Origin of the sequence: Pseudomonas corrugata, from assembly GCF_050920615.1 — a bacterium.
Taxonomy (GTDB): domain Bacteria; phylum Pseudomonadota; class Gammaproteobacteria; order Pseudomonadales; family Pseudomonadaceae; genus Aquipseudomonas; species Aquipseudomonas corrugata.
Window position 1 is genome coordinate 1,720,154 of record NZ_CP130434.1, and the last position, 57,000, is coordinate 1,777,153.

Genomic DNA, 57,000 nt, shown 5'->3' on the forward strand with positions numbered 1-57,000 from the left:
ATCGGGAAGTAGAACTCGGCGGTGCTTTCGTCGGTCTTGGCGATCTGGTGATTCAGGCTCCACTTGATATTGTCGGCCAGCAGGCTATCGAGGGCGAAGCTGTGCTCCAGGCCGAAACGCTCGCGGGTGACTGTGTCGTTGCCGGTGCGCCACTGGTACATGCCGCCCGGCAGGATGCTCGTGGGGATGGCCGGCTGACCGTTGGAGAAGGGGCCACCGTAGGCGCTTCTCAGATCGGTGTCGCGATCATCCTTGTACTTCTCATAGACCAGACTCAGGCGGGCGTCATCGCTGTAGTTCCAGCCGAGTTTGGCCAGTACGTTGTTGGCGCGCACATCCTCCGGGTTGGCCGCGGTGCGGTCCAGGCCTGTGCCGTTGTTGCTGCCGTAGGATTCGGTTTCATGGCCGTCGCGCTGGCTGTAATGCAACAGGCCGTCGAGTGCACCGCTGCGGCCGGCGACGGTGGCGGATTTGAGCCAGCTTTCGTCGGCGGAGCTGTAGCCGGTCTTCAGGCGGGCACCGACGTCCTGGCCGGGCTTGATGATGTCATCCGGATCCAGAGTGAAATAGCTGACGGCGCCACCAATGGCGTTGCTGCCATAGAGCACCGAAGCCGGGCCACGGAGGATTTCCACGCGCTTGATGATTTCCGGATCGACATAGTTGCGCTGGGTCTTGGCGTAGGGGCCGTTGAAGAAGCCGTCGGGAATCGATACGCCGTCGACCTGGGTCAGCACCCGGTTGCCGTCGATTCCGCGGATGTTGTAGCCGCTGATGCCACCGCGCTGGCCCGCTCCGCCCACCGACACGCCGGGCTCATAGCGCACCAGGTCCTTGAGGGTGCTGACGTTGTTGCGGTCCAGTGCCTGGCGCTCATGGACGCTGACGGTACTCGGCACGCCGTTGATGTCCTGCTCCTGGCGGGTGGCGCTGATGGTCATCTGTTGCAGGTTCACCACGTTGCCGGCGCTGCGTTTCTCCAGCACGATGCTGTTGTTGCCCAGCTTGCGGTAGCTCAGGTGGGTTCCCGTCAGCAGGCGCTCCAGGGCTTTTTCAGGTGGCAGCGAGCCATTGACGCCGGGCGATGCGACGCCTTCGGCCAGTTCTGCCGGCAGACCCACTTGCCAGCCCGTGATGGCCGTGAATGCATTGAGGGCCGAGACCAGTGGCTGCTGGGCGATGGCGAAGGTGTAGTCGCCGACGTTGCGCGCTGGCGGTTGCGTCGTGGCGGCCAGGGCGACGGGCGCGATGCTGGCCATCAGGATGGCGGCGGTCAGCAACGACAGCGTACGGGAAGGGGCAAGGAACCGGCAGGTAAGGCGAGAGGACATCGATAGCGCTCCGTGTCGCATCTGTTATAGGTGCAGATCGGCATCAGTAGATGCGAATCAATTGCATTGGCTATAACGAGACGAATCAGCGAAGGCTATCGAGTAAAAATAATTCTCATTTAGTTCAGGATCACCAGTGCCGGGAACTCCTGAAGCTGCGCGGACGTGATGTGAGCCAGGGAGCGAACCACGTCCAGCGGCTGGTCGAGTCGGTAGTTACCGGTCACGGCAACGTGGGCCAATTGTTCGTTGCGGTTGATGATCCAGCCGGGATAGTAGCGCCGCAGTTCGGCCAGGACCTGGCTCAGCGGCCGGTTTTCGAACACCAGCCGACCCTGGACCCAGGCCAGATCGGTGCGGGTATCGAGCGGAGCCGGACGGTCAAAGCCGTTGGGGCCGATGCGGATGCTTTCCCCGGCCGAGAGCCGGATGTGGGTGTCGTTGCGGTTGGCCCGCAACTCGACATCGCCGCGCTGGACCTGTATCTGGGCTACACCGTCGAGGTAGCGCACCGCGAACGTGGTGTTGCTGACACTGGCGGTGACCGGTCCGGCGTCGACCTCCAGAGGCAAGCTGCGGTTGTCGGGCACCTCGAAAAACGCTTCACCCTTGTACAGTCGGGCCACATGGCGCTGTTCGTTGAACGTGCTGGAAAACGCCGAGTCGGTGTTGAGCAGGACCTTGGAGCCATCCTCCAGTTGCAGGCGCTGGCGTTCACCGACCACCGTCAGATGATCGGCCTGGAAAAGCAGGGGCAGGTCGCTGAAATTGAACAGGCCCAGGAACAGCACGGCAGCGGTGGCCAGGGGCTTCCAGTGGGCGCGCAAGCGTGACAATACGCTCACCCTGGGAGCGGCCTGGAGCCGCCGGGCACTTTCCTTCACTTGTGGGCCGTTCCAGAGAGTCTGGGCTCTGACGAATGCTTCGCCATGGCGCGGATCGGCCGCCAGCCAGACCTGAAATTGCCGGGCCTGCTCCTGGCTGGGGTTGTCCATCAGGATCAGCCAGTCCAGCGCCTGTTCCATGGCATGAGCAGTGTCCTGTGCTGACGCAGACTCGGGGGCGTGGTGATTATCCGTCACGGTGGTTACTCGGCATTAGTGGCAAGTGACAAGCTACGAGCTGCAAGCAACAGGTGGCAAGCATGCGCTGCTTGCCGCTTGAAGCTTATAACTCACAACTACCCACACAGATCGCCATGATCAGTTTCAGTTCCTTTTGCACGGTGCTCAAGGACACACCCAGTTCTGCAGCGATGTCCTGATATCCATGTCCATGCAGGCGACTGAGAATGAAAATTCGTTGTTGGCGCGGACTCAGCGCTTGCAGGCTGGAGTTGAGACGCTCAAGCATCTGTTCGGCATGGACGGCGTCTTCGGCGCTGCTCTGGGGAGCGATCACATTGTGGACGACCTCCAGAGGCACGTCGTCCAGCACCGTACGGGACTGCATGCGCCTTGTACGCAGATGGTCCCGTGCCAGATTGCGGGCGGTCTGGAAGACAAAGGGTTCGAGATGCTCGACTGTGCGGTCCCCCAATGCGCGGGAGACGCGCAGATAGGTTTCCTGGAGCAGGTCTTCGGCGGTGCTGCGGTTGTTGACCATGCGCTCGAGGGTGCGCAGCAGAGGTGTGCGCTGGGCGAGGAAGACGTGGTGAAAGCGCGATTGACTCACGATAAGGCCCGATCCGGTAGGAGTAAATGATAATGCTTATCATGTGCTCTGCAGGTCAAGCCCGGATTTCATCACTGCTCGAAAACCAATGTGGGAGCGAGCCTGCTCGCGAAAGCGGTGTATCAGTCGAAAAAATGCTGACTGACACACCGCTTTCGTGAGCAGGCTCGCTCCCACAAAAGCGTTCAGCGGCTGTGCCCGGTCACTCGGCGTTACACAATGCCAGGCAGTTATCGAGCATGCGGTTGGAGAAGCCCCACTCGTTGTCATACCAGGCCAATACCTTGAGCAGCTTGCCGCTGACCTTGGTGTGGTTGGCGTCGAAGATCGACGACAGCGGGTTGTGGTTGAAGTCACTGGAGACCAGCGGCAGGGTGTTGTAGCCGAGGATCTTCGAATGTTGGCTGGCCTGGCGCAGCAGTTCGTTGACTTCTTCGGCCGACGCTTCGCGCTTGAGCTGCACGGTCAGGTCCACCAGAGACACGTTGATCACCGGCACGCGCACAGCCATGCCGGTCAGCTTGCCCGCCAGTTCCGGCAGTACCAGGCCCACCGCTTCGGCGGCACCGGTCTTGCTCGGGATCATGTTCTGGGTGGCCGAACGGGCGCGGTACGGGTCGGTGTGGTAGACGTCAGTCAGGTTCTGGTCGTTGGTATAGGCATGGATCGTGGTCATCAGGCCGCTTTCGATGCCCAGCTCGCGATGCAGCACCTGGGCCACCGGGGCCAGGCAGTTGGTGGTGCACGAAGCGTTGGAAATGATCTGGTGGGACTGGCGCAGGATGTCGTGGTTCACGCCATACACCACGGTGGCGTCGGCGCCCTTGGCCGGGGCCGAGATGATCACCTTGCGGGCGCCGGCGCTGATATGGGCGGCTGCCTTGACGCGGTCGGTGAACAGCCCGGTGCACTCGAACACCACGTCGATCTTCTCGGCGGCCCAGGGCAGTTCGGCCGGGTTGCGGATGGCGCTGACCGCGATGCGGTCGCCATTGACCGTCAGGCTTTCGTTATCGTGCTGCACCTCGGCATCGAAAGTGCCGTGGACGGTGTCGTACTTGAGCAGATGAGCATTGATCGCACTGTCGCCCAAGTCGTTGATGGCGACGATCTGCAGGTCGCGACGATAGCCTTGGGTATACAGTGCACGGAGGACGTTGCGGCCGATGCGGCCAAAACCATTGATTGCGATTCGAAGAGTCATTACTGCGCCGCCATCGATTTGTTGTTGGAATTACAAGATTATTCGCATAAAAATAGAAAACAAGCCTTTTTGATGGCAATATTTTGTTTTATCTACAACGAGTGACCTGAATCAACTGGTCCGAGTGGTCAAAAACCGTTTGTCGCCTTCCCTGTCACGGGGTGTTCGGCCGGTTTTGATCAGCATAGACAATCAGGTCGCCACACCCGTTAGCCTGGAGTTCTACACATGCATCCCCGCGTTCTTGAGGTCACCGAACGGCTTATCGCCCGCAGCCGCGCCACGCGTCAGGCTTACCTTGCACTGATCCGCGGTGCCGCCAGCGACGGTCCGATGCGCGGCAAGTTGCAATGCGCCAACTTCGCCCATGGCGTGGCCGGTTGCGGCAGCGAAGACAAGCACCACCTGCGGATGATGAACGCCGCGAATATCGCCATCGTGTCGTCCTATAACGACATGCTCTCGGCCCATCAGCCCTACGAAACCTTCCCGGAACAGATCAAGAAAGCCTTGCGCGAGATTGGCTCGGTCGGCCAGTTCGCGGGCGGCACGCCGGCCATGTGCGACGGGGTTACCCAGGGCGAGGCGGGGATGGAGCTGAGCCTGCCGAGTCGTGAAGTGATCGCCATGTCCACGGCGGTGGCGCTGTCCCACAACATGTTCGACGGCGCGCTGATGCTCGGCATCTGCGACAAGATCGTGCCGGGCCTGATGATGGGAGCCCTGCGCTTCGGTCACCTGCCGACGATTTTCGTGCCCGGCGGACCGATGGTGTCCGGCATCTCCAACAAGGAAAAGGCTGATGTGCGCCAGCGTTACGCCGAGGGCAAGGCCACACGCGAAGAGCTGCTGGAATCGGAGATGAAGTCCTACCACAGCCCCGGCACATGCACCTTCTACGGCACCGCCAACACCAACCAGCTACTGATGGAAGTGATGGGCCTGCACTTGCCGGGCGCCTCGTTCGTCAACCCGAACACTCCGCTGCGTGATGCCCTGACCCGCGAAGCGGCGTTCCAGGTGACGCGCATGACCAAGCAGAGTGGCAACTTCATGCCCATCGGCGAAATTGTCGACGAGCGCTCGCTGGTCAACTCCATCGTCGCGCTGCACGCCACTGGCGGCTCGACCAACCACACCTTGCACATGCCGGCCATCGCCATGGCGGCGGGCATCCAGTTGACCTGGCAAGACATGGCCGACCTCTCCGAGGTGGTGCCGACCCTGAGCCACGTCTATCCGAACGGCAAGGCCGACATCAACCACTTCCAGGCAGCAGGTGGCATGTCCTTCCTGATTCGCGAACTGCTGGAGGCCGGTCTGCTTCATGAGAACGTCAACACCGTGCTCGGTCACGGCCTGAGCCGCTATACCCAGGAACCGTTCCTGGAGGATGGCGAACTGGTGTGGCGCGACGGCCCGATCGAAAGCCTCGACGAAAACATCCTGCGCCCGGTGGCCCGTGCATTCTCGCCGGAAGGCGGCTTGCGGGTGATGGAAGGCAACCTGGGTCGTGGTGTGATGAAAGTCTCCGCCGTCGCCCTGGAAAACCAGATCGTCGAAGCACCGGCGATGGTCTTCCAGGACCAGCAGGACCTGGCGGATGCGTTCAAGGCCGGCCTGCTGGAGAAGGACTTTGTCGCGGTAATGCGCTTCCAGGGGCCGCGCTCCAACGGCATGCCGGAGCTGCACAAGATGACCCCGTTCCTCGGCTCGTTGCAGGATCGCGGTTTCAAAGTGGCATTGGTGACCGACGGACGGATGTCCGGCGCCTCGGGGAAAATCCCGGCGGCGATCCACGTCAGCCCCGAAGCTTATGTCGGCGGCGCGTTGGCCCGGGTGCAGGAGGGCGATATCATCCGCGTCGATGGCGTCAAAGGCACCCTGGAATTGAAGGTGGACGCCGAGCAATTCGCCGCACGCGAACCGGCCAAGGGCCTGTTGGGCAACAACATCGGCACCGGTCGTGAACTGTTCGGTTTCATGCGCATGGCCTTCAGCTCGGCAGAGCAGGGCGCCAGCGCCTTCACCGCTGCACTGGAGACAATTAATTGAAACTGGCCCTGGTCGGTGACATCGGTGGGACCAACGCTCGTTTTGCGTTGTGGAAGAACCACAATCTGGAAAACGTCCAGGTGTTGGCAACGGCGGATTACGCTTGTCCTGAAGATGCCATCAAGGTGTACCTGAGCGGCATGGGCCTGGAGCCTGGCGCCATCGGTTCGGTGTGCCTGTCGGTGGCCGGCCCGGTGGCGGGTGATCTGTTTCGTTTCACCAACAACCACTGGCGCCTGAGCAACCTGGCGTTCTGCAAGGCCTTGCAGGTAGAGAAGCTGTTGCTGGTCAACGACTTCTCGGCCATGGCCCTGGGGATGACCCGTTTGCGTCCCGATGAATACCGGGTCGTGTGCGAAGGCACCCCGGAGCCGATGCGCCCGGCGGTGGTAATCGGACCGGGCACCGGGCTGGGCGTCGGTACATTGCTGGATCTGGGGGGAGGCCGCTTTGCGGCGTTGCCGGGGGAGGGTGGCCATGTCGACCTGCCGATGAGCAGCCCGCGGGAGACCCAGCTCTGGCAGCACATCTACAACGAGATCGGACACGTCAGCGCCGAAACCGCCCTGAGCGGCAGCGGCTTGCCCCGGGTGTACCGGGCGATCTGCGCGGTGGACGGGCATGAGCCGGTGCTCGATACACCTGAATCCATCACTGCCGCCGGCCTGGCCGGTGACCCTATCGCCCTGGAAGTGCTGGAGCAGTTCTGCCGCTGGCTGGGGCGCGTGGCCGGCAACAATGTACTGACGGTGGGCGGACGAGGCGGTGTATACATCGTCGGTGGAGTGATCCCCCGGTTTGCCGATTTCTTCCTCCAGAGCGGTTTCGCCCGCTGTTTCGCCGACAAGGGCTGCATGAGCGATTACTTCAAGGGCATTCCGGTCTGGCTGGTCACCGCACCGTACTCCGGCCTGATGGGCGCTGGCGTGGCGCTGGAGCAATCGGCCACAACCTGACGCTTGGAATGATGTGATCTCCTGTGGGAGCAAAGCTTGCTCGCGATGAACGAAAATACGGTCAATGGATCGAGGTGTCTTCATCGCGAGCAAGCTCGGCTCCCACACAGGCTCGCTTCCCACAGAGGTTCTGTGGTGTTTGTAGGCTTTCTCCATCAGGCATAATCCGCACTAATCCAAACAACAAGGACGCGGCCCCGTGAGTTCAGTAAACAAATCGATTTTGTTGGTCGACGACGACCAGGAGATTCGCGAGCTGCTGGACACTTACCTCAGTCGGGCGGGGTTCCAGGTGCGGACCACACCCGACGGCGCCGGGTTTCGCCAGGCGTTGAACGACGCGCCGAGCGATCTGGTGATCCTCGACGTGATGCTGCCCGACGAAGACGGTTTCAGCTTGTGCCGCTGGGTTCGCCAGCACCCGCGCCAGGCCCACGTGCCGATCATCATGCTCACCGCCAGTTCCGACGAGGCCGACCGGGTCATTGGCCTGGAACTGGGGGCCGATGATTATCTCGGCAAGCCGTTCAGTCCGCGTGAATTGCAGGCGCGCATCAAGGCCCTGTTGCGCCGGGCACAGTTCGGCCAGGAGCGCTCCGGCGGTGAGGTGCTGGCCTTCGACGAGTGGCGGCTGGACATGGTCAGTCATCGGCTGTTCCACACCGACGGGGAGGAAGTGATTCTCTCCGGCGCCGATTTCGCCCTGCTCAAGCTGTTTCTCGATCATCCCCAGGAAATCCTCGACCGCGACACCATCGGCAACGCCACCCGGGGCCGGGAGCTGATGCCCCTGGACCGGATCGTCGACATGGCGGTCAGTCGCCTGCGCCAGCGCCTGCGTGATACCGACAAGCCGCCGCGGCTGATCCGCACGGTGCGCGGCAGTGGTTATCAACTGGCGGCCAACGTGGTTGCCAGCAATGGTCATTGACTGGGCCAGGAAAGTCGCCCGGCGGGTGCCGGTGCCGCGCTCGCTGCTCGGAAGGATGCTGTTGCTGACCTTGCTGGTGGTGTTGTTCGCCCAGACGCTGTCCAGCGTCATCTGGGTGTCGCAACTGCGCGCCACCCAGCTTGAAGGCCTGATCACCAGCGCCCGCAGCCTTGCCCATTCGATGACGGCCAGCGTCAGCTACCTGCGTTCGTTGCCGGTGGCGTACCGGCCGCTGGTGCTGGACCAATTGCGCAGCATGGGAGGTACGCGGTTTGTCGTTACGCTCAACGACAAGCCGCTGGGCATGGAGGTGCTGCCGGTCACGCCGCGCAAGCTGGCGGTGCTCAAGGCAGTGGACGAAGTGCTGCGCAAGTCGCTGGGCAATAACGCCGATATTTCCGTGACCTTTGTCAGCCCCGACGACCTGCGGATTTTCAACGGCGGACTGAAACTCGAGGAGTTGCCGCGCTCGTGGGCGCACTACGCCTTGACGCTGGAGCCTGTGAACCCGCCGGTGCTGGTCACGCAGATCCAGATGGCACCGGGCGAATGGTTGTACATCGCCTCGCTACTGCCTGAGCCCTATACCAGTCTCGAAGAGCAGGACTTGCCCAAGCAACAGGTCGGCTTCATCGTGCTCACCAGTAGCCTGTTGCTGCTGTTCATCGGCTTGCTCGTGCACTGGCAGAGCCGGCCGCTAAAGCGTCTGGCCCGAGCGGCGCGGGACATGTCCCTGGGCGCCGAAGTGGAGCCGGTTGCCGAAGGTGGCGGCAGCGAAGTGGTGGAAGTGGGCAGGGCATTCAATGCCATGCGTGAGCGCATCAGCCGCTACCTGACCGAACGCAGCCAGTTGTTCAGTGCGATTTCCCACGACCTGCGCACGCCGATCACGCGCCTGCGGCTACGGGTCGAATTGCTCGAGGATGAGAACCTGCAAGCCAAGTTCGGCCGCGACCTGGACGAGTTGGAGTTGCTGGTCAAAGGGGCGCTGCAATGCGTCAAGGACACAGACATCCACGAAAACATCGAGCCGGTGGATCTCAATCATGTGCTCGATTGCCTGGTGGAACCTTACCTGGCTCCCAATGGCAACGGCCGTGTTACTCAGGATGGCCGGGCGCTGGCGCCTTATCCCGGCAAGCCGCTGGCTCTCAAGCGCTGTATCGGCAACCTGATCGACAATGCCTTGAAATACGGGCAGAACGCCCACTTGCACATCGACGACGATGAAACCTCGTTCATCCTGCACGTTGACGATGAAGGTCCGGGCGTGCCGGAGCAGCGTCTCGAGCAGGTTTTCGAGCCGCACTTCCGTCTGGCCGGGCAGCAGCAGGGGTATGGCCTGGGGTTGGGTATCGCCCGCAACATCGCCCACAGCCATGGGGGTGAAGTGAGCCTGCAGAACCTGCGCGAGGGCGGGTTGCGGGTGACGTTGCAACTGCCTCGCAGTGTCGATTAGCGAGACCGCGTTATCGTTCATCGCGAGCAGGCTCGCTCCCACAAGAGCACTGCGGCGTTCACAATTTCTGTGTCCACCATCGAACCCTGTGGGAGCGAGCCTGCTCGCGATGGCGCCAGTCGTTTCACCTGTTTTGTAACGGGCTGGTGACATAACTCGCCCCTTTCGTTACCTGCCTTCCGCCATCCCTTGTTTAGACTCCCTGCGTCAAAACAACAAAAAGGTATGCCTGATGGACACCTTCCAACCGGGCTTCAGCAGTTGGCTGAACGCCCCTGCCCACCAGCAATGGCTCGCCGCCGAAGGCTTGCGGTTGCTGGCGTTCGCCAAGGCGTCAAGGCTGCCGGACGGTTTCGGCAATCTGGACGAGCGCGGTTGCCTGCCGACCGGGGCCCGGGCTGAAACCATGAACACCGCGCGCATGACCCACAGCTTCGCCATGGCTCACGCCCAGGGCCTGCCGGGTTTCGCCGAACTGGTGGACCACGGCATCCAGGCCCTCGGCGGCCCCTTGCGGGACGCCGAATACGGCGGCTGGTTTGCCACGACACAACCCCATGATGACGACACCGGCAAAGCCGCCTACCTGCATGCTTTTGTGGCCCTGGCCGCGAGCTCCGCTGTCGTGGCCCAGCGTCCCGGCGCCCAGGCGCTGCTGGACGAGGCCGTACGGATCATCGACGCGCATTTCTGGAGCGAGGAGGAAGGCGCCCTGCGCGAATCCTTCAACCGTGACTGGAGCGTCGAGGAAGCCTATCGCGGTGCCAACAGCAACATGCACGCCACCGAAGCCTTCCTGGCCCTGGCCGATGTCACTGACGATCCGCGCTGGCTCGCCCGTGCGCTGCGCATCGTCGAGCGGGTGATCCACGGCCATGCGGCGGCCAACGATTATCTGGTGGTGGAGCATTTCGACCGCCACTGGCAGCCGCTGCGCGAATACAACCATGATAATCCCGCCGATGGCTTCCGTCCGTATGGCACCACGCCGGGCCACGGCTTCGAATGGGCCCGCTTGCTCTTGCATCTCGAAGCGGCTCGGGTGCGGATCGGTATGCTGACCCCGGGCTGGCTGCTCCAGGACGCGCAGAAACTGTTCGAGCAGAACTGCCGTCACGGCTGGGATGTCGATGGCGCGCCTGGCATTGTCTATACGCTGGACTGGGACAATCGCGCGGTGGTCCGCCATCGCCTGCACTGGGTCCATGCCGAAGCGGCGGCAGCTGCCAGCGCCTTGCTCAAGCGCACCGACGAGGCACAGTACGAAACCTGGTACCGGTGCTTCTGGGAGTTCTGTGAGAAGCACTTCATCGACCGTTGCAACGGCAGCTGGCACCACGAACTCGATCCGCAGAACCGCCCCAGTGCCGATATCTGGCCAGGCAAGCCGGACCTGTATCACGCCTGGCAGGCGGTGCTGATTCCACGCCTGCCCCTGGCGCCGAGCATGGCCTCGGCCCTGGCGCAATTCTGCGCTCCGGCGACCGTGTAACCATGTCGTGACATTTACGCATCCCTTCGTTACCTGCGAAGGGAATGCCCCTGATTAGAATCCATGCAGCGCAAGCAACAGACTTGCATGCATAACAACAAGAAAGGTACTCAGATGAACGCGATTAATCGCCTCGCAGTTGCTGTCTCCATTGCCTCGTTGTTTCCCCTCAGTGCTTTTGCCGCCGACTCGAAAGGGACGGTGGAAGTGGTGCATTGGTGGACCTCGGGTGGTGAGAAGGCGGCTGTTGATGTCCTGAAGGCCCAAGTCGAGAAGGACGGTTTCACCTGGAAAGACGGTGCCGTCGCGGGCGGTGGTGGTGCCACGGCCATGACTGTGCTGAAAAGCCGCGCAGTCGCCGGCAACCCGCCAGGCGTTGCCCAGATCAAAGGTCCTGACATCCAGGAATGGGCGTCCACCGGGCTGCTCGACAGCGACGTCCTCAAAGACGTTGCCAAAGAAGAGAAGTGGGACTCCCTTCTCGACAAGAAAGTCTCCGATACCGTGAAGTACGAGGGCGATTACGTGGCCGTGCCGGTGAACATCCACCGGGTCAACTGGCTGTGGATCAACCCGGAAGTCTTCAAGAAAGCCGGCATCACGAAGAACCCTACCACCCTCGAAGAATTCTATGCCGCTGGCGACAAGTTGAAGGCGGCCGGTTTCATTCCGCTCGCCCACGGTGGTCAGCCTTGGCAGGACAGCACCGTGTTCGAAGCCGTGGTGCTTTCGGTCATGGGAGCCGATGGCTACAAGAAAGCCCTGGTCGACCTGGACAACGCTGCGCTGACCGGTCCTGAAATGGTCAAGGCCCTGACCGAACTGAAGAAAGTCGCAACCTACATGGATGCGGACGGCAAGGGTCAGGACTGGAACCTCGAGGCGGCCAAGGTCATCAACGGCAAGGCCGGCATGCAGATCATGGGTGACTGGGCCAAGAGCGAATGGACAGCCGCCAAGAAAGTCGCCGGCAAGGACTATGAATGCGTAGCCTTCCCGGGCACCGACAAGGCCTTCACCTACAACATCGACTCCCTGGCGGTGTTCAAGCAGAAAGACAAGGGCACTTCTGCCGGTCAGCAGGACATTGCCAAGGTCGTACTGGGTGAAAACTTCCAGAAGGTCTTCAGCATCAACAAGGGTTCGATCCCGGTTCGTAACGACATGTTGAAGGACATGGGCAAGTACGGTTTCGACTCCTGCGCCCAGACCGCTGCCAAGGACTTCCTGGCTGACGCCACGACCGGCGGCTTGCAGCCGAGCATGGCGCACAACATGGCGACCACATTGGCGGTACAAGGCGCGTTCTTTGACGTAGTGACCAACTACATCAACGACCCGAGTGCCAGCCCTGCCGACACTGCCAAGAAACTCGGCGCTGCGGTCAAGTCCGCCAAGTAACGGTTAATACCTGGATCCCTGGGAGCGAGCCTGTGGGAGCAAAGCTTGCTCGCGATGAACGATAACGCGGTCCGTCGAAAGACCGAGGCGTTTTCATCGCGAGCAAGCTCGGCTCCCACACAAGCGGCTCCCACAAGGGATGTCACTGTAGTTTTCAAGTAGTGGATTTCCCCATGAGCTCTGTTGCTGTGTTCAGCAAAGCCTCGCCGTTCGATGCACTGCAGCGCTGGCTTCCAAAACTGGTGCTGGCGCCCAGCATGTTCATCGTCCTGGTCGGCTTTTATGGCTACATCCTGTGGACGTTTCTTCTTTCGTTCACCAACTCGACTTTCCTCCCCACCTATAAATGGGTCGGCCTGGCGCAATACGCCCGGTTGTTCAACAACGACCGCTGGTGGGTCGCGAGCAAGAACCTTGCGGTGTTCGGTGGCATGTTCATTGGCATCACCCTGGTGATCGGCGTACTGCTGGCCGTTTTCCTCGACCAGCGTATCCGTCGCGAAGGTTTCATCCGCACCATTTACCTGTACCCGATGGCGCTCTCCATGATCGTGACCGGTACCGCCTGGAAGTGGCTGCTCAACCCGGGCATGGGCCTGGACAAACTGGTGCGTGACTGGGGCTGGGAAGGCTTTCGCCTGGACTGGCTGATCGACCCGGATCGCGTGGTGTATTGCCTGGTGATCGCCGCTGTGTGGCAAGCGTCGGGCTTCATCATGGCAATGTTCCTGGCCGGACTGCGGGGTGTCGATCAATCGATCATCCGTGCTGCACAGATCGATGGCGCGAGCATGCCCAGGATCTACTGGAAAGTGGTCCTGCCGAGCCTGCGTCCGGTGTTTTTCAGTGCCGTGATGATCCTGGCGCACATCGCGATCAAGAGTTTCGACCTGGTGGCGGCAATGACTGCCGGCGGCCCGGGCTATTCGTCCGACCTGCCCGCCATGTTCATGTACTCCTTCACCTTCAGCCGCGGCCAGATGGGCATGGGTTCGGCCAGTGCGATCCTGATGCTCGGTGCGATCCTCGCGATCATCGTGCCTTACCTGTATTCCGAGCTGAGGGCCAAGCGTCATGACTAGTCTCGCCACCAAACCTGGCATCAGCCTGAGTCGCATCGCGATCTACGCAGTGCTGATCCTCGCCGTACTGCTTTACCTGGTTCCGCTGGTGGTCATGCTGTTGACCAGCTTCAAGACCCCGGAAGATATCAGCACCGGTAACCTGCTGAGCTGGCCGACTGTGGTCAGCGGCATTGGCTGGGTCAAGGCCTGGACGACGGTCAACGGTTACTTCTGGAACTCGATCAAGATCACCGTTCCGGCGGTGCTGATTTCCACCGCCATCGGTGCACTGAACGGCTACGTCTTGTCGATGTGGCGCTTCCGCGGTTCGCAGCTGTTCTTCGGCCTGCTGCTGTTCGGTTGCTTCCTGCCGTTCCAGACCGTGCTGCTGCCGGCTTCCTTCACCCTCGGCAAGATGGGCCTGGCCAGCACCACTACTGGCCTGGTGTTCGTGCACGTGGTGTATGGCCTGGCGTTCACCACGCTGTTCTTCCGCAACTACTACGTCAGCATTCCCGACGCGTTGGTGAAGGCGGCGCGACTGGACGGTGCGGGGTTCTTCACCATCTTCCGCATGATCATCCTGCCGATGTCGACGCCGATCATCATGGTCTGCCTGATCTGGCAGTTCACGCAGATCTGGAACGACTTCCTGTTCGGCGTGGTGTTCTCCAGCGGCGATTCGCAACCCATCACGGTGGCGCTGAACAACCTGGTCAACACCAGTACCGGGGCCAAGGAATATAACGTTGATATGGCGGCGGCGATGATCGCCGGGCTGCCGACCCTGCTGGTCTATGTGGTCGCAGGCAAGTATTTCGTGCGCGGGCTGACGGCCGGCGCAGTCAAGGGGTAATCATGGCAACGCTCGAACTTCGCAATGTAAACAAGACTTACGGCGTCGGTTTGCCCGACACCCTGAAGAACATCGAACTGTCGATCAAGGACGGTGAATTCCTGATCCTGGTCGGGCCATCGGGCTGCGGCAAGTCGACGCTCATGAACTGCATCGCCGGCCTGGAAACCATCACTGGCGGCGCGATCATGATCGGCGACCAGGACGTCAGCGGCATGAGCCCCAAGGATCGGGACATCGCCATGGTGTTTCAGTCCTATGCGCTGTACCCGACCATGAGCGTGCGCGAGAACATCGAGTTCGGCCTGAAGATCCGCAAGATGCCGCAATCGGCCATCGATGAGGAAGTGGCCCGGGTTGCCAAGCTGTTGCAGATCGAGCATCTGCTCAATCGCAAGCCCGGTCAGCTCTCTGGCGGGCAGCAGCAGCGCGTGGCCATGGGACGTGCCCTGGCGCGGCGGCCGAAGATCTACCTGTTCGACGAACCACTGTCCAATCTTGACGCCAAGCTGCGGGTCGAGATGCGCACCGAAATGAAACTGATGCACCAGCGCCTGAAGACCACCACGGTCTATGTGACCCACGACCAGATCGAGGCCATGACCCTGGGTGACAAGGTGGCGGTGATGAAGGACGGGATCATCCAGCAGTTCGGTACGCCAAAGGATATCTACACCAACCCGGCCAACCTGTTCGTGGCGAGCTTCATCGGGTCACCGCCGATGAACTTCATCCCCCTGCGTCTGCAACGCAAGGACGGGCGTCTGCTGGCCCTGCTTGACAGTGGCCAGGCCCGTTGCGAGTTGCCGCTGGGCATGCAGGACGCCGGCCTGGAAGACCGTGAAGTGATCCTCGGCATGCGTCCGGAACAGATCGCGCTGGTGGGCAGCGAGCCGAGCGGCTTGCCGACCATTCGTGCCGAGGTCCAGGTCACCGAGCCCACCGGCCCGGACACCCTGGTATTTGTCAGTCTAAATGACACCAAGGTTTGCTGCCGCCTGGCGCCGGATGCGGCGCCGCAGGCCGGGGAGAGCATGACGCTTCAGTTTGACCCGCAAAAAGTATTACTATTTGATGCGCAGACCGGTGAGCGCCTGGGTATGGCTGGTCAGGCGCAAGCCCAGGAGCGGGCGCCGAACGTGGCGCAGTTCAAGGGGCGCTGAAAGATCAATGTGGGAGCGAGCCTGTGGGAGCAAAGCTTGCTCGCGAAGAACGATAACGCGGTCATCCAAAAGACCGAGGCGTCTTCATCGCGAGCAAGCTCAGCTCCCACCCAGGCTCGCTCCCACAAAAAGAAGTATGCGGTGGGTGGGGGACTGCCCACCGCAATCGTTGTAAACCGCGTTAGAAAAATAAAAACAGTTAATAACAATAAAGACGAGGAATGTAGGGATGAAGAAGAAAAACAATGCCCAGCTTATCTGCCAGTTATCCGCCGTTGCGGCGATGATGCTGGCCGGTAGCGCGCACGCTGCCGACGCGTTCAGCGCCGACTCGCAGTGGATGACGGGTGACTGGGGTGGTGAGCGGACCAAGCTGATCGAGCAGGGTATCGACATCAAGGCTGACTACGTCGGTGAGGTGGGTGGCAACCTGCACGGAGGCTACAACAACGACAAGACCGCGCGTTACGCCGACCAGTTTGGTCTGGGCGTGGCACTGGACCTGCAAAAGCTGTGGGGCTGGGATAACACCCAGGCCAAAATCCAGTTGACCAACCGTAACGGCGAAAACATTTCCAACGACCGCGTCGGCGACCCGCGTGCCGGCACCTTGAGTTCCTCCCAGGAAGTCTACGGCCGTGGCCACATGGTCCGTCTGACCCAACTGTGGATCAAGCACCAGTTCCTCGACGGCAAGCTGGACGTCAAGGCCGGTTACTTCGGCGAAGGCGAAGACTTCAACACCTTCCCTTGCGAATTCCAGAACCTGGCATTCTGCGGCTCCCAAGTGGGTAACTGGGCCACCGGCATCTGGTACAACTGGCCCGTCATGCAGGCTGCGCTGCGCGTGAAGTACAACATCACGCCTGAGTTCTATGCGCAGATCGGCGCCTACAACCAGAACCCTTCGCAGCTGGAACACGGCAACGGCTTCAAGCTCAGCGGCAGTGGTACCAAGGGGACCGTGATCCCGGTCGAGCTGGTCTGGTCGCCGAAGGTCAACAGCCTGCCGGGCGAATACCGTGTCGGTTACTACAAGAGCACGGCCGATGCCAATGACGTCCGTGAAGACGACAATGGCAATGACGCCGCGACCACCGGCAATGCCTATCGCAGCCATAACAGCAAGCACGGCTATTGGTTCGTGGCGCAGCAGCAACTCACCACCCACAACGGTGATGCGTCCCGCGGCCTGAACATCGCAGCCAACGCGACCTTCCACGACAAGGACACCAACGTCGTCGACAACTACCAGTCGCTGATGTTCGTGTACAAGGGGCCGTTCGATGCGCGTCCTAAAGATGACATCGGCATCGGCTTCTCCCGTATCCATGTCAACGAGGATGTGAAGAAAAACGCCGAGCTGACCAACGCTGCCAATGGTGTGACCGATTACAACGATCCACTGTTCGCGCCGCTGCGCAGCACCGAGTACAACTACGAGCTCAACTACGGTGTACACGTCACCAACTGGCTGACCGTACGTCCCAACCTGCAATACATCACCCACCCAGGTGGCGTGGATGAAGTGGACAACGCGCTGGTGGCCGGCCTGAAAATTCAGTCGGTGTTCTAACGTTGTTGCGATAAGCTCCTCTCTATGTGCGCATATTTGCGGACAGCCAAGGCTGTCCGCTTTTTTTTGGGATGTTCCCGCGCCGAGAGGTCATCTGTGGGAGCAAGGCTTGCCCGCGATGAAGCTGAATGCGATTTGCCCAAGAGCCGAGGCGCCAAGATTTTCTCCCACAGCAGGCTCCCTCGCCATAAAAACGCGCTGTACCCGTTGAATATTGAATGATTTCCAGGACCGCGGCCCATGCATGAGCATCCGCTACAACGCTTTTTCAGATCCTTGCGCGAGCGCCCGGTGTTTGCGTGGGAGCGCTATCGACAGCGCGATGTGCTGGTGATCGACCATCCACTGTGCCAGGCGGTGTTCAGTCGCCAGGGCGCGCAGTTGCTGCACTTCCAGCCGCGTGGGCAGAAACCCTGGTTGTGGTGTGCGGCCAAATGGCCCCAGGTCGGGGCGATACGGGGTGGGGTGCCGGTGTGCTGGCCGTGGTATGGCCGTCATCCGAGCGAAAACGCCTGGCCGTCCCATGGTTGGGCGCGGTTGATCGACTGGAAGCTGCTGGACAGCCGCAGCGACGACGATGGCGTGCATTTGCATTGGCAATTGCAGTTGTGCGACTGGCAGGTGGACTTGCACGCGGACCTTGGCGAGCGCATGGAGCTGCGCTTGAGCACCGAGCATCAAGACAGCCTGCCGTGCCAGTTGAGCCAGGCATTGCATGCCTATTGGCGTATTGGTGATGTTGGCGAGGTAGCGCTGTCCGGGCTCGAAGGTGCGCAGGGTTACGACCATCTGAACCGCGCAGTCTGTCAGCAGCAAGGCGAGTTGCGGGTCGAAGGGGGCTGCCAGCGGGTGTTCCAGCACGAAGGGGAATTGCAGCTCAGGGACCACGCCTGGCAGCGAGCACTGTGCATCGATACCGGCGACAGCGCCGACACGGTGGTGTGGCATCCCGGTACCCGGCCACTGCTGGGGGTGAGCTGGGATGAAGTCAGTGAGTTTGTCTGCGTCGAAGCGGCCAGCGGCGGCACCGACAGCCTGTGCCTGGCGCCGGGGGAGCGGGCGCACCTGAGTTTGCAGGCGCGGGTGGGGGCATAGTCCAAAGCGTTGGGTGCGGCAACTGGCCCTATCGTCGGATCGCTGCCCGGAGCAGGCTCGCTCCCACACTGGATCTGCTTCGAACACAATTATTGTGTCCAGTGAAGATCCATTGTGGGAGCGAGCCTGCTCGCGATGACGATCTGTCAGGCAATAAAGCACTGGAGCCCTATCAGTTGAACTCATCCCCCACCGGATACCGGCTGGCATTCAGGCTTTCCTTGATCTTGCGCAGGTGAGGCTGGAAATCCACGCCCCGACGCAGGGTCATCCCGGTGGCGAGCACATCCAGCACTGTGAGCTGGATGATCCGCGAGGTCATCGGCATGTAGATGTCGGTGTCTTCGGGGAGCGGAATATTCAGGCTCAGGGTGCTGGCCTTGGCCAGGGGGGAGTTTTCAGCGGTGAGGCCCAGTACCGAAGCGCCGTTTTCCCGGGCAATACGGGCCACCTCAACCAGTTCGCGGGTGCGGCCGGTGTAGGAAATGATCACGAACAGCTCACCGGTGTGGGCTACCGACGCGATCATGCGCTGCATCAGCACGTCTGCATGGGCGGTCACTGCCAGGTTGAAGCGGAAAAACTTGTGCTGGGCATCCAGCGCCACCGGGGCCGAGGCGCCAAGGCCGAAGAAGTGGATCTGTCGGGCCTGGATCAGCAGGTCCACGGCGCGACTGATCAAATTTGGATCAAGTGCCTGGCAGGCGCTGTCCAACGAAGCAATGGCACTGCCAAAGATTTTCTGGGTGTAGGCTTCGGGGTTGTCGTCGGCCTCTACCGCGCGGCTGACATAAGCGGCGCCGCTGGCCAGGCTCTGGGCCAGTTGCAGCTTGAGCTCCGGGTAGCCGCTGACGCCGAACGACCGGCAGAAGCGGTTGACCGTAGGTTCGCTGACCGACGCAGCCTGGGCGAGGGCGGCGATGCTGAAGCGGGTGGCCTGTTGTGGGTTGAGCAGGATCACCTCGGCCACCTTGCGTTCTGCCTTGTTCAGGTCTTCAAGGCGACTCTGGATCTGCTCCAGTAAATTTCGCACGCGGTCCATAGAGAATTCCTAGAAAGACGGGTCTTTGATACGACCCTTTGCGGTGACCTATCCTACTGATGGCTCCGACGGACCACCACTCGGAATCGGTATTTTTGGAAAATGTTGTGGTTATTACTACATTTTTCCTTGAGTGATGCCTTAAAAAAAGGTATTTGTAGCCTAACTTGATAAAAGAACAAACATCATGCCTTCGATAACGGTTGAACCGTGCACCTTTGCCTTGTTCGGCGCGCTGGGCGATCTGGCCCTGCGCAAGCTGTTTCCTGCCCTTTATCAACTTGACGGCGCCGGCCTGCTGCATGAGGACACGCGAATCATCGCGCTGGCCCGGGAGCCCGGCAGCGAGCAGCAGCACCTGGCGTTCATCGCCACGGAACTGCGCCGCTACGTAGGCGACAAGGACCTGAACGAAACCGTCGTCGAGCGCTTCATGGCGCGGCTGACTTACCTGCATGTGGACTTCCTCAAGGCCGACGACTATGTCGCCCTGGCCGAACAGATTGGTGCTGCCCAGCAGGTCATTGCCTATTTTGCCACGCCAGCGGCGGTGTACGGATCGATCTGCGAGAACCTGGCGAAGGTCGGCCTGAGCGAAAACACCCGTGTGGTGCTGGAGAAACCCATCGGCTCGGACCTGGAATCCTCGCGCAAGGTCAACGACGCCGTGGCGCAGTTCTTCCCGGAGAACCGCACTTATCGTATCGACCACTACCTGGGCAAAGAGACGGTTCAGAACCTGATCGCACTGCGGTTCGCCAACAGCCTGTTCGAAACCCAGTGGAACCAGCATTACATTTCCCACGTGGAAATCACCGTGGCCGAGAAGGTCGGCATCGAAGGCCGCTGGGGCTATTTCGACAAGGCCGGACAGCTGCGGGACATGATCCAGAACCACCTGTTGCAGCTGCTCTGCCTGATCGCCATGGACCCACCGGCGGAACTGTCCGCCGACAGCATCCGTGACGAGAAGGTCAAGGTGCTCAAGGCATTGGCACCGATCAGTCCGGAAGGCCTGACCACCCAAGTGGTGCGCGGCCAGTACATCGCCGGCCACAGCGAGGGCAAGGCGGTTCCGGGTTACCTGGAAGAGCCCAATTCCAACACCCAGAGCGATACCGAGACCTTTGTCGCCCTGCGCGCCGACATTCGCAACTGGCGCTGGGCCGGGGTTCCGTTCTACCTGCGTACCGGCAAGCGCATGCCGCAGAAGCTGTCGCAGATCGTCATTCACTTCAAGGAACCGTCCCACTACATCTTCGCCCCCGAGCAGCGCCTGCAGATCAGCAACAAACTGATCATCCGCCTGCAACCGGACGAAGGGATTTCCCTGCGGGTGATGACCAAGGAGCAAGGTCTGGACAAGGGCATGCAGTTGCGTAGCGGTCCTTTGCAACTCAACTTTTCCGACACCTGGCGTAGCGCGCGGATTCCCGATGCCTACGAGCGGTTGTTGCTGGAAGTCATGAACGGCAATCAGAACCTGTTTGTCCGTAAAGATGAAATCGAAGCCGCGTGGACGTGGTGTGACCAGTTGATCGCCGGATGGAAAAAGTCCGGTGATGCGCCCAAGCCGTACGCGGCCGGGTCCTGGGGGCCGATGAGCTCCATCGCACTGATCACGCGGGACGGGAGGTCATGGTATGGCGATATCTGAAATGAAACTGCCCGAGGGCGTCAGCGCCCTGGCGTTCAAGAACCCGGTGCTGTTGGCTGAAGGCCTGGCATTGAAAGTGGCCGAGCAACTGCGTGAGGCGATCGACGCGCGTGGCACGGCGGTCCTGGTGGTGTCCGGCGGTCGCAGTCCGGTGGCATTTTTCCAGAGCCTGGCCAAGCAGGCGCTGGATTGGTCGAAGGTGGTGGTGAGCCTGGCGGACGAACGCTGGGTACCGGTTGAACATGCCGACAGCAATGCCGGTCTGCTCAAGCGTTATCTCTTGCAAGGCGCGGCAGCCAAGGCCCAGTTCCTGAGCCTCTACAGCGCCAGCGCCAACCTGGAGGCTGCCGCCGAGCAAGCGGATCGCCTGCTGGCCGAGCTGCCGCCCATCGATGTGCTGATATTGGGCATGGGCGATGACGGGCACACCGCCTCGCTGTTCCCCTACAGCCCGAACCTGGCCGCAGCCTTGGACATCCAGGGGGCTCGTCGGTGCTGGCCAATGCTGGCGCCGACCGTGCCGCACCAGCGCTTGACCATGAGCCGTGCCTTGCTGGCCTCGGCGAAGCACAAAGTGCTGTCGATTTCCGGTCAATCGAAATTGACCACCCTGAACGCTGCGGTGGCCGGTGACAACGTCGCCGAAATGCCGATCCGCGCGTTTCTGCAACCTACGTTAGAGATTTACTGGTGCCCATGAACCAAGGATCAGCCGCTATGACAACTCTACCCCCGACCGTTTCCATGGCGGACAAAGTTACCCTGATCGATGACCTGTGCGCCAAGGCGCGGATCCTGCCGGTCATCACCATCGCTCGTGAACAGGACATCCTGCCGCTGGCTGATGCCCTGGCGGCCGGTGGCCTGACGGCGCTGGAAGTGACCTTGCGTTCCCAGTTCGGCCTCAAGGCCATTCAGGTGTTGCGCGAGCAACGTCCAGAGCTGGTGACCGGTGCCGGTACGGTACTCGACCGCCAGATGCTGGCGGCTGCCGAGGCGGCCGGTTCGCAATTCATCGTGACCCCAGGCATCACCCGTGACCTGCTCGAAGCCAGTGTCGACAGCCCGATCCCGTTGCTACCGGGCATCAGCAACGCGTCCGGCATCATGGAAGGCTACGGCCTGGGCTATCGCCGCTTCAAATTGTTCCCGGCGGAAGTCAGTGGCGGTGTCGCCGCCATCAAGGCCCTGGGCGGCCCGTTCGGCGAAGTGAAATTCTGCCCGACCGGCGGCGTCGGCCCGGCCAATATCAAGAGCTACATGGCGTTGAAAAACGTGATGTGCGTGGGCGGTAGCTGGATGCTCGATCCGGAGTGGATCAAGAACGGCGACTGGGCCCGTATCCAGGAATGCACCGCCGAGGCACTGGCGCTGCTGGACTGATTGTTTTTCCGAACTTCGTTGGGTGTTCTACGGCTTTACGGTGCGCTTGGTCGGCGCGCCGTTTTTTTTTGCCTGGTTTTTGGCCGAACACTGATTGGTGTTGGGAGCACTCTGTGGCGAGGGGATTCATCCCCGTTGGGTCGCGCAGCGGCCCCATTTTTTTTGCAGGGCTGTTGCACAGCCCTGCGGGGCGGTGCGACGTTTCGCTAAATCCCCTCGCCACAGGGGGCTGTGCAGGCTATGTGCAGCTCAGCTCGATCAAGGCCCGGGTAAGCCGCTCGATATCACTCGCCAGAGTGATCAGTCCCGGCGTGATACGAATACAGGGCCCTGCACTGGTGTCGCGCACCACGGTGAAAATCCCATAGTCGTTGAGCAATCGATCCGCCATCGCCTGCTGATCCGCCTGGGTGGTAAAGCGCATAGAGGTAATGCCGCAGTAGAGTCGCCGATCATCCGGGGTCATGACTTCGATACCCGGTAGATCGCGCACCGCGCTGACCCACAGGTCGCGCAAGTAGCAGAGACGCGCCCCTTTGGCGAGGGCGCCGCCCAGGGCGCGGTGTTCTTCGAACACCAGGGGCAGGGTCAGCAGGGCCGGAATATTCGGCGTGCTGTGGGGCGTGCGCGAGCGGATGTCGTTCGCCGGGTAATGGCTGTCGTCCATGTCCGGATCGATATCGGCCAGGCGTTCTGGGGCGATGTACAGGAAGCCCAGGGCCAGGGGGCCGCCGATCCATTTCTGCAGATTGAATCCGGCGAACGGGATACCCATTTTTGCCAGGTCGAAATCGATCTGGCCCAGGGCGTGGGCGCCGTCGAGGATGATGTCGACATCGAACTCCCGAGCCGCTTCGGCAATGGCCTGTACCGGCATCACCAGCCCGGTGAGGTGGTTGACGTAGGTCAGCGCCATCAGTTTCAAGCGCGGGTAGCGAATGAACGCTTCCCGGTAGGTCCCCAACAGACTCTCGAAACTGGCCGGGTGCTGGTGAACCAGTTCGATCAGTTCCACGCCACGCTGGCGGGCCAGCCAGCGCATTGCGTTCTTGACCGACTGATATTCCAGGTCACAGATCAACACCTGGTCGCCAGGCTTCAGGCCGTTGTAATTGCGAATCAACGATTGCAGGGCGTCCACGGCACTTCGGGTCAACACCACGGTTTGCGCGGGCGCCTTGATCAACTCCGCCACTTGGCGGCGAATCGCCTCGCCCTGTTCTCGGTCGAAATGCTGGCGCACATACACCGAGTTGCTGCGGTTGATGAAATCGATGTTGCGCTGGTACTCCTCGACCACGGTCCGCGACATGCGCCCGAAGTAGCCATTCTCCAGGTTCAGAGGTCCATCAGGGGGGGCGTCGTAGCGGTCGACAAAGGTCTGCCAGAAAGCTTCATCGTGGGCGCGCAGGGTATTCTCGGGCATGGGAGGGCTCAATCAGGGGCGGGGCTTGGGTTTACCGTGCTTGACGCGCAGGGGGTCGAGCAGGTCTGACAGACCGTTGTGGTCGATTTCCTGCATCAATGCCAGCAAACCGCCCAACTCGCCGTGGGGAAAACCTTCGCGGGCGAACCAGTTCAGGTATTGACCCGGGAGATCGGCCAGGATTCTGCCTTTGTATTTACCGAAGGGCATCTGGCGCGTGACCAGCAGTTCGAGGGTTTCCGGGTTCATGGCAAATGTCTTGAATCAAACAGGTTTGAAAATACAGGCATTCTGCATGCAGGCCAAATGACAGATCATGCAAATAACGCGGATACAGATTTTGCCATTATGGTTAACTTATTGATTTTTAAAGTTAATCTTAATCGGTTGGTGCTGGCATGGCCGATGCAATAGTCCTTGCAGGTTTTTTATTCACCAGCAAAGGAATTGAAAAATGACTGATATGAACAAAGAAGCCATCGCCGTTCTGAACGACCTGATCCAGACCAGCAAGGACGGTCAGGAAGGGTTCAAGACCTGCGCCGAAGACATCAAGCATCCACAACTCAAATCCCTGTTCGTGCAACGTTCCGCCGATTGTGCCACGGCTGCGTCCGAGCTGCAGGCAGCCGTTCGCTCGTTGGGTGGTGATCCGGAAACCTCCACCAGTGTCTCCGGTGACCTGCATCGCCGCTGGGTGGATGTGAAGTCGATGTTCACTGGCAAGGATGAGGAAGCGGTGCTCAATGAAGCCGAGCGCGGCGAAGATCACGCCAAGAAGGCTTACCAGGAAGCCATGGAGAAAATCACCAAGCACAATCTGGTCGGCATCCGTGACCTGGTTGAACGCCAGTACCATGGCGTGCAACGCAACCATGATCAGGTCAAGGCGCTGCGTAACCAGGCACGCGCCAGCTGATACACGCGCTTGATCGAAAAACGCCAGCCTTGTCTGGCGTTTTTTTGTGCGATTTATCGGCAAGCACATTTGTGGCAAGGGGATTGATCGGTGCTGACTGATACCCGGGCCAACTATGCGGTTTCAGCGACTTTCGGAAAAAGTGTCTTGTCAGATCCACGGGTAATCAGCTCTGGACTCAAATAGGTAGCTAGCTAATAATTGCGCCTGCCCCGTCACCCATCATTGCAACTATCGTTACTGCAACCCCTGAAAGAGTTTCTTGCGTGCCCATTACTTTCCAGGCCTTGTTCGCCCCCGACCGCCTCGCTGTGCAGTTCGCCATCAAGACCGTACTCGGTGGCGGACTGGCACTATGGCTGGCGTTGCGTTGGGGGCTGGAGCAGCCGTCGTGGGCGTTGATGACCGCGTTCATCGTGGCGCAGCCGCTGTCCGGGATGGTCGTGCAAAAAGGGCTGGCGAGGTTGCTTGGTACGTTGGTCGGTACCGTCATGTCGGTGATCTTCATGAGCCTGTTCGCTCAGACGCCGTGGTTGTTCCTGTTGGCGCTGGCGTTGTGGCTGGGTCTGTGCACGGCTTGTTCGACGTTGCTGCGAAGTGCCTGGTCCTATTCGTTCGTGTTGGCCGGCTACACAGTGGCGATCATCGCCTTGCCGGCCATTACCCATCCACTGGCGGTGTTCGATCAGGCGGTGGCACGCTGCACCGAGATCAGCCTGGGCATTGTCTGCGCCACGGCCGCGAGTGCCTTGCTCTGGCCGTTGCGGGTCGAGCGACAGTTGGCGGGCCAGGCCCATGCCGCCTGGCAGAGCGGCATGCAGGCGGCCCGTGCCACCTTGGCCGGTGACGCCCAGGCGCGCAAGGGCTTGCTGGAGATCCTCGGCCGGATCGTCGCGGTGGATGCCCAGCGCGAACATGCCTGGTTCGAAGGCAGTCTGGGTCGACAGCGCGCCCGGGCCATCAGCGGCTTGAGCCAGAAATTACTCATGCTGCTGCGCATTGCCCGTTCGGTGCGCCGGCAATGGAAGCAACTCGAACCTGCGGAATCCGAGGCCCTCGCCCCCTGGATGAACGAGGTTCAACGAGCCCTCGATGCTGACAGTGCAACGCTGCAAGCCTTGCGACCACGAGTACTGGACGCCTCTCACGATCCCTTGATCAGCTCGGCGCAAAGTTACTGCCTGGCGCGGTTCGCCTTGTTGCTCGACACCGCCCTGGCCGCCTGCGCGGCGCTGGCGGCAGTGCGGGAGGGTAGGGAGAGTGCGGATCCGCCACGCACCTTGACGCCCCATCGCGACTTGTCCCTGGCCATGGTATTCGGTGCCCGTAGCGCCTTGGCATTCCTGGCGGTTTCCTGCTTCTGGCTGGCAACGGCCTGGCCCGCCGCCGGCGGCGCGTTGGTGTTGACGTGTGTCGTGTGCAGCCTGTTTGCCAGTCGCGAAAACGGTGCGCAGATCGGCATGAGTTTCCTGCGGGGCATTCTCTTGGCCGTGCCGACGGCGTTCGTGGTCGGCGAGATCCTGCTGCCGCAGTGGAGCAGCTTCGCCATGCTGTGCATGGCCATGGGCGTGCCGTTGTTCTTCGGTGCGCTAGGCATGGCCAAGCCGCCGATCTTTGCCACGGCCACGTCGTTCTGCTTGCATTTTGTGGTGCTGATATCACCGCTCAACGCCATGAAGTACGACGTGGCGGCATTCTTCAACAACGCTCAGGCGATGATGATCGGCGTGGGGGCGGCGGTATTGGCATTCAATCTGCTGATTCTGCGCGATCCGGCCTGGCACGGCCGTCGCCTGCTGGCTGCGACCCTGGATGACCTGGTGCGCCTGACCCGGCGCAACCTCAGTGGCGCCGAGAGCTGGTTCGGCGGACGCATGGCCGATCGGCTGTTACAACTGGCGCGGCATTACCCCGAGCTGCCGGTCCCGTCGCGCAGCCGTTGGGATGATGGATTGCTCGGCCTGGATATCGGCGATGAACTGTTGCACCTGCGTCTGAGTCTGGCCGTCGCCCGGGTGTCCGACAGCCGGGCGCAACGCCGCTATTTCGAAGCGCTGGAGCAGGTTCTCGAACGCGGCCCGTCCGGTGAGCAGGCCGATGCTTTGGCCCCGGCCAGCGCCGAGTTCCTGAAGGTGTTATCGACAGAGCCCCCCGGTGATGCGCTGAAGTTGGCCCAGGGCGCGGTGGTGCAATTGCAGAACAGCTGGCGCGCCTGGTGCCGCCAGCACGAACCTGAACGACGGGAGCACAGCCATGGGCTTGCGTGAGTGGTCGATTGGCGGGGTGTTGCTCAGCCCGTTCCTGATTTATGTGGTACTGGCCTTGCTGGTGACCGGTGCATTGCGCCTGTTGCTCAGCCTGGTGCCGGCCGGGCGTTGGATCTGGCATGAAGCCTTGTTCGACTGTGCCCTGTATGTCTGTGTCCTGACAGTGATTACCCTGGTCCTCGGGCCGTTATAAGGAGTTGAACATGCGTACCTCCGTACGTGTCGCCATTACGCTGGCCGTGGTGGTATTGGCGATTTTCGCCGGGTTTCACCTGTGGCAGTACTACATGCTCACGCCCTGGACCCGTGATGCGCGGATTCGTGCCGATGTGGTGGTGATCGCTCCCGACGTGTCGGGCTGGGTGCGCGAGCTCAAGGCAGTGGATAACCAGCAGGTCAAGGCCGGCGATCTATTGCTGAGCATTGACCGCGAGCGCTTCGAAGCCGCGGTGGAGAAGGCCAGGGCGGTGGTCCAGACCCGCCAGCAGCAACTGAGCCTGCGCGAGCACGAAGCCAGTCGCCGCGCCGCGCTGGGGCCCCAGGCCATCAGTGCCGAGCTGCGGGAGAATGCCCAGATCAACGCCGGCATCGCCCGGGGCGAACTGCGTGAGGCCCAGGCCGAGGCCAAGGTTGCCGAACTCAACCTCGCCCGCAGTCAAGTCCTGGCACCTCGTAGTGGTCACATCACCAACCTGCGGCTGGCCGAAGGCAACTATGTCAACGCCGGGCAGCCGGTCATGGCGCTGATCGACGATTCGACATTCTATGTACAGGCCTATTTCGAAGAAACCAAGCTGCCGAGAATCCGCGTGGGCGATCGGGTCAAGGTCTGGCTGATGAGCGCCGGTCATGCCCTGGAAGGCCACGTCGAAAGCGTCAGCCGCGGCATTACCGACCGCAACACCAACCCGGACGCCCAGTTGCTGGCGGAGGTGGAGCCGACCTTCAACTGGGTGCGCCTGGCCCAGCGGATTCCGGTGCGGATCAAGCTGGACAAGGTGCCGGAAGGGGTGAATCTGAGTGCGGGGATGACGGCGAGTGTGCAGGTGCAGGAGCACGATCAATAACTTGTCGCAGGACCTGTTGGGGGCAAGGCTTGCCCGCGATGAAGTGAATGCGGTCTACCTTGAAATCGAGGTGCCCTGATCGCGGGCAAGCCTTGCTCCCACAGAAGGGATGAATTCCCTTGCGATAATCAACCGATGCTGATCGCCGGCAGCGTCGGCAAGGTCACTGTCTGCTGTTTGCGCGGCGCGAGGATCTCGGCCTCGCCATCCACCACCAGTTCATCGCGCTGGTTGAACACGCGAGTGGCGATGCGTACGCGAAACTTCGGCAGTTTTTCCAGGATCTCCAGGCGTACGGTCAGGGTGTCGCCGATTTTGACTGGTTTCTGGAAGCTCATCTGCTGGCCGATATAGATGGTACCAGGCCCTGGCAACTCGCACGCCACCGCCGCGCTGATCAGCGCGCCACTGAACATGCCATGGGCGATGCGCTCCTTGAACATGCTCGCTGCGGCGAATTCCGGGTCCAGGTGCACGGGGTTGTGATCGCCCGACATGGCGGCGAACAGCTGGATGTCACGCTCTTCGACGGCTTTGCTGTAGCTGGCGGTCTGGCCGACTTCGAGGGCTTCGTAAGGGGTGTTGGTAACCTGGGTCATCTGTTTCGGATCCTGTGGCGGGTAATGGAAAAAATGCTGTAAAACTATTCGCTGCGTGGCGGGCGTTTGTGGTTCAGGGCCTGGGCAATCCAGGCCAGCACGTCGGCCGTCACTTCATCGCGGTTGGTTTCGTTGAACAATTCGTGCCGAGCCTGGGGGTAAATCGTCAACTGCAGGTGCTGGCTGCCGGCATCGCGCAGGGCGTCGGCCAGATTCCTCAGACGCTTGTTTTCGCTCACCGGATCACATTCGCCGCCGATGACCAGCAGCGGCAGGTCCGGATCGATCTGGGCGAGATTGGACGCTTTGCTGATTTGCTGCAAGCCGCCGAGCAGGTCGACCCATAGCTGATTACTGCAACGAAAGCCGCACAGTGGATCGTGGATGTACTTGTCCACTTCGGCCGGGTCGCGACTGAGCCAGTCGAAAGGTGTGCGTGTCGGCTTGAACTTCTGATTGAAACTGCCGAACGACAGCCATTCGATCAAGGCACTACGCCCGGTGGCGCCTTGGCGCCAGCGTTCGAAGCGTGCGATCAGGCGTGCGGCGCGATACAACGCCACCGGCTGGAAGTTGGAGCCGCTCAGAATCGCCCCATGCAGGCTCGCGCTGTGATGCAGCAAATACGCTTGGGCGATGTAGCTGCCCATGCTGTGGCCCAGCAGTACGATTGGCGTGTCGGGATGTTGCTGGCCGATGTGCTGGTTGAGGCTGGCCAGGTCGCCGACCACCTTGGCCCAGCCACCCTTGTCGGCATAGTGGCCGAGGATTGCCCCTTCACCGGTCTTGCCATGGCCGCGCAGGTCCAGCGCGTAGACACCGTAGCCCTCATCGCACAGGGCCTGGGCCAGGCGTCCATAGCGACCGCTGTGTTCGGCCATGCCGTGGGCCAGCATGATCACCGCCCTGGGCGCGGTGTCGGGCAACCACCGGTTGACGAACAGACGACTGTGATCGGTTGCGGTCAGCCAGAACGTTTGGTGAATCATGACGATCCTTTACATGTGAGCATGCGCACTGTTGATGCATTGTATAGCGCATCCGTTGCGTCTCGCCTGATCAGGCCACACGTAGGCGGCAAGATTCACACAATCTATGACACAAATTGGCATATTTGCCTGATTGACCAGAGCTGCTAGTGTCCCAAGAGCTCCGCTTCCGCGAGCAATCGGAAGCGGCCCCGGGATAGGTTCAGGTAAAGAGGACAAAAACAATGCAGCCTGATTTCTGGAATGACAAACGCCCGGCCGGCGTGCCCTCGGACATCGACCTGGGGGCCTACAAATCGGTCATCGAGGTGTTCGAGCGTTCCTGCAAGAAATTCGCCGACCGTCCGGCGTTCAGCAACATGGGCGTGACCCTCACCTATGCCGAACTCGAGCGCTGCAGCGCGGCGTTCGCCGGTTACCTGCAAACCCATACCGATCTGGTTCCCGGTGACCGTATCGCGGTGCAGATGCCCAATGTCCTGCAATACCCGATTGCCGTGTTCGGTGCCCTGCGCGCCGGGCTGATCGTGGTCAACACCAATCCGCTGTACACCCCGCGGGAAATGCGCCACCAGTTCAAGGATTCCGGCGCCCGGGCGCTGGTGTACATGAATCTGTTCGGAAGCAAGGTCCAGGAGGTGATGCCCGACACGGACCTGCAATACCTGATCGAAGCGAAGATGGGCGACCTGATGCCCACCGCCAGGGGCTGGCTGGTCAACACCGTGGTCAACAAGGTCAAGAAGATGGTTCCGGCTTATTTGCTGCCCCAGGCCATTTCGTTCAAGAGCGCCTTGCGCCTGGGGCGTGGCCAGGCCATCAAGCCACTGAACGTCTGTCTCGACGACATCGCCGTGCTGCAATACACCGGCGGCACCACCGGGCTGGCGAAGGGCGCGATGCTGACCCATGGCAACCTGGTGGCGAACATGCAACAGGCCAGGGCATGCCTTGGGCAGTTCGGCGACGACGGCCAGCCCCTGCTGCGCGAGGGCCAGGAAGTGATGATCGCGCCGTTGCCGCTTTATCACATCTACGCATTCACGGCGAACTGCATGTGCATGATGGTCACCGGCAACCACAACGTGCTGATCACCAACCCCAGGGACATCGGCGGCTTCATCAAGGAACTGAAGAACTGGCGTTTTTCGGCCCTGTTGGGACTCAACACATTGTTTGTGGCGCTGATGGACCATCCGGATTTCAAGACCCTGGATTTCTCCAGCCTCAAGCTCACCAACTCCGGCGGCACCGCGCTGGTCAAGGCCACGGCCGACCGTTGGGAGCAGCTCACGGGTTGCCGTATCACCGAAGGCTATGGCCTGACCGAAACCTCCCCCGTGGCCTGCACCAACCCTTACGGCAAGAGGTCGCGACTAGGCACGGTGGGGCTGCCGGTGCCAGGCACGCTCATGAAGGTGATCAGCGACGACGGCATCGAACAGGCCTTGGGCGAGCGAGGCGAACTGTGCATCAAGGGACCACAGATCATGAAAGGCTACTGGAATAAACCTGAAGCCACTACCGAGGTTCTGGACAGCGAGGGTTGGTTCAAGTCCGGTGACATCGCGGTGATCGACCCGGACGGTTTCGTGCGGATCGTCGACCGCAAGAAAGACATGATCATCGTCTCGGGTTTCAACGTGTACCCCAATGAAATCGAAGACGTGGTGATGGCCCATCCGAAGGTCGCCAATTGCGCGGTGATCGGCGTGCCGGACGAACGTTCAGGGGAGGCGGTGAAACTGTTCGTGGTGCCGCGGGAGACGGGCGTCAGCCTCGAAGAACTCAAGGCCTACTGCAAGGAGAACTTCACCGGCTACAAGATACCCAAGCACATCGTATTGCGAGAGTCGCTGCCGATGACACCGGTGGGCAAGATCCTGCGCCGGGAGCTGCGTGATATCGCTTGATGTAGACCTAGCGCAAACCCTTGTGGGAGCGAGCCTGCTCGCGAAAGCGGTGGATCGGTCATGGGATATTGGCTGACACACCGCTATCGCGAGCGGGCTCGCTCCCACATGGGCTTCAGGGGTTTAAACAAAAAAGAAAGCCGAATTCAGAACGTTCCTACAAGTTCGTAGAATTTTTACTCTAAAAATGACCATTGAATATTCTTGAGTCTTGCGAGTGACCATATCGGCCACTTTTGGCTCTAGTCGACCCTTGGCAAAGCTGCTACTCTCGGCGCGCTTTTGTGACTTCTCGGCCTTCATCCAAGCCAGATTCACCAACAAACACACCAATAATAATCGCATCAAATGCGGTGAGAATTCGCGTTGCTGAGGAGTGGGCTTCCATGTTCGAAGACTTTTGGAAGGATAAGTACCCAGCTGGGATTGCTGCCGACATCAATCCAGACGAGTATCCGAATATTCAGGCGGTGTTGAAGCAGTCCTGCCAACGCTTCGCCGACAAGCCGGCATTCAGCAATCTTGGCAAGACGATCACCTACGGTGAGCTGTACGAATTGTCCGGGGCCTTTGCCGCGTATCTGCAACAGCATACCGATTTGCAGCCGGGCGATCGAATCGCCGTGCAATTGCCTAACGTCCTGCAATACCCGGTGGCGGTGTTCGGAGCGATTCGCGCCGGCCTCATCGTGGTTAATACCAACCCGCTGTATACCGCGCGGGAGATGGAGCACCAGTTCAACGACTCCGGCGCCAAGGCGCTGGTGTGCCTGGCAAACATGGCACACCTGGCCGAGACCGTAGTGCCGAAGACCGGCGTCAAGCACGTCATCGTCACCGAGGTTGCCGACCTGTTGCCGCCGCTCAAGCGACTGCTGATCAACAGCGTTATCAAGTACGTGAAGAAGATGGTCCCGGCGTATCACCTGCCCAAGGCCGTCAAGTTCAACGACGTGCTGAGCAAGGGCCATGGCCGGCCAGTCACCGAAGCCAACCCGGGCAGCGACGAGGTGGCCGTGTTGCAGTACACCGGTGGCACCACCGGCGTGGCCAAGGGCGCGATGCTGAGTCACCGCAACCTGGTGGCGAACATGCTGCAGTGCAAGGCGCTGATGGGCTCCAACCTCAATGAAGGTTGCGAAGTGCTGATCACGCCGCTGCCGCTGTACCACATCTATGCCTTCACCTTCCATTGCATGGCGATGATGCTGATCGGCAACCACAACATCCTGATCAGCAACCCGCGCGACCTTCCGGCGATGGTCAAGGAACTGTCCAAGTGGAAGTTCAGCGGTTTCGTCGGCCTCAATACCCTGTTCGTGGCGCTGTGCAACAACGAAGGCTTCCGCAAGCTGGATTTCTCCGCGCTGAAAGTTACCTTGTCCGGGGGCATGGCCCTGCAACTGGCCGCTGCCGAGCGCTGGAAAGCGGTCACCGGCTGCCCGATATGCGAAGGTTATGGCATGACCGAAACCAGTCCGGTGGCCACGGTCAATCCAATCCAGAACATCCAGATCGGCACCATCGGCATTCCGGTGCCGTCGACGCTGTGCAAGGTCATCAATGATGCGGGCGTCGAACTGCCTCTGGGCGAAGTCGGCGAGTTGTGTGTGAAAGGTCCGCAGGTGATGAAGGGCTACTGGCAGCGGCAGGAAGCCACCGACGAAATCCTCGACAGCGAGGGCTGGCTCAGGACCGGTGACATCGCAGTGATCCAGCCGGATGGCTACATGCGCATCGTCGATCGCAAGAAAGACATGATCCTGATCTCCGGTTTCAACGTGTACCCCAACGAGCTGGAAGATGTGCTGGCGACCTTGCCGGGCGTGCTGCAATGCGCCGCCATCGGTGTACCGGACGAGAAATCCGGCGAGGCGATCAAGATTTTCATCGTCGTCCGGCCAGGCGCCACGTTGACCAAGGAGCAGGTGATGGAGCATATGCGTGCCAACGTTACCGGCTACAAGGTGCCCAAGGCCGTCGAGTTCCGCGATGCGTTGCCGACCACCAATGTGGGCAAGATCCTGCGACGTGAGTTGCGGGATGAAGAGCTCAGGAAGTTGGGTGTGAAGAAGTGAATTGCGTGTAAACAAAAAGCCCCGCCGAAGCGGGGCTTTTTGTTAGGGCGACTACTTGAAGCAAGGCCGTGTGGGAGTGAGCTGTGGGAGCAACGCTTGCCTGCGATGAAGTTGATTCGGTCTGCTTAGCGTCGTGGTGCCTTCATCGCGGGCAAGCCTTGCTCCCACATAATCCCCCAGCTACATACGTCGGCGGCCGGGGTCACAACCTGAACTGCGCAAAATCCAGGTTGGTGCCCCCCGGTCGCAGGTCTTGCAGGTACGAATCCCTGTCGGCGCTCAATTCCAGGCTCAGGGCTGCCTTGCGCTTGCCCTGGTTGCGCACTTCCAGGCCTTCCATTTTTTCCCGCAGGAATACGGTCGGCACTTTCAGGTGCAGCAATTCGTCGCTGGCCGGGGTGTGCAGGAGCAGATGAATCCATTCGTACTGGCCGACCGCCAGGCGGGTCACCGGGATGTTGAACCAGAAGATGTTGCGGTTGCGGTTCAATTCGCTGAAGTGGCAGTTGTTGACACCCAGGACGGCGCCGCCCAGTTCCTGGTTCCTGCGGGCGATGGCCTGCTTCTTATCGAGTTTCATAACGTTCCTACGGGATTAAAGCTTCGGGCCGCAGCCTGAATACGTGGAGCATTCTCGACGGTTGCCGGACAAACATAAAGCCCCGCCGGTGCGAAGAATGAAACTTGCGTTATGCGGCATGGGTCAATTCTGCGTCGGGATGAGATTGTCCCAAAGTCGCCAAACAGGCTACTTTGAGGTAAAAAACGCCCCTTGAGTCGCCATGCGACCCCTTTTTTGCGGCGAAAGGAGACGCTCATGATATTTCCGGACATGAAAGGCTTGCCTCTGCATCGTGTGATGATGCGTACGGTGACCGAGTTTCTCGACGACGAGATGTCTACCTATGCCTCGGCACTGGCCTACCAGATGCTGTTTTCCCTGTTTCCCTTCATTCTCTTCCTGATAGCGCTGATCGGTTTCCTGCATCTGCCGGATTTCTTCTCGTGGCTGCGCCTGCAGTCTGAACTGGTGTTGCCGCCCCAGGCGCTGGAGCAGGTCAACCCGGTGATCGACCAGCTCCAGCAATCCAAGGGCGGGTTGCTGTCGGTGGGTATCGTGGTCGCCTTGTGGACGGCCTCGGCGGGGGTGCGGTTGATGATGAGCGCCATGAATGCCGCCTACGATGTGGTCGAGGGACGCCCCGCCTGGAAGCGCTTTCCGCTGTCGATTTTCTACACGGTCGGTATCGCTGGCATGCTGCTCGTCGCGGCGGCGCTGATGGTCCTCGGGCCACAGGTGATGGAGTGGATTGCGGCCCAGGTCGGGCTGGAGGAATTCATTGTCACGCTCTGGACGATCGTGCGCTGGCCGGTGATCGTGATCCTGTTGATGGTAGCCGTAGCATTGATCTATTACGTGATGCCTGACGTCAAGCAGGAGTTTCGCTTCATCACCCCAGGCTCTGTGCTGGCGGTGGTGGTCTGGATCATTGCCTCCCTGGGCTTCGCTTTTTACGTCAAGACCTTTGCCAACTACAACGCCATGTATGGCAGTATCGGCGCGATCATCGTGTTGTTGCTGTATTTCTATATCTCGGCGGCGGTGTTGCTGCTGGGGGCGGAGATGAACGCGGTGATCGAACACATGTCCGCCGAAGGCAAGGACCCCGGTGAGAAGGTTCCAGACGAGCACTGGAAGCACCATGTATCAGGGCTGGGGCGCGACCACTCCATCAAACCGGACACTGATCCGAACGCAGGTGAAGCCCGACCATGATTCGAGAAATCCTCAAGATGGGCGATACGCGCTTGCTGCGTATTGCTCCGCCGGTTCCGCCGCAGATGTTCGACACCCCAGAGCTGTGGCAATTGATCGACGACATGTTCCAGACGATGGAAAGCGTCGGAGGTGTCGGTCTGGCGGCGCCGCAGATCGGTGTGGACCTGCAATTGGTGATTTTCGGCTTCGAACACAGCGAGCGTTACCCCGATGCGGAGGCCGTGCCCCAGACCATCCTGATCAACCCGCTGATCACGCCGCTGAGCCCGCTGATGGAAGAAGGCTTCGAAGGCTGCCTGTCGGTACCCGGCCTGCGAGGAGCGGTCGATCGCTATCAGCATATCCGCTACGAAGGCTTCGATCCCAAGGGCGAGCCGATCGTGCGGACAGCCTTGGGCTTTCATGCGCGGGTGGTACAGCATGAGTGCGACCACCTGATCGGGCGCTTGTACCCGTCGCGTATCACCGACTTCAGCAAGTTCGGGTTTACCGAGGTCATGTTTCCGGATCTGGATCCGACAGCCGACGACTGAACCTTCACCTCAATCACCTGTGGGAGCGAGCCCGCTCGCGATAGCGGTGGGTCAGCTGCATCGTTGTGGAATGTCCCGCCGCCTTCGCGAGCAGGCTCGCTCCCACAGAGATTGGGGGGCATCAGGACCGGCTTCCCGGCTCCAGCCCCATCGCAATCATCGGCTTGCTGCGAGCATACCGGCTCAGGCGCTCGGCCATCGCATAGGGCAGGGCGGGATCGAAAGTGAAGCCGTGCCGCTCATAGAACCCACGCAGCTCCGGGTGGCAGAACAGCCACACCGGTGCCTCCACGGCTTTTACCGCTTCGCTGATCAACCCCGCCGCGATACCTTTGCCGCGGTATGCCTGGTCGACGAACAGCCCCGTCAACCAGTGTCCACCCGACACCGATCGCAGGCACAGGGCGGCGACGATGTCATCCTGCCTCGCCACCCATAGCTGCGCGTCACGCACGGCTTTCATCGAGGACTGATGGGCGCGGTAGAACTTGTTCATCAGCGGCCACAGCGGTTCATCGAGCAGCGCAAAGCGGATTTCGGACATGGCAACGTCGTGGAGGGGAAGGAGGGCAGATTATAAAGGAACACGTTTCGATAAACCTGTGGGAGCAAAGCTTGCTCGCGATTGCGGTAAGTCAATCACCAGCAATGCTGACGGGTCTGTCGCTAACGCGAGCAAGCTTTGCTCCCACAGGTTTTGCGTCGTTTGATCCTTAACTGACTGGTATTAGGGCTAACCCCGGCGCCTCATCTGCTGGCCGCCGGCAGGCTCAGAGGGACGTGAGGAGCATCGCCGCGGCCGGATCCTTATCGCCCGTGTCGCGGTGTTCCTGGGCCTTTTCCACCTGCGCCATTGCGGACTTGTCCTGCATGCGCTGGGCAATTTCCTGGCCGACCGCCAGTTGCTTCTCGGGTGGCATCGCCTCGTATTCTTCTTCGCTGATGCCCATCTCCGCGAGCACGGCCTCACGCAGGCGCTCTTCGGGCGTTTTGCTCATGTAGTCCTTGAAGTCCTTCAGCGCCGAACTGTCGGTCGCGCGCGCCGTGGCATCCTGGGACGCCACGGTCTGCAACTGCACGCGGGTCTTGGCGAACGCCTCATCGACGTTGTCGCTGATGGCGGTGGTTGCATTGACCTGTTGCGTGGCCTGCTGGATGACGGACTCCCGGACCTGGGCATCACCCTGGCTGGCCTGGGCCTGGACGTTATCGCGCAACGCTTGCAATGCGGCGCTTTGCAGGCCGCTGGCTGCGTCGGCGGTCGGGTCCTCGCCCGGACGTTTGAGCGGCAGAATCATTGCTTGCTGTTTGGCACTGACCAACATGATGGACACCTGCAGGTAATGGCTGATCGATGGGCAGGAGCAATTCCCATGCCGACACCGGGCACCTCAGGTTTCAAGGGCAGCGGGGATACGGGACGAGACGAAGCGGCCAGGCCTTGCCGTTGACCGGCAGGGATCGACCGCATCAAGGACTCAGGTGCTCTCGCGAATCTTGAGCTCGAAGCCCATGTCCACCACGGGTTGGGCGATGCGATTGCCGGCCATCAACGTCAGCATCTGTTCGGCGGCACGACGGCCGATGGCCTCCCGTGGTGTGCTGATGCTGCTCAGGCGCGGCACCATGTGGGCCGAGGCGGGCAGGTCATTGAAACCGAGAACCGAGATCTGTTCGGGAATCCTGATGCCACAGCGCAAGGCTTCGAACAGGGCGCCATGGGCGAGGTCGTCGTTGCCAAAGAAGATCGCATCGACATCCGGGTGGCTGGCCAGCAGTTGCAGGAACAGTTCGCCACCCAGGCCCACCGATGACGGGCGCGGTGTCAGTAGTTCCAGATCCGGGTCGTACAGCCCGGCCTGCTGCAGGGCCCGGCGGAAGCCTTCGCCACGCAATAAAGTGCGCTGGTCCAGTTGTGCGCCGATGTAGGCCAGGCGCCTGCGACCACGGGAGATCAGGTGCTCGGCGGCCGTCTCGCCGGCTTTGAGCTGGGAAAAGCCGACGCAGTTGAGCCCCGCCCCAGAGTCCAGTTCCATCATGTAGACACACGGAATGTTGCTGGCCTCGATCATGCGACGGGCGCTCTCGGTGCGATCGAAACCGGTCAGCAGCAGGCCTCGGGGCTGATAGGCCATGTAGTTGCGCAGCAGGTCTTCTTCTTCGTCCCGGGAGTAGTGATAGTTGCCGATCACCACTTCGAAGCCCTTGGGCCTCAAGACACGATGAATGGCTTCCAGGGTGTCGATGAACAGCAGGTTGGACAGCGACGGCACCAACACCACCACCGAATGGCTCTGGGCCGAAGCCAGGGCGCGGGCGGCGGGGTTGACGACATAGTTGAGTTCCTGGGCCGCCTGTCGGACTTTTTCCACCAGGTCAATGGCCACGGTACTGACGCCGCGCAGGGCTCGGGAGGCGGTGATAGGGCTGACACCGGCCAGGCGTGCGACTTCGTTGAGCGTAGGGCGACCGGTGGTGCGGGTATTCTTATCGTTCTTGTGGACGGTCATCAGGTGGCTTGCCAAACAAAAATCAAGGCACTAAGGTAGCGCTGTCTCGACGCGGCTGCAAATGCGCGAGTGGGGTTTGCCTGAATCCCATCCGTTGGTGTCGCGGACGAAAAATGCTGCAACCACAAAAATGACAAGAAGGCGTCGGCAACTTCTGCTTTTGCTGCGGTGTCATAACTGGCAAAGGTAGCGCTGTCTGCGCGCTGAGGTGTTACATGAACAATCCCATCACCGCCCTGGTCATCATGGGCGTTGCCGGTTGCGGCAAGACTTGCGTCAGCCAGGCCCTGTGCCAACTGAGCGGCGCCACCGCCATCGAAGGCGACACGTTCCACCCCGCGGCCAACATCCAGAAGATGAGCGCCGGTATTCCCCTGAACGACGACGACCGTGCCGGCTGGCTCGACAGCCTGTGCGACGAGTTGCGCCGTGTCGACGCCAAGGGCGAGCGCCCGGTGTTGACTTGTTCGGCCCTCAAGCACAGTTATCGCGAACGTCTGCGCAGCGCCTTGCCTGGCCTGGGCTTCGTCTTCCTGGAGCTGACACCCGAGGTGGCGGCTGACCGGGTTTCCCACCGCCCCGGCCATTTCATGCCCTCGACCCTGATCGACAGTCAGTTCGCCACCCTTGAATCTCCCGTCGGCGAGCCGTTGACCCTGGCCCTGGATGCGTCCAGCCATGACGTCGATGAGCTGGCTCGCCAGGCTTACACCTGGTGGGTGGAACATGGTCTGAAGCTGGCCAGTTGAATACCAAGCATTTTGCGTCAGAAAGATAGCGCTGTCCCGGCGGCGTACAAATAACTGCTTCAATAACAACAACAAATCAGGAGACACCTCCCATGTTTGGCATGTCCCACGAGACGTTCCTACTGCTCGATGCAGTAGTCACGGTGATTGGACTCATCCTCCTCATCACCCAGTTCAAATTCCACCCCTTCATTGCCCTGACCATCGCTGCCGCGTTTCTCGGCCTGACGTCGGGCATGCCAATCGGCACCATCATCAAGGCCTTCCAGGACGGTTTTGGCGGCGTGCTGGGCTTCGTCGGAATTATCCTGGCCCTGGGCACCATGCTTGGCAAGATGATGGCCGAATCGGGCGGGGCCGATCAGATCGCCCAGACTCTGATCCGTGCCTTCGGCAAGGACAAGGTGCAGTGGGCCATGATGTTCGCCGCGTTCCTGGTGGGTATCCCGCTGTTCTTCGAAATCGGTTTCGTGCTGCTGATCCCGCTGGTGTTCATCGTGGCTCGTCGTACCGGTGTGTCGATCATCAAGATCGGCATCCCGCTGCTCGCCGGCCTGTCCGCAGTGCACGGCCTGGTGCCGCCGCATCCAGGACCGCTGCTGGCCATCGGCGTGTTCGGTGCCGACATCGGCAAGACCATTCTCTATGGTCTGATCGTCGCGTTGCCGACCGCCATCATTGCCGGTCCGATTTTCGGTACGTTCATCGCCAAGCACATCCCCGGCCACGCCAATCAGGAACTGCTCGATCAATTGGCCCGTGAGCCCGAGGCCAAGGAGCTTCCGAGCTTCGGCATTACCCTGGTCACCGTGCTGCTGCCGGTGTTCCTGATGCTGCTCAAGACCTTTGCCGATGTGGTGCTGCCGGACGGCAACATCTTCCGCACCTTCATGGACCTGATCGGCCACCCGATCTCGGCACTGTTGCTGGCCTTGCTGCTGTCGCTGTACACCTTCGGCCATCGCCAGGGCATCGGTTCCAACCAGATTCTGAAGTTGCTCGACGCGAGCCTGGCGCCGACTGCCGCGATCATCCTGATCATCGGTGCCGGTGGTGGTTTCAAGCAGATGCTGGTGACCAGTGGCGTGGGTGACGTGATCGGCCATATGGCCGTGAGCGCGCAGATTTCACCGATCCTGCTGGCCTGGCTGGTCGCGGCGGTGATTCGTATCGCCACCGGCTCGGCCACCGTCGCAACCATTACCGGTGCGGGCATCGTGGTACCCGTGGTAGGGATGATTCCGGGCGTAAACCGTGAACTGCTGGTGCTGGCGACCGGTGCCGGTTCGTTGATTCTGTCTCATGTCAACGACGCGGGCTTCTGGCTGGTCAAGCAGTACTTCAACATGACCGTGGCCGAAACCTTCAAGACCTGGACGGCAATGGAAACCATCCTGTCGGTGGTGGGGTTGGTCTTTATCCTGTTGCTGTCGCTGGTAGTCTAAAGGTCCGGCATAAACGACTGTGGGAGCGAGCCTGCTCGCGATGACGGTATGTCAGTCAGCATCAATGCAACTGACCCACCGCTATCGCGAGCAGGCTCGCTCCCACATTGGGTTTTGTATCAGGCGTTGGTCTTGCCGACCAACCCATCCGCCCGGAACATCGCCCGGATCCCACGTACAGCCTGGCGGATCCGGTCCTGGTTCTCGATCAGCGCAAAGCGCACATGATCATCCCCGTACTCCCCGAACCCTACTCCCGGCGAGACGCAGACCTTGGCTTCGGCCAACAGCTTCTTGGCAAACTCCAGTGAGCCCAGGTGGGCATAGGCCTCGGGAATCTTCGCCCAGACGTACATCGACGCCTTGGGGTTTTCCACCATCCAGCCCAGTTCATGCAGGCCCTTGACCAGCACATTGCGACGCTGGCGGTACTGCTCGGCGATGTCGCGCACGCATTGCTGATCGCCTTCCAATGCGGCGATAGCGGCCACCTGCAATGGGGTGAAAGTGCCATAGTCGTGGTAGCTTTTGATCCGCGCCAGGGCGCTGACCAATTCCGGGTTACCGACCATGAAACCGATGCGCCAGCCAGCCATGTTGTAGCTCTTGGACAGGGTGAAGAACTCCACCGCAATGTCTTTCGCGCCGGGTACCTGCATGATCGATGGTGCTTTCCAGCCGTCATAGACGATGTCGGCATAGGCCAGGTCGTGGATCACCAGCACGTCGTACTGCTTGGCCAGGGCAATGACCCGCTCGAAGAAGTCCAGCTCCACGCACTGGGCGGTGGGGTTGGACGGGAAGCCCAGGATCATCATCTTCGGCTTGGGAATCGAACCGCGAATGGCTCGCTCCAGCTCGTCGAAGAAATCCACCCCCGGTATCAGCGGCACCGAGCGCACCTGGGCGCCGGCGATCACTGCGCCGTAGATGTGGATCGGGTAGCTGGGGTTGGGCACCAATACTGTGTCGCCCTGGTCCAGGGTCGCCAGCATCAGGTGTGCCAGGCCTTCCTTGGAGCCGATGGTGACAATGGCTTCGCTTTCAGGATCGATGTCCACCTCGTAGCGGTCCTTGTACCAGCGCGAAATGGCGCGGCGCAGGCGCGGGATGCCTTTGGAGGTGGAGTATCCATGGGTGTCTTCACGCTGGGCGACGGTGACCAGTTTTTCCACGATGTGTGGGGGCGTGGCGCCGTCGGGGTTACCCATGCTCAAGTCGATGATGTCTTCGCCGCGCCGACGCGCAGCCATCTTCAGCTCGGCAGTGATATTGAATACGTAAGGGGGGAGTCGATCGATGCGCGCAAAGCGGCGCGGCGAACCTTGTTCGGCCATTGTTGCCTCGAGATACGTGAGCGCCCGGAACCGTCCGAGCGACGTTGGCCACTGCGGTGGCCTGCGGCGCAAGATAATGGCCGCCATGGCCGCTTGTCCAGTGGCGGCCCACAACTATTTTCGACGACACTGTCGACCCGTCCGTGGAATGCGTGCGGACTGCTCAATTCGCCATACCCAACCCGAACGGAATGATGATGGAATTTTCCAGCGGTTTTTTGCTGAGTCTCTCCCTGTGCCTGGACATCGGCATCGCCAATATTGCGATGATCACGCTCGCCATGCAGCGTGGCTATTTCCAGGGTTTCGCCTTGGGGCTGGGGACCTGTGTGGGGGACCTGGTCTACGCAGTGCTGGCCTTGGCCGGCATGACGGTGTTGCTGCAATACGAAACGGTGCGCTGGGTGCTGTGGATTGGCGGTTCCGTCCTGTTGCTGTACTTCGCGGCGAAAATGGTTCATTCAGCGATTTACCACGGCGCAGTGCTGGAGCAGACGGGCGAGGTACAGGGCAACTCCTCTGGCCAGGAATTCCTGCGCGGGATCTTCCTGGCCATGTCATCCCCCAGCGCCATCCTCTGGTTCGCGGCCGTGGGCGGTACGCTTATCGCCCGCTCCGGGGGTGGCACCGTGCTCAGCTCGGTACTTTTCCTCGGTGGTTTCCTCAGCGCCGGACTGTTGTGGAGTGCCGGCCTGTGCCTGGCGGCGACCCAGGGTGGAAAATTATTGGGGGATAAATTGCTGCGTTATTCCTATTGGGCATCCGCTGCGATCTTCTGTTATTTCGCTGTTTACGTGATCGTTTCTGGCTATAACGAGTTTGTAGGGGCTTCTGGAGCGACGCTGGTTCCTGGGGCCTGATAAGTGAAACGGCCCTGGCAATCATGGTTTGGCTTCTATACTGCCAGACCCGACCTCATGATTTGCGGAGTGTTGACGCATGGAAAAGCCCCAACGCGATTACACAGCCGAGCCACGCTTCGAACACGGAAACTTTCACCTTATCGCCGGTTTTGGCGGTCGTTTCACTCAGGCGACCGCCCAGGAGATTCCCCTGCTCTGGGAAAAGTTCCTGCCCTGGCTCGGCAACGTGCCAGGGCAGAAAAGCGAAGTCACCTACGGTGTGTGTTGCAACCCGGACGGCCAGGGCGGGTTCGAATACATCGCCGGGGTGGAGATCAGTCGACTCGATGATCTGCCGGAACAATACCGCTGGATCGAAATCCAGCCCGCTCACTATGCGGTGTTCGAACACCGTGGGCCATTGAAAACCCTGCCGGACACCTTTCACTACATCTGGAATGTCTGGTTGCCTCAATCGGGTCACGAGGCCGCGGACGCTCCTGAGTTCGAACGCTACAGCGAAGATTTCAACCCCAGGACCAGCGAGGGCACGCTGGAGATCTGGATACCGCTCAAACGTCGGTAGAGCCCGGGAGCATCAAGCCCATCCGCCGCTCATAACCGATGCGGCCCTTATAGGCCTCGCCACAGTCAACCCAGCCCATTTGGGTATACAGGCCGATGGCCGATTCGTTACCGGCATCGACCGAGAGCTCCAACCCCCTGATTTCCGGCCAGGCCGCACGTGCCACGGCGGGCAGTGCCTGCAGGCAGGCCCTGCCGTGGCCCTTGCCCTGGGCCCGGTGATCGACCTGCAGGGCATGCAGGGTCGCGCTGTGTTCATCGGCCCAGGCGGGTAGCACGGGCGGACGTTTGAGCAACAGGAACGCCACCGGCGCGCCTTCGACCAGCAACGCAAAACCCTTGACTCCCGGGCAGGGCCGGGACAGCAGCATGTGCAGTGCACCATGGATATCTCCGGCGAACCGTACCTGTTCGGGAAGGATCTCGATGGCCTCCACCTGTTGGCGCTGGACAGCGTTCAGATGTTCGTAGGCGACAAGTTGAGCAGTCAAAGTAACGTCCGTTGTCCGCCGGCAGGATGAGGGCTGGATTCTAGCGAACTTTCTTTCTTGAATTATTTTTATCCGGGATGTCGATTCGTTGTTCCCCGGGACGACAAAGGGTGTCTTCAACAAGAAACTGTGGAGAATCACCATGAATACCCAAGCCACCGAAACCGAAATCCAGGCCCTGATCGACACCTATCGCCAGGCCGTAATGGCCAAGGACGTTGAGAAAGTCATGGCGCTCTATGCCGACGACATCGTCTCGTTCGATGCCATCCAGGCCTTGCAATTCAAAGGCAAGGTTGCCTATCGCGCCCATTGGCAGGCCTGTATGGAAATGTGCCCCGGCCCGCACAAGTTCGACTTCCATCAGGTCAAAATCAACGTGGCGGACAGCATTGCCTTCGCTCATTGGCTAGCCTATTGCGGCGGCACCAACGACAAGGGCGAAGAACAGGTGTGCTGGATGCGCGTGACGGCCTGCTATCAACGTGTGGCGGGACAGTGGAAGATCGTCCATGAACACTGGTCGGCACCGTTCGATCCGATGGCGGGCACGGCGATCTTCGATCTTCAGCCCTGATCGTCGTTTTTCGCCACCTCGTCCTTCTGCCGTCATAGTTGACGCGTTCGATCCCGGAGTTTTCCATGAAGTACTTATGCCTGGTGTATAGCAACGAACAAACGCTGCACAACTCGCCCGACAGTCCGGAGGACGCCGAGTGCATGGCCTACGCTGAGTCGATCCAGGGCAGCGGGCGAATGATCGCCGCCGAGGCCCTGGAGTCGGTGCAGACCGCGACCACCGTGCGCATGCGCGGCGGCAAGCTGTCGATCACCGACGGGCCGTTCGCCGAAACCAAGGAGCAACTGGCGGGCTTCTACCTGATCGACGCCAAGGACTTGAACGAGGCCATTCAGGTCGCCGGCAACATTCCGGCGGCCCGGGTCGGTTGTGTCGAAGTCCGACCAGTGCGCCAATTGAACCCCTGAACAACAATCACAAACAGGATTCGATTCATGAACTTCACACCTGCTGCTTTCGAGTTGTCCATCAGCCGGCTGATCGATGCCCCGCGCCAGAAGATCTTCCGTGCCTGGACCGAGCCGGCCCTGCTGGTCCAGTGGTGGGGCCCCCATGGCATGACCACGCCGGAATGCGAAATGGACCTGTGGGTCGGCGGTCAGTTTCGCACTCTGATGCGTGCGCCTGACGGCAGTGAGTACCCGACCATGGGGGTGTTCCTGGAAATTGTCGCCCCCCGGCGGCTGGTATTCACCGACGCGTTCATGCCCGGCTGGGTGCCCTCCGGCAAGGCCTTCATGACCGCTGAAGTGGTGCTTGAAGAGGAGGGCGGCAAAACCCGCTACACCGCTCGTGCCCTGCACTGGAACGAAGAGGATCGGCAGGCCCACGAGGCCATGGGTTTTCATGACGGCTGGGGGCAGAGCCTGGATCGGCTCGAAGCGCTGGTCACCCAAGGCATGCCTGACTGATGTCGGCCGATGCGGTCAAGGCGCGGGTCGAGCAGGTCTATCGGCAAGACTCGCGACGGATCCTGGCGACGCTGATTCGCTTGCTGGGGGATTTCGACCTGGCGGAAGAAGCCCTGCACGAAGCCTTTTTCATTGCGGTTGAGCGTTGGCAGCGTGACGGCGTACCGGACAACCCGAGGGCCTGGCTGGTGTCCGCCGGACGCTTCAAGGCAATTGACAGTTTGCGCAGGCGAGCGCGCTTCGCGGCGTCCCAGCCAATGCTGATCGCCCAACTCGAGGCCCTTGAGCAGGCTGACTGGAGCGACGAAGACGTGGAAGACGATCGTCTGCGGTTGATTTTCACCTGTTGCCACCCGGCCCTGGCGGCGGATGCCCAGGTGCCGCTGACGCTGCGGGAAGTCTGCGACCTGACCACCGAGGAAATCGCCCGTGCTTTCCTTGCTGCACCCGCGGCCATCGCCCAACGTATCGTGCGGGCCAAGGCGAAGATTCGCGACGCGAAAATTCCCTACCAGGTCCCGTCCCGTGGGGAACTGCCCGAGCGGTTGGACAGTGTGCTGCGAGTAATCTACCTGGTGTTCAACGAGGGTTACTCGGCTTCGATGGGCGCCGCGTTGACCCGAGAAGACCTGACCCGTGAAGCCATCCGCCTTGCACGCCTGTTGATGGAGTTGTTGCCTGAAGCCGAGGTCATGGGGTTGTTGGCGCTGATGCTGCTGCACGAATCCCGGCGGACGGCGCGCACGTCGGATACCGGTGAGTTGGTGTTGCTGGAAGAACAGGACCGTTCCTTGTGGGATGCACAACTGATTGCCGAAGGTTGTGCGTTGGTGGAAGCCGCGTTGAATACTCGCCGGTTCGGGCCTTATTGCCTGCAAGCGGCGATTGCCGCCGTGCACGCCGAAGCGCCCACCGCGCAGGAGACCGACTGGCCGCAAATCGTCGGGCTTTATGATGTGTTGCTGCGGGTGATGCCGTCACCGGTGATCGAACTCAATCGCGCCGTCGCCCTGGCCAAGCGCGACGGACCGCGGGCAGGGCTGCAATTGATCGAGGCGCTCCTGGGGCGTGGCGAGTTGCTCGATTATCATCTGGCCCACTCGGCACGGGCAGAATTCTGCCGGCAGTTGGGGCGAGTGGAAGAGGCGAGATCGGCTTATCGACGTGCGCTTGAATTGACACAGCAACTGCCGGAGCGACGGTTTCTCGAGGGGCGATTGGCGGCGTTGGCGTGATGTGATCTCAAAGACCCGCGGCGAGGGAATCTATCTGTGGCGAGGGGATTTATCCCCGTTGGATTGCGAAGCAATCCCACGCTTTGTGCAGCAGGCGCAGTCTGTTGACGAGCGCTTCGCACTCGAACGGGGATAAATCCCCTCGCCACAAGACAGTGTTCGGCTTTCGGTGGCGGCCATGAAAAAGGCGACCCGGAGGTCGCCTTTTTCATTCAGCCAGCGTTGATCAGAACTCGTGATCAGCGTTGTCCGGGTTCAGGTCGCTGATGCCCAGTTTGCCGGCAGCCTGTTCGATCGAACCGGTCTGCTTGACCAGGGCGGCGATGGCGTCGCGGACGATCTGGTTGCCGGCGGTGTTGCCGGCAGCGATCAACTGGTCGTAGTGCTCACCCTTGTTGGCGTGATCGACCATGACCTGGATCTTGGCTTCGGTATCGGCCAGGTCGGCCTTGAGCGCGGTATCCGCGGCCGGGTCGGCCTTGGCCACCAGGGACGACAGGCTGGCGCCGGTCATCTTGGTGCCGTCGACGCGGGTGTATTCGCCCAGGTACACGTTACGCACGCCCTTGGCATCGTAGAAGTGCGAGTTGTGGGTGTTGTCGCTGAAGCAGTCCTGCTCGTCTTCTGGCGAGTTGGCTTCCAGGGATACCTTCATGCGCTCGCCCGCCAGTTCACCAAGGGACAGGCTGCCCATGCCAAACAGCATCTTGCGCAGGCCGCTTTCGGCAGGTTCTGCTTCCAGGGTGGCGCGGTAGTTGTCGGCCACATTCGGTTTCCAATTACCGACCATTTCTTCCAGGTCGCTGACCAGCAACTGGGTCACGGATTTGAGGTAGGCACGACGACGGTCGTTGTGGCCGCCAGTGGCGCCGGCGCCTTCCAGGTAATCGGAAGCCGGGCGGTTGCCGGCACCTGGGCCGGTACCGTTGAGGTCCTGGCCCCACAGCAGGAATTCGATAGCGTGGTAGCCGCTGGCGACGTTGGCCTCGGAACCACCCAGCTCATTCAGGCTGGCGAGTTTTTCCGGGGTGATGTCTTTCACATCGACCTTGTCTTCACCCACCTGGACTTCGGTGTTGGCGATGATGTTGGCGGTGGCGCCGGGGTTACCCAGCGCGTGCTCGTAGGATTTATCGACGTAGTCGATCAGGCCTTCGTCCAGGGGCCAGGCGTTCACCTGGCCTTCCCAGTCGTCGATGATGGTGTTGCCGAAGCGGAACACTTCACTCTGCAGGTAAGGCACGCGTGCGGCAACCCAGGCAGCCCGGGCGGCTTTCAGTGTGTCGGCGTTCGGCTTGGCGAGGAACGCGTCGACGGCGGTCTGCAGGGTTTTTGCGGTGGATTCGGCATCGCTGTAGACGGCATAGACCATCTCGGCGTAGTGCGCGACGACGGCCTTGGCGGCGGCTTCGTCAAGTTTGCCGGCGGCAGCGGGGGCGGCCGGTGCCGCGGTGCTGGCGGCAGGCGTTGGCGCTTGCGGCGCGGCAGCCTTGTCCTTGCCTTCGCCGCAGCCGGCGAGGGAAATGGCGATGGCCAGCAGACTGGCGGTAGCCAGGGGCATACGAATCATGGCAAACATCCTGCTTCGAAAATGGATGGGACTGGCGCGAGGGCGCAAAAGCTGCAACATAATGCGAAAGATTTGCATTATGTGTAAAGGGTTGCACCTGTAAATATTTCTTATTTAATGCACGCGGACGGGTAGGAGCTGCCGAGCGAAGCGAGGCTGCGATCTTTTCCCAGGCACTTGAATCCCAAGCGGAATCAAAAGATCGTCCGAACGCGGCCCGACCCTTCGCCAGCTTCTGCGGCCAAGCCTGCGATCTTGAAAGCGTCAGAGAATGGAGGCCTTGCTGCGCTGCGCCTGTTTCAGATAAGCGCCCAGCTCCCGTGCTGGCAGGGGTTTGCTGTAGTAGTAACCCTGCCCTTCATGGCAGCCCTCGGCGATGATGTAGGCTTCCTGCTCGACCGTCTCGACGCCTTCGGCGATCACCTGCATGCCGAGGCTTTTACCCAGCTGGATGATGGCGCGCACGATGGTCGCATCGTCTTCGTCATCGAGCAGGTCCTGAACGAAGCTCTTGTCGATCTTGATCTTGTCCAGCGGCAGGCTCTTGAGGTAACTCAGGGATGAATAGCCCGTCCCGAAGTCATCGATGGCAATCAACGCGCCGGAGCGGCGCAGGCTCAGCAAGTGCTGGGCAGCGGTGGTGATGTCTTCCATCAGGCCGGTTTCGGTGACTTCGAGCTCCAGGCTGCGAGGCGGCAACCGGTACATCTGCAGGAGGTTGTTCACCACCCTGGGCAGTTCGGCATGGTGCAGCTGCACCGTGGACAGGTTGACCGCCATGCGCAGATCGACGAACCCCTGGTCGTGCCATTCGCGCAACTGCTTGCAGGCCTGGTCCAGCACCCATTCGCCGATGGCAATGATGGTGCCGTTTTGCTCGGCCAGTGGAATGAACAGATCCGGCGGCACGAAGCCATGTTCGGGATGGTGCCAGCGAATCAGGGCTTCGGTGCCCACCACTCGCAAGTCGCGGTAGCTGATCTGCGGCTGGTAGACCAGGGTGAACTGTTCGCGAACCAGCGCCTCGCGCAAATCTTTCTCCAGCTCGCGACGGCGGCGCATTTCGCTGTCGACACTGGCGATGTAGAACTGGTAACGGTTGCGCGAGCGGGTCTTGGCCAGGGTCATGGTCTGCTCGGCTTTCTGCAACAGCTTCTCGGTGCTGTCGCCGTCCTCGGGGAACAGCGTGATGCCAATGGTGGCGCGCAGGCGGATTTCCTGGTCGTCGAGGGCGAAGGCTGCCTCCAGGTCGTCGAGAATGCTTTGCGACAGCTCGGCGGCCTCGTAAGGCTGCTCGATGTCGGCCTGGACCAGGGCGAACTGGTCGCCCCCCAGCCGTGCCAGCGCACCCAGGCGTCCGCTGTGGGCCCGCAGCCGGTCGGCCAGGGCCAGCAGCAGTTGGTCTCCGGTCTGGTAGCTGAACTGTTCGTTGATACTCTTGAAGTCGTCCAGTCCCACACACAGCACCGCCACCCGGCGTTGCAGGCGGCCGGCATCGACGAGGATCTTGTCCAGTTGCTGCTGTAGCTGTTGGCGGTTGGGCAGGCCGGTGAGGAAGTCGTACTGGGCCATCCGCAGCAGGCTGTTTTCCGCTTCGTGGCGCAGGTGTGTATTGCGCTCGATGGAGGCGAGCAACTGGTTGGCGGTGTTGATCCACAACCCCAGCTCGTTCTGTTCGTGGCCACGAAGCTGTGGAATCTTGTGGGCGCTGGGGCGATCGGGATTGATTTCCGTCAGGTGCTCGATGATCCGCGACAGCGGCTTGGTCAGCAGCCAGTGATAGACAAGGTACAACACCAGGCCCATTGCCAGGGCCCGCAACATGCCGGAGATGAAAATGATCACGGAGTTGATGATGAAACTCTGGCCGTAGGTGGAGGTGTCCAGGGTGATGCTCAGGTCGCCGTAATACTCGCTGTAGGGGCCGCGGCCAACCAACTGCGTGGTGAAGGTGCGTTCCTTGCCCAGGATCAGGTCGGTCAGCCAGCGGCTTTCGGAGTGCTGCAAAGGCCGGGTCTTTTCGGCAAGCATGGTTTCGTGAGGGTGACCGATGGAGGCCATGCGGACGGCCTCGTCCTGGAATAGCCCTTCGATCACTTGCATGCCCATTTCCCGGTCGAGGCTATAGACGGCCTGGGTCGAGGGATCGCGAAACATATCGAGAATGCGCTGGGCATCGTTGGCGACGGCCCGGTTGGTTTTATAGGCATCGAAAACGATCTGGGCACAGCTCAAAATCAGGCCAACGATCAATGCCGAGAGGAGCACGACCCGGAGCAACTTCACAGACAAGCTGTTCTTGAGTTCCAGCTTCAAAGAGGGATTCCTTGTACCGTGCGGGTAGCGTCAAGTTGCCATGAGTATTGGCAATCCTGTGATGTCAGTCAAAGGGACAATCAAACACAAGGGATTTTGCCTGGGACATGGCCAATATGCGGTTTTTCCAGAGTGATTGCTCTACAGTCATTGTGTCGGTTGCAGAGGCTCGCAACTTGAGGCCCCGAAGGAATTTTTGTTCGGATTCAGACGTGAGGTCATCCACTCGAAAGCGGAGTGCAATGTGTGCCGGGCAAAAAAAACCCGGCAAGGTGCCGGGTTCTTTTGTCGGGCATCGGATCGAAGCTTAGGCGGTGAAAGCCTTGCCTTCGAACTGCTCGGCCACGAATTTCCAGTTGACCAGGTTCCAGAACGCTTCGACGTATTTCGGGCGAAGGTTACGGTAGTCAATGTAGTAGGCGTGTTCCCAGACGTCGCAGGTCAGCAGCGGGGTGTCGCCGCTGGTCAGCGGGTTGCCGGCGCCGATGGTGCTGGCCAGGGCCAGGGAGCCGTCGGCCTTTTTCACCAGCCAGCCCCAGCCGGAACCGAAGGTGCCGATCGAGGTCTTGCTGAACTCTTCCTTGAACTTGTCGAACGAACCGAAGGCCTTGTTGATGGCTTCGGCCAGTGCGCCGGTAGGTTGACCGCCGGCGTTAGGCGCCAGGCAGTTCCAGTAGAAGGTGTGGTTCCAGACCTGAGCGGCGTTGTTGAAGATGCCGCCCGAGGAAGTCTTGACGATTTCTTCCAGGGTCTTGCCTTCGAACTCGGTGCCAGGCACCAGGTTGTTCAGGTTCACGACGTAGGTGTTGTGGTGCTTGTCGTGGTGAAATTCCAGAGTCTCTTTGGAGATGTGCGGCTGCAGTGCATCGTGTGCGTAGGGCAGCGGCGGCAATTCGAAAGCCATGGTGATTCTCCTAATCAGGTCAGTTGCGGTGAGCGCAAGGCCGATCACGGGCGGCCGGACTAGCGCCGGGGAGTTTGTACTCTTTGCGGCGCAGGGTCGGATCATAGCACCGGGGGTGCGGCATAACCACGCAACAACTGTGTGGGATAGAGGTTCCAGAGCGGTTTTGAATAATCAGCCCATGACGATCAACTGCACCGCCACGGTGAACATCATCACCGCCACCAGCAGGTCGAGGATCCGCCAGGTGCTCGGACGAGCCAGCCAGGGAGCCAGCCACGCAGCACCGAAGGCCAGGGTGAAGAACCACAACAGCGAGGCGCTGGCGGCGCCCACGACATAGGCCCCGGGCACGCTCTGCTGGGCACCGAGGGAGCCGATCAGCAGCACGGTGTCGAGGTAGACGTGAGGGTTGAGCAGCGTGACTGCCAGCGCACTGAGCAATACCGCCCGCAGTGAGCGCACGGCCTGTTTTTCACCCTGTTTCAGGCTCTGCTTCGAACAGGCCCGGCGCAAGGCGAGGCTGCCATACCAGAACAGGAACGCCGCCCCTCCCCAGCGGGCAATCGAGAGCAACAACGGGCTCTGGGCCAACAGCGTAGCCAGCCCGAATACTCCGGCCATGACCAGCAGCGCATCGCAGGTAACGCACAGCGCAGCCACGGGCAAATGATGCTCGCGGCGAAGACTCTGGGCCAGCACAAACGCGTTCTGGGCGCCGATAGCCATGATCAGCCCAAGGGCCACCAGCAGCCCGTTCACATAACTCTGCCACATGATCATCACTCCCCGTTCGCGGCCAGTTGTTCGAGCACAGCCATGGCCTGTTCCGCATCGTCCCGGCCGACGAACAAGTGGTCGTGGTAGAAACCTGCGATCACGTTGCAACTGATACCGGCATCTCCCAATGCCGTGGCGAACGCGGCGGTCAGGCCAACGGCCTGCAAGGCCGAATGCACCTCAAGGGTGATCCAGGCGGCGATATAGTCGAAGTCCAGCTCGGCCTTTTGCGCCTGGGATTTTTCCAGGATCACCGTCAGTCCCTCTCGTTCGAGAAAGCTGCCGACGATTGCGATGTCCGCCGGGATCCGGCCGTCGGGCAGGCTACAGAACACGTATTCGCCCTGGTTGAGCTGTGGGCTCATGCTGCGCAGCAGAGTGTTCAATGATGTTTCGCCAGACATGGCTCGCTCCTTGAAGTGAATGCTGGCCATTCTCCGGTCGCAAGCTGTATAAGAAAAACAAATATTGCTGATTGCTCATTAGGAACACTGATGTTCGATTACAAATTGCTGGCTGCGCTGGCTGCCGTGGTGGAGCAGGCCGGCTTTGAGCGCGCCGCCCAAGTACTGGGTTTATCCCAATCGGCCATTTCCCAGCGGATCAAACTGTTGGAGGCGCGCGTCGGCCAACCTGTACTGGTACGCGCCACACCGCCGGCTCCCACCGAGATCGGTCGCCGTTTGCTCAACCATGTGCAGCAGGTACGCTTGCTGGAGCGTGATCTGCAAAGCCTGGTGCCGGCGCTGGATGAAGAGGGTCTGCCCGAACGTCTGCGCATCGCCCTGAATGCCGACAGCCTGGCGACCTGGTGGGCGGCAGCCGTGGGCGATTTCTGCGCTGAACATCACCTGTTGATGGACTTGGTGGTCGAGGACCAGAACGTTGGCCTCAAGCGCATGCGCGCCGGTGAAGTGGCGGCGTGTGTCTGTGCAAGCGAACGCCCGGTGGCTGGGGCCCGCAGCGTCTTGCTGGGAGCCATGCGCTACCGGGCGGTGGCGAGTCCGGACTTCATCGCCCGGCACTTCCCTGACGGCGTACGCGCCGATCAATTGGCTCGCACGCCGGCCCTGGTGTTCGGCCCGGATGATTTCCTGCAGCACCGCTACCTTGCTTCCCTCGGCGTCGAAGGTGGTTTCGAGCACCATCTATGTCCGTCCTCCGAAGGTTTCCTGCGCCTGGCCGAAGCGGGGCTTGGCTGGGGGTTGGTCCCGGAACTGCAGATGCGCGAACAACTGGCGCGTGGTGTGCTGGTGGAGTTGCTGGCAGATAAACCGATCGATGTGCCGTTGTACTGGCATCATTGGCGTAATGGTGGGCAGTTGCTCGGGGTGTTGACCGATCAATTGATTCACTGCTCGAAGCGCTGGCTGGTGCCTTGGGGACCGCAATGAGCGTCAAGCCGCAAGCGGCGTACAGATTAATTGGCCGTGGCGGCTCGATGCCCGCCACTGCACGGGTTGGGAGCATTCATGAAAATTCTGGTTACCGGCGCAAGCGGCTTCATCGGCGGGCGCTTTGCGCGTTTCGCCCTGGAGCAGGGCCTGGATGTACGGGTCAACGGACGCCGGGCCGAGAGTGTGGAGCACCTGGTGCGTCGCGGTGCGCAATTCGTCCCGGGGGATCTGAGTGATCCGCTGTTGGCCCGTGATCTGTGCCTGGACGTCGACGCCGTGGTGCACTGCGCCGGTTCCGTGGGGTTGTGGGGCCGCTATCAGGATTTTCACCAGGGTAATGTCCAGCTCACGGAAAACGTTGTCGAGGCCTGCCTCAAGCAAAAGGTCCGGCGCCTGGTGCATCTGTCGTCACCCTCGATCTATTTTGATGGCCGCGACCACATCGGACTGACCGAAGAGCAGGTACCCAAGCGCTTCAGGCATCCCTATGCCGCCACCAAATACCTGGCTGAGCAGAAAGTCTTCGGCGCCCAGGAGTTTGGCCTTGAAGTGCTGGCCCTGCGGCCTCGCTTCGTGACCGGGGCCGGCGATATGAGCATCTTCCCGCGGTTGTTGAACATGCAGCGCAAGGGGCGGTTGGCGATTGTTGGCAATGGTTTGAACAAGGTGGATTTTACCAGCGTGCACAACCTCAACGAGGCGCTGCTCAGCAGTCTGCTGGCCACCGGTTCAGCCTTGGGCAAGGCCTACAACATCAGCAACGGGGCGCCGGTTCCGCTGTGGGACGTGGTCAACTATGTAATGCGGCAGATGGACGTCCCACAGGTCAGGCGTTACCGTTCCTACGGGTTGGCCTACAGCATTGCAGCGCTGAACGAAGGGGCCTGCAAATTGTGGCCGGGCCGTCCCGAGCCGACGCTGTCGCGCCTGGGCATGCAGGTCATGAACAAAAATTTCACCCTCGACATCAGCCGGGCCCGGCATTATCTCGGTTACGATCCGCAGGTCAGCCTGTGGGCCGCCCTCGATGAATTCTGCACCTGGTGGAAAGCCCGCTGATCGGTCCGTCATGAACCGAGTGCCGGGTTCGGGGTCAATCGGTGCGGCGGGCGAGGGGGTTATACTCGCCGCATCAAGCCATTACTGGTTTTTCAAAGGTTGAATCCATGCCCACGCGTAATGATGAACACGACGACTTCGACGATGTACCGAGCCTGCGGATGCGTGCCGACGTCCCCGATGACGATGACTTCCTGCCCAACCGTCAGGCTCATGTGCAAGCGCGTCCGACACCCGTGATGGCCGCAAAGGTCAAGGGGCCCAGCACCGGGCCGCTATGGGCGCTGGTCGGCGCGTTGCTGTGTGCGTTCGGTTTCCTGGCCTGGTGGAGCTTCCAGCAGATTTCCCTGATGGAGCAGCAGTTGGTGGCGACCCAGGAGAGCTTCGCGCGGATCAGTGAGGACGCGGCGGGACGGTTGCAGGACATTTCCGGCAAGGTGGTAGCCGGTCAGTCCAATGTCATGAGCGACAGTGAAGCCTTGAAGCTGCAGGTCAAGCAGTTGGACAACAAGCTGCAAGACCAGGCTCGGCTTTTCGAAAGCAAGCTGCAAGAGCAATACAAGCAACAGCAGGCCACGTTCGGTCCATCCGCCGACCTGGACAAGGAGCTGGCCCAACTCATTGCCCAGGCCACTGAGCAGCAGAATACCAGCACTCAGTTGCAAGCTTCCAACAAGGAGCTTCAGGCCCAGGTCAAGGCACTGGCGGCGGAAGTGACCACCCTGAAGAACCAGGGTGAAGACGGCGTGCTCGATGCGCAGCTCAAGAGCATCGGTGCCGATATCACCGCCCTGAAAAGGAATAACCAGAACCCTGCCATCGAGCGCCTGGAGCAGGAGATGATGGTGCTCAAGAGCCAGCAGGATAATCGCTCGGGCGGCGGTACGGCCGAGTTCGATGCCTTCCGCGGCCAGGTCACCCGCAATATCAATACGCTGCAAGCGCAGATTCGCAACCTGCAACAGCAACTCAGCGCTCAGGGGCAGTGACGGGTTTTTTGGTGCTTGCTGTTCGGCGCAGTTCCCGCGGGATAAGCAGCATTTGTATACGCCGCAATCCCTGTGCGAGCGAGCCTGCTCCCACAGCGTTTCGGGGATGTTTGTGAAAGGTGTGCTCGGCGCACAAAAAAAGGCCCGCATCGCTGCGTAATGCCAGTCAGTTAAGCCACAAACCCGTGGGAGCAAAGCTTGCTCGCGATTGCGGTAGGTCAGTCAGCAACAATGTTGACGGGTCCATCGCTATCGCGAGCAAGCTTTACTCCCACAGGCGTTGCGCCGTTTGATCCTTAACTGACTGGCATTACGCAGCGCTGCGGGCCTTTTTTTGTGTTGCCAGGGCTGATCAGCCCGCCACCAACACCCGGATCGCTTCCAGGCGCAGCGCAGCCTTTTCCAGCATCGCCAGGCCTTGTTCGCGCTGTTTGCGCAGGGCCACCAGCTCGCTGTCGCGCACGGTCGGATTGACGGCTTGCAGGGCGGTCAGACGGGCCAGCTCTTCGTCAGTATCGGCGGCCAGGCGACGTTGTGCCTCGGCCACGCGCTCGGCGTGCCGTGGGGCAATCTTCTCTTCACCGGCATTGATGCGCGGCGTGAGTTGGTCACGCTGGGCCTGGATGAACTTGTTGGCGCTGGCGCGAGGCACGCTTTCGAGCTGGTCGTTCAATGTCTCGAACGAAACCCGGGCCGCCAGGTCGTTACCGTTGCTGTCCAGCAGGCAGCGCAGGGCGGCCGGTGGCAGGTAGCGGCCCAGTTGCAGCGAGCGTGGGGCCACCACTTCACTGACGTAAAGCAGTTCCAGCAGCACGGTGCCGGGCTTGAGGGCCTTGTTCTTGATCAGCGCCACGGCCGTATTGCCCATGGAGCCGGACAGCACCAGGTCCATGCCGCCTTGCACCATCGGGTGTTCCCAGGTGATGAACTGCATGTCCTCGCGCGATAGCGCCTGGTTACGGTCGTAGGTGATGGTCACGCCTTCGTCGTCGCCAAGCGGGAAGCTGGCATCGAGCATTTTTTCGCTCGGCTTGAGAATCAGCGCGTTGTCCGAATGGTCCTCGCTGTCGATGCCGAACGCGTCGAACAGGGTTTCCATGTAGATTGGCAGGGCGAACTGGTCGTCTTGCTCAAGAATGGCTTCCACCAGTGCGTCACCTTCACCGGCGCCGCCCGAGTTGAGTTCCAGCAAACGGTCGCGACCGGTGTGCAGCTCGGTCTCCAGACGCTCGCGTTCGGCGCGTGCCTCGTCGATCAGCGCTTGCCACTGGCCATCGTCTGCCTCTTCCAGCAAGGGCAGCAGGCGCGGGCCGAATTGATGCTGCAAGGCGTTGCCGGTCGGGCAGGTGTTGAGGAATGCGTTCAGCGCCTCGTGGTACCACTGGTACAG

At 60.9% G+C, this 57,000-nt stretch carries 54 protein-coding genes (2 of these 54 only partly in view); 33 read left to right on the forward strand and 21 right to left on the reverse strand.

All coding sequences use genetic code 11. From position 1 onward, the window contains the following. The 4 genes from QZH45_RS07750 to gap all read right to left on the reverse strand — a co-directional run. A protein-coding gene (locus tag QZH45_RS07750) for a TonB-dependent receptor (RefSeq protein ID WP_024776383.1) crosses the window boundary here: on the reverse strand, positions 1-1,331 show its 5' portion. Its footprint begins 1,261 nt before the window's first position; 1,331 of the gene's 2,592 nt are visible here — the first part of the coding sequence; it begins with the start codon at positions 1,329-1,331; its stop codon lies off the left edge, out of view. Between the two features lie 119 nt (positions 1,332-1,450). Further along, positions 1,451-2,356, reverse strand: a complete 906-nt coding sequence (locus tag QZH45_RS07755) for a FecR family protein (RefSeq protein ID WP_418323096.1) — start codon at positions 2,354-2,356, stop codon at positions 1,451-1,453. A 142-nt stretch (positions 2,357-2,498) separates the two neighbouring features. Beyond that, complete coding sequence (locus QZH45_RS07760; protein ID WP_053192820.1) at positions 2,499-3,005, reverse strand: RNA polymerase sigma factor; 507 nt, start codon at positions 3,003-3,005, stop codon at positions 2,499-2,501. 202 nt (positions 3,006-3,207) lie between these two features. Next, on the reverse strand, positions 3,208-4,209 hold the full coding sequence (gene gap / locus QZH45_RS07765; RefSeq protein WP_024776385.1) for a type I glyceraldehyde-3-phosphate dehydrogenase: 1,002 nt from the start codon (positions 4,207-4,209) through the stop codon (positions 3,208-3,210). A 228-nt stretch (positions 4,210-4,437) separates the two neighbouring features. Here gap and edd point away from each other — a divergent pair, with 228 nt between their 5' ends. From edd to QZH45_RS07820, 11 genes are all read left to right on the forward strand, one after another. Beyond that, a complete protein-coding gene (gene edd, locus QZH45_RS07770; protein ID WP_024776386.1) occupies positions 4,438-6,264 on the forward strand; it encodes a phosphogluconate dehydratase in 1,827 nt (608 codons plus the stop codon). Beyond that, positions 6,261-7,220: a glucokinase gene (locus QZH45_RS07775; RefSeq protein WP_024776387.1), complete on the forward strand. Its 960-nt coding sequence runs from the start codon at positions 6,261-6,263 to the stop codon at positions 7,218-7,220. Before edd ends, QZH45_RS07775 begins: the two co-directional genes overlap by 4 nt. A 199-nt stretch (positions 7,221-7,419) precedes the next feature. Continuing rightward, positions 7,420-8,151: a response regulator gene (locus tag QZH45_RS07780; RefSeq protein WP_024776388.1), complete on the forward strand. Its 732-nt coding sequence runs from the start codon at positions 7,420-7,422 to the stop codon at positions 8,149-8,151. After that, positions 8,141-9,610, forward strand: coding sequence for an ATP-binding protein (locus tag QZH45_RS07785; RefSeq protein ID WP_055135115.1), 1,470 nt, complete (start codon positions 8,141-8,143; stop codon positions 9,608-9,610). The genes QZH45_RS07780 and QZH45_RS07785 overlap by 11 nt, the downstream gene beginning before the upstream one ends. A gap of 232 nt (positions 9,611-9,842) precedes the next feature. Continuing rightward, entirely contained in the window at positions 9,843-11,102 is a 1,260-nt protein-coding gene (locus tag QZH45_RS07790; RefSeq protein ID WP_024776390.1) for an AGE family epimerase/isomerase, read from the forward strand. A 114-nt stretch (positions 11,103-11,216) separates the two neighbouring features. Then, on the forward strand, positions 11,217-12,503 hold the full coding sequence (locus QZH45_RS07795; protein ID WP_024776391.1) for an ABC transporter substrate-binding protein: 1,287 nt from the start codon (positions 11,217-11,219) through the stop codon (positions 12,501-12,503). A 173-nt stretch (positions 12,504-12,676) separates the two neighbouring features. After that, positions 12,677-13,585, forward strand: coding sequence for a carbohydrate ABC transporter permease (locus tag QZH45_RS07800; RefSeq protein ID WP_024781174.1), 909 nt, complete (start codon positions 12,677-12,679; stop codon positions 13,583-13,585). Further along, positions 13,578-14,423: a carbohydrate ABC transporter permease gene (locus QZH45_RS07805; RefSeq protein WP_024781175.1), complete on the forward strand. Its 846-nt coding sequence runs from the start codon at positions 13,578-13,580 to the stop codon at positions 14,421-14,423. Before QZH45_RS07800 ends, QZH45_RS07805 begins: the two co-directional genes overlap by 8 nt. 2 nt (positions 14,424-14,425) lie before the next feature. Continuing rightward, complete coding sequence (locus QZH45_RS07810; RefSeq protein ID WP_053192829.1) at positions 14,426-15,586, forward strand: ABC transporter ATP-binding protein; 1,161 nt, start codon at positions 14,426-14,428, stop codon at positions 15,584-15,586. A 229-nt stretch (positions 15,587-15,815) separates the two neighbouring features. Beyond that, positions 15,816-17,162 carry a carbohydrate porin gene (locus QZH45_RS07815; RefSeq protein ID WP_053192830.1) on the forward strand — a complete coding sequence of 449 codons (1,347 nt, stop codon included), beginning with the start codon at positions 15,816-15,818 and terminating at the stop codon, positions 17,160-17,162. Positions 17,163-17,402: 240 nt separating this feature from the next. Further along, entirely contained in the window at positions 17,403-18,257 is an 855-nt protein-coding gene (locus tag QZH45_RS07820; protein WP_024781178.1) for a D-hexose-6-phosphate mutarotase, read from the forward strand. Positions 18,258-18,429: 172 nt separating this feature from the next. Here the strand turns inward: QZH45_RS07820 and QZH45_RS07825 are convergent, their stop codons facing one another. After that, positions 18,430-19,290, reverse strand: a complete 861-nt coding sequence (locus QZH45_RS07825; RefSeq protein ID WP_171057240.1) for a MurR/RpiR family transcriptional regulator — start codon at positions 19,288-19,290, stop codon at positions 18,430-18,432. A 196-nt stretch (positions 19,291-19,486) separates the two neighbouring features. Between QZH45_RS07825 and zwf the strand changes: the two genes are divergently transcribed. The 3 genes from zwf to QZH45_RS07840 are packed head-to-tail and all read left to right on the forward strand — an operon-like array spanning position 19,487 to position 22,339. Then, complete coding sequence (gene zwf / locus QZH45_RS07830) at positions 19,487-20,956, forward strand: glucose-6-phosphate dehydrogenase (protein WP_024781179.1); 1,470 nt, start codon at positions 19,487-19,489, stop codon at positions 20,954-20,956. After that, complete coding sequence (gene pgl, locus QZH45_RS07835) at positions 20,943-21,656, forward strand: 6-phosphogluconolactonase (RefSeq protein WP_055135992.1); 714 nt, start codon at positions 20,943-20,945, stop codon at positions 21,654-21,656. Before zwf ends, pgl begins: the two co-directional genes overlap by 14 nt. A gap of 17 nt (positions 21,657-21,673) precedes the next feature. Continuing rightward, positions 21,674-22,339, forward strand: coding sequence for a bifunctional 4-hydroxy-2-oxoglutarate aldolase/2-dehydro-3-deoxy-phosphogluconate aldolase (locus tag QZH45_RS07840; protein WP_024781181.1), 666 nt, complete (start codon positions 21,674-21,676; stop codon positions 22,337-22,339). A 238-nt stretch (positions 22,340-22,577) separates the two neighbouring features. On the opposite strand, the gene QZH45_RS07845 is transcribed toward QZH45_RS07840, so the two are convergent. Continuing rightward, positions 22,578-23,765: an aminotransferase class V-fold PLP-dependent enzyme gene (locus tag QZH45_RS07845; RefSeq protein WP_024781182.1), complete on the reverse strand. Its 1,188-nt coding sequence runs from the start codon at positions 23,763-23,765 to the stop codon at positions 22,578-22,580. A gap of 12 nt (positions 23,766-23,777) precedes the next feature. After that, the gene (locus QZH45_RS07850) at positions 23,778-24,014 is read right to left on the reverse strand and encodes a DUF3820 family protein (protein ID WP_024781183.1); all 237 of its coding nucleotides are present in this window, start codon (positions 24,012-24,014) and stop codon (positions 23,778-23,780) included. A gap of 205 nt (positions 24,015-24,219) precedes the next feature. Here QZH45_RS07850 and QZH45_RS07855 point away from each other — a divergent pair, with 205 nt between their 5' ends. From QZH45_RS07855 to QZH45_RS07870, 4 genes are all read left to right on the forward strand, one after another. Continuing rightward, positions 24,220-24,684, forward strand: a complete 465-nt coding sequence (locus QZH45_RS07855; protein ID WP_053192833.1) for a ferritin-like domain-containing protein — start codon at positions 24,220-24,222, stop codon at positions 24,682-24,684. A gap of 266 nt (positions 24,685-24,950) precedes the next feature. After that, on the forward strand, positions 24,951-26,951 hold the full coding sequence (locus QZH45_RS07860; RefSeq protein WP_055135993.1) for an FUSC family protein: 2,001 nt from the start codon (positions 24,951-24,953) through the stop codon (positions 26,949-26,951). After that, positions 26,938-27,144, forward strand: coding sequence for a DUF1656 domain-containing protein (locus tag QZH45_RS07865; protein ID WP_024781186.1), 207 nt, complete (start codon positions 26,938-26,940; stop codon positions 27,142-27,144). The genes QZH45_RS07860 and QZH45_RS07865 overlap by 14 nt, the downstream gene beginning before the upstream one ends. A gap of 10 nt (positions 27,145-27,154) precedes the next feature. After that, entirely contained in the window at positions 27,155-28,018 is an 864-nt protein-coding gene (locus tag QZH45_RS07870) for an efflux RND transporter periplasmic adaptor subunit (protein WP_024781187.1), read from the forward strand. Positions 28,019-28,146: 128 nt separating this feature from the next. Here QZH45_RS07870 and QZH45_RS07875 read toward each other — a convergent pair whose 3' ends face one another. Further along, on the reverse strand, positions 28,147-28,617 hold the full coding sequence (locus QZH45_RS07875; RefSeq protein WP_024781188.1) for a MaoC family dehydratase: 471 nt from the start codon (positions 28,615-28,617) through the stop codon (positions 28,147-28,149). 44 nt (positions 28,618-28,661) lie between these two features. Then, positions 28,662-29,606 carry an alpha/beta hydrolase gene (locus QZH45_RS07880; RefSeq protein WP_024781189.1) on the reverse strand — a complete coding sequence of 315 codons (945 nt, stop codon included), beginning with the start codon at positions 29,604-29,606 and terminating at the stop codon, positions 28,662-28,664. A 224-nt stretch (positions 29,607-29,830) separates the two neighbouring features. On the opposite strand from QZH45_RS07880, the gene fadD2 reads away from it, so the two are divergent. Continuing rightward, the gene (gene fadD2 / locus QZH45_RS07885; protein ID WP_053192837.1) at positions 29,831-31,519 is read left to right on the forward strand and encodes a long-chain-fatty-acid--CoA ligase FadD2; all 1,689 of its coding nucleotides are present in this window, start codon (positions 29,831-29,833) and stop codon (positions 31,517-31,519) included. Positions 31,520-31,905: 386 nt separating this feature from the next. Further along, positions 31,906-33,597, forward strand: a complete 1,692-nt coding sequence (fadD1, locus tag QZH45_RS07890; protein ID WP_024781191.1) for a long-chain-fatty-acid--CoA ligase FadD1 — start codon at positions 31,906-31,908, stop codon at positions 33,595-33,597. Positions 33,598-33,799: 202 nt separating this feature from the next. Here the strand turns inward: fadD1 and QZH45_RS07895 are convergent, their stop codons facing one another. After that, complete coding sequence (locus QZH45_RS07895) at positions 33,800-34,177, reverse strand: hypothetical protein (protein ID WP_024781192.1); 378 nt, start codon at positions 34,175-34,177, stop codon at positions 33,800-33,802. A 237-nt stretch (positions 34,178-34,414) separates the two neighbouring features. Between QZH45_RS07895 and QZH45_RS07900 the strand changes: the two genes are divergently transcribed. Together QZH45_RS07900 and def are read left to right on the forward strand one after the other, a co-directional pair. Continuing rightward, a complete protein-coding gene (locus tag QZH45_RS07900; protein WP_024781193.1) occupies positions 34,415-35,374 on the forward strand; it encodes a YihY/virulence factor BrkB family protein in 960 nt (319 codons plus the stop codon). Then, positions 35,371-35,910 (forward strand): peptide deformylase, encoded by a 540-nt coding sequence (def, locus tag QZH45_RS07905; RefSeq protein ID WP_055135951.1) that lies wholly within the window; start codon positions 35,371-35,373, stop codon positions 35,908-35,910. Before QZH45_RS07900 ends, def begins: the two co-directional genes overlap by 4 nt. A 121-nt stretch (positions 35,911-36,031) precedes the next feature. Here def and QZH45_RS07910 read toward each other — a convergent pair whose 3' ends face one another. The 3 genes from QZH45_RS07910 to QZH45_RS07920 form a co-directional block, all read right to left on the reverse strand. Beyond that, the gene (locus QZH45_RS07910; protein WP_024781195.1) at positions 36,032-36,454 is read right to left on the reverse strand and encodes a GNAT family N-acetyltransferase; all 423 of its coding nucleotides are present in this window, start codon (positions 36,452-36,454) and stop codon (positions 36,032-36,034) included. Between the two features lie 226 nt (positions 36,455-36,680). Next, positions 36,681-37,235, reverse strand: coding sequence for a hypothetical protein (locus QZH45_RS07915; protein ID WP_024781196.1), 555 nt, complete (start codon positions 37,233-37,235; stop codon positions 36,681-36,683). Between the two features lie 153 nt (positions 37,236-37,388). Further along, positions 37,389-38,420, reverse strand: coding sequence for a LacI family DNA-binding transcriptional regulator (locus QZH45_RS07920; RefSeq protein WP_024781197.1), 1,032 nt, complete (start codon positions 38,418-38,420; stop codon positions 37,389-37,391). Between the two features lie 215 nt (positions 38,421-38,635). On the opposite strand from QZH45_RS07920, the gene QZH45_RS07925 reads away from it, so the two are divergent. Together QZH45_RS07925 and QZH45_RS07930 are read left to right on the forward strand one after the other, a co-directional pair. Beyond that, positions 38,636-39,169, forward strand: a complete 534-nt coding sequence (locus QZH45_RS07925) for a gluconokinase (protein ID WP_024781198.1) — start codon at positions 38,636-38,638, stop codon at positions 39,167-39,169. 92 nt (positions 39,170-39,261) lie between these two features. Then, positions 39,262-40,614 (forward strand): GntP family permease, encoded by a 1,353-nt coding sequence (locus tag QZH45_RS07930; protein WP_024781199.1) that lies wholly within the window; start codon positions 39,262-39,264, stop codon positions 40,612-40,614. A 119-nt stretch (positions 40,615-40,733) separates the two neighbouring features. Here QZH45_RS07930 and alaC read toward each other — a convergent pair whose 3' ends face one another. Further along, positions 40,734-41,951, reverse strand: coding sequence for an alanine transaminase (gene alaC, locus QZH45_RS07935; RefSeq protein ID WP_024781200.1), 1,218 nt, complete (start codon positions 41,949-41,951; stop codon positions 40,734-40,736). Between the two features lie 197 nt (positions 41,952-42,148). Here alaC and QZH45_RS07940 point away from each other — a divergent pair, with 197 nt between their 5' ends. After that, positions 42,149-42,811, forward strand: a complete 663-nt coding sequence (locus QZH45_RS07940) for a LysE family translocator (protein WP_024781201.1) — start codon at positions 42,149-42,151, stop codon at positions 42,809-42,811. Positions 42,812-42,890: 79 nt separating this feature from the next. Beyond that, the gene (locus QZH45_RS07945) at positions 42,891-43,379 is read left to right on the forward strand and encodes a GyrI-like domain-containing protein (RefSeq protein WP_024781202.1); all 489 of its coding nucleotides are present in this window, start codon (positions 42,891-42,893) and stop codon (positions 43,377-43,379) included. On the opposite strand, the gene QZH45_RS07950 is transcribed toward QZH45_RS07945, so the two are convergent. Beyond that, complete coding sequence (locus QZH45_RS07950) at positions 43,366-43,869, reverse strand: GNAT family N-acetyltransferase (RefSeq protein WP_024781203.1); 504 nt, start codon at positions 43,867-43,869, stop codon at positions 43,366-43,368. The two genes, QZH45_RS07945 and QZH45_RS07950, sit on opposite strands and share 14 nt — an antisense overlap. A gap of 142 nt (positions 43,870-44,011) precedes the next feature. Between QZH45_RS07950 and QZH45_RS07955 the strand changes: the two genes are divergently transcribed. The 4 genes from QZH45_RS07955 to QZH45_RS07970 all read left to right on the forward strand — a co-directional run bounded on the left by QZH45_RS07955 (position 44,012) and on the right by QZH45_RS07970 (position 46,595). Next, complete coding sequence (locus QZH45_RS07955) at positions 44,012-44,446, forward strand: YybH family protein (protein WP_055136174.1); 435 nt, start codon at positions 44,012-44,014, stop codon at positions 44,444-44,446. A 65-nt stretch (positions 44,447-44,511) separates the two neighbouring features. After that, positions 44,512-44,856 (forward strand): YciI family protein, encoded by a 345-nt coding sequence (locus QZH45_RS07960; protein ID WP_024781205.1) that lies wholly within the window; start codon positions 44,512-44,514, stop codon positions 44,854-44,856. Positions 44,857-44,883: 27 nt separating this feature from the next. Beyond that, on the forward strand, positions 44,884-45,360 hold the full coding sequence (locus QZH45_RS07965) for an SRPBCC family protein (protein WP_024781206.1): 477 nt from the start codon (positions 44,884-44,886) through the stop codon (positions 45,358-45,360). Next, on the forward strand, positions 45,360-46,595 hold the full coding sequence (locus QZH45_RS07970) for an RNA polymerase sigma factor (protein ID WP_024781207.1): 1,236 nt from the start codon (positions 45,360-45,362) through the stop codon (positions 46,593-46,595). The genes QZH45_RS07965 and QZH45_RS07970 overlap by 1 nt, the downstream gene beginning before the upstream one ends. Positions 46,596-46,821: 226 nt before the next feature. On the opposite strand, the gene QZH45_RS07975 is transcribed toward QZH45_RS07970, so the two are convergent. The 5 genes from QZH45_RS07975 to QZH45_RS07995 form a co-directional block, all read right to left on the reverse strand. Continuing rightward, complete coding sequence (locus tag QZH45_RS07975; RefSeq protein WP_024781208.1) at positions 46,822-48,165, reverse strand: imelysin family protein; 1,344 nt, start codon at positions 48,163-48,165, stop codon at positions 46,822-46,824. A 264-nt stretch (positions 48,166-48,429) separates the two neighbouring features. Next, the gene (locus QZH45_RS07980; RefSeq protein WP_024781209.1) at positions 48,430-50,481 is read right to left on the reverse strand and encodes a putative bifunctional diguanylate cyclase/phosphodiesterase; all 2,052 of its coding nucleotides are present in this window, start codon (positions 50,479-50,481) and stop codon (positions 48,430-48,432) included. Positions 50,482-50,788: 307 nt separating this feature from the next. Beyond that, positions 50,789-51,385 carry a superoxide dismutase gene (locus QZH45_RS07985; RefSeq protein ID WP_024781210.1) on the reverse strand — a complete coding sequence of 199 codons (597 nt, stop codon included), beginning with the start codon at positions 51,383-51,385 and terminating at the stop codon, positions 50,789-50,791. Between the two features lie 174 nt (positions 51,386-51,559). Further along, positions 51,560-52,162, reverse strand: a complete 603-nt coding sequence (locus QZH45_RS07990) for a LysE/ArgO family amino acid transporter (protein WP_053192871.1) — start codon at positions 52,160-52,162, stop codon at positions 51,560-51,562. Between the two features lie 5 nt (positions 52,163-52,167). After that, entirely contained in the window at positions 52,168-52,569 is a 402-nt protein-coding gene (locus tag QZH45_RS07995) for an ACT domain-containing protein (protein ID WP_024781212.1), read from the reverse strand. Positions 52,570-52,659: 90 nt separating this feature from the next. On the opposite strand from QZH45_RS07995, the gene QZH45_RS08000 reads away from it, so the two are divergent. From QZH45_RS08000 to QZH45_RS08010, 3 genes are all read left to right on the forward strand, one after another. Further along, entirely contained in the window at positions 52,660-53,559 is a 900-nt protein-coding gene (locus QZH45_RS08000) for a LysR family transcriptional regulator ArgP (RefSeq protein ID WP_024781213.1), read from the forward strand. 78 nt (positions 53,560-53,637) lie between these two features. Beyond that, the gene (locus QZH45_RS08005; RefSeq protein ID WP_033035242.1) at positions 53,638-54,621 is read left to right on the forward strand and encodes an NAD-dependent epimerase/dehydratase family protein; all 984 of its coding nucleotides are present in this window, start codon (positions 53,638-53,640) and stop codon (positions 54,619-54,621) included. A gap of 107 nt (positions 54,622-54,728) precedes the next feature. Further along, positions 54,729-55,610, forward strand: a complete 882-nt coding sequence (locus QZH45_RS08010; protein WP_024781214.1) for a hypothetical protein — start codon at positions 54,729-54,731, stop codon at positions 55,608-55,610. A gap of 352 nt (positions 55,611-55,962) precedes the next feature. Here QZH45_RS08010 and rapA read toward each other — a convergent pair whose 3' ends face one another. Beyond that, positions 55,963-57,000: the 3' portion of an RNA polymerase-associated protein RapA gene (gene rapA / locus QZH45_RS08015; protein WP_024780239.1), read on the reverse strand. 1,809 nt of this gene lie beyond the right edge of the window; 1,038 of the gene's 2,847 nt are visible here — the last part of the coding sequence; its start codon lies beyond the right edge, outside the window; the stop codon is at positions 55,963-55,965.

Coding starts and splice junctions, on each gene's coding strand:
- QZH45_RS07815 (WP_053192830.1), top strand. CDS start 15,816: ATGAAGAAGAAAAACAATGCCCAGCTTATCTGCCAGTTATCCGCCGTT.
- QZH45_RS07865 (WP_024781186.1), top strand. CDS start 26,938: ATGGGCTTGCGTGAGTGGTCGATTGGCGGGGTGTTGCTCAGCCCGTTC.
- QZH45_RS07995 (WP_024781212.1), bottom strand. CDS start 52,569: ATGTCTGGCGAAACATCATTGAACACTCTGCTGCGCAGCATGAGCCCA.
- QZH45_RS07840 (WP_024781181.1), top strand. CDS start 21,674: ATGACAACTCTACCCCCGACCGTTTCCATGGCGGACAAAGTTACCCTG.
- zwf (WP_024781179.1), top strand. CDS start 19,487: ATGCCTTCGATAACGGTTGAACCGTGCACCTTTGCCTTGTTCGGCGCG.
- QZH45_RS07975 (WP_024781208.1), bottom strand. CDS start 48,165: ATGATTCGTATGCCCCTGGCTACCGCCAGTCTGCTGGCCATCGCCATT.
- QZH45_RS07755 (WP_418323096.1), bottom strand. CDS start 2,356: ATGGAACAGGCGCTGGACTGGCTGATCCTGATGGACAACCCCAGCCAG.
- QZH45_RS07785 (WP_055135115.1), top strand. CDS start 8,141: ATGGTCATTGACTGGGCCAGGAAAGTCGCCCGGCGGGTGCCGGTGCCG.
- edd (WP_024776386.1), top strand. CDS start 4,438: ATGCATCCCCGCGTTCTTGAGGTCACCGAACGGCTTATCGCCCGCAGC.
- QZH45_RS07970 (WP_024781207.1), top strand. CDS start 45,360: ATGTCGGCCGATGCGGTCAAGGCGCGGGTCGAGCAGGTCTATCGGCAA.
- QZH45_RS07955 (WP_055136174.1), top strand. CDS start 44,012: ATGAATACCCAAGCCACCGAAACCGAAATCCAGGCCCTGATCGACACC.
- QZH45_RS07880 (WP_024781189.1), bottom strand. CDS start 29,606: ATGATTCACCAAACGTTCTGGCTGACCGCAACCGATCACAGTCGTCTG.
- QZH45_RS07845 (WP_024781182.1), bottom strand. CDS start 23,765: ATGCCCGAGAATACCCTGCGCGCCCACGATGAAGCTTTCTGGCAGACC.
- QZH45_RS07810 (WP_053192829.1), top strand. CDS start 14,426: ATGGCAACGCTCGAACTTCGCAATGTAAACAAGACTTACGGCGTCGGT.
- QZH45_RS07805 (WP_024781175.1), top strand. CDS start 13,578: ATGACTAGTCTCGCCACCAAACCTGGCATCAGCCTGAGTCGCATCGCG.
- QZH45_RS07985 (WP_024781210.1), bottom strand. CDS start 51,385: ATGGCTTTCGAATTGCCGCCGCTGCCCTACGCACACGATGCACTGCAG.
- QZH45_RS07910 (WP_024781195.1), bottom strand. CDS start 36,454: ATGTCCGAAATCCGCTTTGCGCTGCTCGATGAACCGCTGTGGCCGCTG.
- QZH45_RS07940 (WP_024781201.1), top strand. CDS start 42,149: ATGGAATTTTCCAGCGGTTTTTTGCTGAGTCTCTCCCTGTGCCTGGAC.
- QZH45_RS07925 (WP_024781198.1), top strand. CDS start 38,636: ATGAACAATCCCATCACCGCCCTGGTCATCATGGGCGTTGCCGGTTGC.
- QZH45_RS08010 (WP_024781214.1), top strand. CDS start 54,729: ATGCCCACGCGTAATGATGAACACGACGACTTCGACGATGTACCGAGC.
- QZH45_RS07920 (WP_024781197.1), bottom strand. CDS start 38,420: ATGACCGTCCACAAGAACGATAAGAATACCCGCACCACCGGTCGCCCT.
- QZH45_RS07875 (WP_024781188.1), bottom strand. CDS start 28,617: ATGACCCAGGTTACCAACACCCCTTACGAAGCCCTCGAAGTCGGCCAG.
- QZH45_RS07990 (WP_053192871.1), bottom strand. CDS start 52,162: ATGTGGCAGAGTTATGTGAACGGGCTGCTGGTGGCCCTTGGGCTGATC.
- QZH45_RS07965 (WP_024781206.1), top strand. CDS start 44,884: ATGAACTTCACACCTGCTGCTTTCGAGTTGTCCATCAGCCGGCTGATC.
- def (WP_055135951.1), top strand. CDS start 35,371: ATGATTCGAGAAATCCTCAAGATGGGCGATACGCGCTTGCTGCGTATT.
- QZH45_RS07850 (WP_024781183.1), bottom strand. CDS start 24,014: ATGAACCCGGAAACCCTCGAACTGCTGGTCACGCGCCAGATGCCCTTC.
- QZH45_RS07930 (WP_024781199.1), top strand. CDS start 39,262: ATGTTTGGCATGTCCCACGAGACGTTCCTACTGCTCGATGCAGTAGTC.
- QZH45_RS07900 (WP_024781193.1), top strand. CDS start 34,415: ATGATATTTCCGGACATGAAAGGCTTGCCTCTGCATCGTGTGATGATG.
- QZH45_RS07960 (WP_024781205.1), top strand. CDS start 44,512: ATGAAGTACTTATGCCTGGTGTATAGCAACGAACAAACGCTGCACAAC.
- QZH45_RS07790 (WP_024776390.1), top strand. CDS start 9,843: ATGGACACCTTCCAACCGGGCTTCAGCAGTTGGCTGAACGCCCCTGCC.
- fadD2 (WP_053192837.1), top strand. CDS start 29,831: ATGCAGCCTGATTTCTGGAATGACAAACGCCCGGCCGGCGTGCCCTCG.
- gap (WP_024776385.1), bottom strand. CDS start 4,209: ATGACTCTTCGAATCGCAATCAATGGTTTTGGCCGCATCGGCCGCAAC.
- QZH45_RS07915 (WP_024781196.1), bottom strand. CDS start 37,235: ATGTTGGTCAGTGCCAAACAGCAAGCAATGATTCTGCCGCTCAAACGT.
- pgl (WP_055135992.1), top strand. CDS start 20,943: ATGGCGATATCTGAAATGAAACTGCCCGAGGGCGTCAGCGCCCTGGCG.
- QZH45_RS07820 (WP_024781178.1), top strand. CDS start 17,403: ATGCATGAGCATCCGCTACAACGCTTTTTCAGATCCTTGCGCGAGCGC.
- QZH45_RS07945 (WP_024781202.1), top strand. CDS start 42,891: ATGGAAAAGCCCCAACGCGATTACACAGCCGAGCCACGCTTCGAACAC.
- fadD1 (WP_024781191.1), top strand. CDS start 31,906: ATGTTCGAAGACTTTTGGAAGGATAAGTACCCAGCTGGGATTGCTGCC.
- QZH45_RS08000 (WP_024781213.1), top strand. CDS start 52,660: ATGTTCGATTACAAATTGCTGGCTGCGCTGGCTGCCGTGGTGGAGCAG.
- alaC (WP_024781200.1), bottom strand. CDS start 41,951: ATGGCCGAACAAGGTTCGCCGCGCCGCTTTGCGCGCATCGATCGACTC.
- QZH45_RS07800 (WP_024781174.1), top strand. CDS start 12,677: ATGAGCTCTGTTGCTGTGTTCAGCAAAGCCTCGCCGTTCGATGCACTG.
- QZH45_RS07895 (WP_024781192.1), bottom strand. CDS start 34,177: ATGAAACTCGATAAGAAGCAGGCCATCGCCCGCAGGAACCAGGAACTG.
- QZH45_RS08005 (WP_033035242.1), top strand. CDS start 53,638: ATGAAAATTCTGGTTACCGGCGCAAGCGGCTTCATCGGCGGGCGCTTT.
- QZH45_RS07870 (WP_024781187.1), top strand. CDS start 27,155: ATGCGTACCTCCGTACGTGTCGCCATTACGCTGGCCGTGGTGGTATTG.
- QZH45_RS07855 (WP_053192833.1), top strand. CDS start 24,220: ATGACTGATATGAACAAAGAAGCCATCGCCGTTCTGAACGACCTGATC.
- QZH45_RS07795 (WP_024776391.1), top strand. CDS start 11,217: ATGAACGCGATTAATCGCCTCGCAGTTGCTGTCTCCATTGCCTCGTTG.